Genomic DNA, 57,671 nt, shown 5'->3' on the forward strand with positions numbered 1-57,671 from the left:
CGCGCCCTGCTCCTGCTGGTGCTGCTCGGCCTCGGCGCGGCGATCGCGTACGCGATGCTGTTCATGCCGAAGGCCGGGGAGAACGGCGGCACGGACGGCGCCGAACGGACCGGTGCGGCGGGCCAGGTGAGCGAGGCGCCCGCCCCGCCGGACGACGCGAGCGGCCGGCCCGACCCCGACCAGGCCGGCCCCGGCACCGGCGCGCCCTCCGGATCGGCCGGTTCCACCCACACCCAGACCACCGGCCCCAAGACCGTCGACGGCTTCCGTCTGCGCACCGACCCCGAGGGCTTCCGGGTCGCCGTGGCCGAGGACTGGCGCCGCACCCCGAAGAACGGCAGCGGCCAGGTCGTCTACGGCAAGGGCGACTTCGAGCTGATCGTCGTCCCCGGACGGGACGCGGCGGACGAGTACGGCGACGACCCGATGGCGTACCAGCGCGAGCGCGAGCCGGAGTTGCGACCGTACCGCGAGTCGAGCTGGGCGTCCGCGACCGGATTGAAGTCCATTCAGGTCGGCGAACGGACCATGGCGGAGGGGCAGTACACCTGGACCGGCGAGGACGGCGACGAGCTGTTCGTGCGCAACCTGGCGATCCTGGTCGACGGCCGTTATCACGTCCTGCAACTGCGCGGCCCGGAGTCCGAACGCGACGAGGTGAACCGGCTGTACGAGCAGGCGGCGGCGACCTACCAGGTCACGGGCTGACCACACCTCAACGGCGGTCGGCGTGCCGTGGACGGCCGTTGGCCCGCGCGTTTCCCGAGGTTGGCCGAACGGTTCCCGTCCGTCACGGAAAGCGACAACCGTCACAGTGCGGTCTCCGTGCCGCCCCCGTGGTTCCCCGGACGGGGGCGGCTCCTTACGCTGACCCTGTCAAGAGCATTGCGGGGAAACGTGAATCAGATGCAGGGCCTGCTCCTCGGGGGCCGCTACCGGCTCGACGCCGCCATCGGCAGTGGCGGCATGGGCCGGGTGTGGCGCGCCCACGACGAGGTGCTGCACCGCGCCGTCGCCATCAAGGAGCTGACCGCCGCGCTCTACGTCTCCGAGAGCGACCGGGCCGTCCTGCTGGCCCGCACCCGCGCCGAGGCACGCGCGGCGGCACGGATCAACCACTCCGCCGTCGTCACCGTGCACGACGTGCTGGAACACGACGGCCGCCCGTGGATCGTGATGGAGCTGGTCGAAGGCCGCTCGCTCGCCGACGCCGTCAAGGCGGACGGCCGGATCGAGCCCGCCGAGGCCGCCCGGATCGGCCTGTGGGTGCTGCGCGCCCTGCGCGCCGCGCACACCGCCGGCGTCCTGCACCGGGACGTCAAACCCGGCAACGTGCTGCTCGCCCACGACGGCCGGGTGCTGCTCACCGACTTCGGCATCGCGCAGATCGACGGCGACACCACCATCACCCGCACCGGCGAGGTCGTCGGCTCCGTCGACTTCCTCGCCCCCGAACGCATCCGCGGCCACGACCCCGGCCCCGCCTCCGACCTGTGGGCGCTCGGCGCCACGCTGTACACGGCGGTGGAGGGCAGCTCGCCGTTCCGCCGCACCTCGCCGCTGTCCACCATGCAGGCCATCGTCGAGGAGGAGCCCGCCGAGCCCGGCCACGCCGGTCCGCTGGCGCCCGTCATCGCCGCCCTGCTGCGCAAGGAGCCCGCCGCCCGGCCCGGCTCCGCGGCGGCCGAACACCTGCTTGCCGAGGCGGCGGAGGGGCGCCGCCCGCACATCGCGCCGTACGAGGCGACCCGCCCCGTCGGTCCCCGCCCGACGGCGGCCGACACCCGGGCCCACACCCGCCCGGACGCCACCGCCACCACCCCCGCCGCCGGGCCCGGCACCCCCGCGCCCCGGCGGCGCCGGCTGCGCACCCTGGCACTGGTCGTCGCCGTGGCCGCGATCGTCGGCGGCGGCACCGCGGCGGCCTGGCAGACCTGGGGCGCCGGCACCGGCGCCGACGGCACCCGGACCGGCGCCGCCACCTCGCCGGCCACCGGCGACAGCTCCCCGACGACCCTGCCCGACGGCTGGGCACGCGTCGACGACCCGGCGGGTTTCAGCCTCTCCGTGCCCGGCGACGACTGGGAGCGGAGCGTCTACAGCGACGACGGCGAGCTGACCCAGATCGACTACTCGCCCGACGGCGGGGTGCACCTGCTGCGCGTCGCCGTCGACCTCTCTCCCGACTTCGACAACGCGCGCGACCACCAGCTCGACCTGGAGCAGCAGGTCGGGCGGCTCGCCGAGTACCGGCGGGTGTCGCTGGCGGACAAGCTCTACCGGGACCGGCAGGGCTCCCTGTGGGAGTACACGTGGACCGCGCTGGAGCGGGACCCCGGACCCTACGTCGGCCCGCGCCGCGCCATCGACCACATGTACCTCAGCCGCGACGGCGTCGAGTACGCGATCTACATGGCCGGCCCGGCGGACGACTGGGCCACCACGCGGGAGCAGTTCGGCACGGTGCTGCGCAGCTGGCGGCCGGCGCACGGGTGACCGGCGGCGGCCCGCTGACCGAAAGCGTCTGACGGACCGTCGGTTGTCGGCCAACCTGCGGCTTTCCCCCCGGAGGCGGTGGCTCCGGCTGGGGCATCATGGGCCCATGGGGACCGAGCGGACGGACGGCCGGGTCATCGCGGGGCGATACCGGCTGGAGGCGCTGCTCGGCCGCGGCGGCATGGGCCTCGTCTGGCGGGCCACCGACCAGCTGCTGCGGCGGCGGGTGGCCGTCAAGGAGATCGCGCAGGACGCGTCCCTCTCGCCGGAGGAGGCGCGGCGCCAGTGCGACCGCATCCTGCGCGAGGCCCGTGCGGTGGCGCGGCTGAGCCATCCGCACGTCATCGTCGTGCACGACGTCGTGGTCCACGACGAACGGCCGTACATCGTCATGGAGCTGATCGACGGCGGCTCCCTCGCCGACCGGATCGCCCGGCACGGGCCGGTCGACGCCTACGAGGCCGCGCGCATCGGCGTCCATCTGCTCGGCGCGCTGCGCACCGCGCACGCGGCCGGGGTCCTGCACCGCGATCTCAAGCCCGCCAACGTGCTGATCGAGTCCGGCACCGGCCGGGTCGTGCTCACCGACTTCGGCGTCGCCCAGGTGCCGGGCGCCACGACGCTCACCGAGTCCGGCTCCTTCGTCGGCTCCCCCGAGTACACCGCCCCGGAGCGGATGTCCGGCGCCGGCACCGGACCGGCCTCCGACCTGTGGTCGCTGGGCGTGCTGCTGTGCACGGCGCTCAGCGGCCACTCGCCGTTCCACCGCGACACCCTCGGCGGCATCCTGCACGCCGTGGTGGACGACCAGATCCGGCCGCCCGCGCAGGCGGGGCCCCTGCTCCCGGTCGTGCAGGGCCTGTTGGAGCGTGACCCCGAGCGGCGGCTGGACGCGGCGGAGGCCGAGCGGATGCTGCGCGCGTTCCGGGAGACGGGGCGGATGCCGTTGCCCCGCGGCGGGACGGCGCGCGGTCCGCGCGACCGGCTGGTGACCGCGTTACTGGTGGCCGCGATGGCGGCGGCGGGGGTGTCGGCGGCGGCGCTGCTGATGACCGGCGGGGGCGGCGACGGCGGGGACCCGCCGGTGAGTCCGGGGCCGAGCGTGACGGTGACGGCGACCGTCACGTCGTCGGTCACCGCCGAGCCGGGATAAACGGGAGATAAGCCGCACCGTGGGTCACGGCTCTGTGACCGCTCCTGCGTGAAGTGGATGGGTGGGCGCCCGGCGCGATATCCATGAACGCATGAGCAACAACGGGGGAGCCCGCTACGGGGCCGACGAGCCGACCAGTTTCGGGCTGCAACCGCCGAACCCGCCGCAGCAGCCGCCCTCCGCGATTCCGCACCCGGGGAATCCGTACGCGGCACCGACGCCGGCGCAGGGCGGGCCGCAGCAACACGGTGGGGCGCAGGGGCCGCAGCACGGTGGTGCGCAGGGGCCCGGTGCGGCGCAGGGGCACGGCGGGCCGCAGCAGCACGGTGCGGCGCAGGCGCAGGGGCACTTCGCCCCCGCTCCCGCCGCAGGCCCCGCTCCCGCCGCTGCCTCTGCTGCGGCTCCCGCCGGCCCGCCCGTCGCCCCCGCCCCTCGGCCCGACCCCGGTGCCGGGCGTCTGATCGCCGGTCGCTACCGGCTGCTCGCCAAGCTCGGGAACGGCGGCATGGGCACGGTCTGGCGGGCCAAGGACGAGATCGTGGACCGTGAGGTCGCCGTCAAGGAGCCGCGCGTCCCGGACCACCTCCCCGAACGCGAACGCGCCAACGCCTTCGAGCGGATGCGCCGCGAGGCGCGCGCCGCGGCCCGGCTCGACCACCCGGCGGTCGTCAACGTGCACGACGTGGCCGTGGTCGACGACCGGCCGTGGATCGTGATGGAGCTGGTGCGGGGACGTTCCCTCGGCGACGCCCTGCGCGAGGGCACGCTGGACGCGCGCGAGGCCGCCCGGATCGGCCTGGAGGTGCTCGGCGCGCTGGAGGCCGCGCACGCGGCCGGCATCCTGCACCGCGACGTCAAGCCGGACAACATCCTGCTCGGCCGGCACGGCCGGATCGTCCTCACCGACTTCGGCATCGCCCAGATCGAGGGCGAGACCAACCTGACCGACACCGGCGGGTTCGTTGGCTCGCCCGAGTACATCGCCCCCGAGCGGGTGCTCGGCCGGCGTCCCGGCCCGGCCGCCGACCTCTGGTCGCTGGGTGTCGTGCTGTACGCGGCGACCGAGGGCGTCTCCCCGTTCCGGCGCAGCAACACCCCGGCCACGCTCCAGTCCGTCCTCAACGCCACCCCGGCGCCGCCCGCCTCCGCGCGGGGCCCGCTCGCGGAGGTCATCAACGGCCTGCTGCAGAAGGACCCCGCGCACCGGCCGAACGCCGCGCGGGTCCGCGCCCTGCTGGAGGCCGCCGCGAACCCGCCGGAGCCCCTTCCCACGCAGGTCGTGACCGTCACCGGCGACTCCGGTTCCCGCGGCGGTGTCCGGCTCGGCCGCAAGACGCTGGTCGGCCTCGGCGCGGCGGTCGTGACCGCGGCGCTGGCGGCGTACCTGGTGATCGCCGAGCCGTTCGCGGGCCCGCTGCCGGACGGCTGGAAGGAGCACCCGGAGAAGGCGCTGGCCGCCACCCTGGCGGTGCCGGAGGTCTACGAGCGGTCCGAGCCGGAGGAGACCGACCAGGGCCACTGGGTGACGTACTCGGACCCCAGCGGCAGCATCTGGGTGCACCTCGAGCTCGACAAGAAGTCGGAGGACACGAACGGCCAGATCGCGGGCTCCGCGGAGGCCGAGATGTACGAGGACGAGGCCAGGTTCCAGCAGAGCGGCGACTACGACGTCTCCATGCCGGCGAACCCGAAGACCAGGCCCGTCGACGACGCCGTGCACGAAGGCCGTCCGGCCGCCGAGAACACGGTCGTCTACACCTCGACCGACACCGAGAACCCGCGCGAGCTGCGGCTCTTCTACTACAAGACCAAGACCGGCGACATGTACAAGCTCACCGTCAGTTACCCGGGCAAGGGCGACTTCACCGAGCGCGGGCGCGAGGTGGCCAGGACGGCGATCGCCAACCTGGACATCGCGAAGCCCTGAACAGGCCGGCGCGGAACATGGACGAGGGCGGCGCGCGGCCGCGTGGCGAACGCGTGGTCGGCGGCCGCTACCGGCTCGTCGAGCGGATCGGCTCCGGCGGGATGGGCACCGTCTGGCGCGCCCACGACCGGCTCGTCGACCGCGACGTCGCCGTCAAGCAGCCCCGCCTGCCGGGCGATCCGGAGGACGAGGTCCACCGCCGGGCCGCCCACCGCCTGCACCGCGAGGCCCGCGCCGCCGCCCGCGTGGACCACCCGTCCGCCGTCGCCGTCCACGACGTCGTCGAGGAGGACGGGCAGCCGTGGATCGTCATGGAACTGGTGCGCGGTGAGTCCCTGCACGAGGTGCTCCGGCGGGGGCCGCTGGAGCCCGCCGAGGCGGCCCGTATCGGCCTCGCGGTCCTCGGCGCGCTGCGCGCCGCGCACGCCGTCGGGATCGTGCACCGTGACGTGAAGCCCGCCAACGTCCTGCTCGGCCCGCACGGCCGGGTCGTCCTCACCGACTTCGGCATCGCCCATGTCCAGGGCGAGGAATCCCTCACCGCCAGCGGCGAGTTCGTCGGTTCGCTGGAGTTCGTCGCCCCCGAGCGGATGGCCGGCCGGATCGCGGGCCCGGCCTCCGACCTGTGGTCCCTCGGCGTCCTGCTGTACGCCGCCGTGGAGGGCTGGTCGCCCTTCCGCCGTACGGCACTGGAGTCGACGCTCGCCGCGATCCTCACCACGGAGCCGCCCGAGCCGCGGCGGGCCGGACCTCTCGGACCGCTCCTGCTCCGCCTGCTGGAGAAGGACCCCGACCGGCGTCCGGACGCGGACGAGGTCACGGCGGCACTGGAGGCGGCCGCGAGCGAGGCCCTCAGCGCCCTGCTGGATCCCTCGCTCCAAGACGTCTCCGGGCTGGCGGAGTTCGGCGACGACGCCGGGACGGTGCGGCTGGGTGCCCGGCGAGCCGGCGCCCGACCCCGCGGCGGACACGCTGTCCAACCCAGCACCCCGCACAGCATCCCGCACCGCACCCGCTCCGGCGCCGGCCCCGTCTCCGCCGTACGGCACCCTCCCCGCCGCCCCCTCCACCGCCGCCCCGTCCCACTCGCCGCCCTCGGCGGACTCCTGCTCGGCACCGCCGGGCTCGGCCTCTCCCTCCTCGCCGGCGGCCCGGACGGCGGCGCGGCGACGCGAAACCCGGGCAAGGCCGCGGCCGGCCGCCCGACCGCGCCGGCAACGAGCCCGGCCGGCACCCCGGCCTCCACCCCCGCCCTCGACGGCTGGACCGCCCACCCCGAGAAGGACATGGGCGCGACCCTCGCCCTGCCGCCCGAGTTCGAGGAGTTCGCCCGCCAGGGCAACGACACCGTCCAGCCGCGCGCCGTGGAGTTCGCCGCCGGGTCCGTCCAGGTCCGCCTCACCCAGTGGGACAAATCCCCAGGGGCCCCGATGAAGCAGGCGAAACAGCACGCGGCGACCTTCGAGTTCTACGGCAACGCCCGCACCCGCCACACCGCCACCAGCTTCCAGGGCTGGGACGCCGTCCGGTCCGACAGCCGCTACGGCGACGAGGACCTCCGCCACCGCGTCATCGAGTTGCTGTTCCGCACCGACGACGGCCGGTTCTACGAACTGCGCGTCGAGATGCCCGAGGACGCGGCGCAGGAGCGCGAGGGCGAGGCGGTCTTCGCCGGCGCCCGCGACCGGCTGGTCGTCGCAGCGTCCCGATCGGGCATACAACACCCCTGATCAGCGCGTTTGTTGCCAGTGATCGCTGGCGGCATGTGTGCGGTCCGTGAATCCCCATTACCGACGGGTACACAAAGCCTGCGGCGCGGCATACCCTGCGCCTCATGACCGACGCGCAGGCTCTTGAGAAGGCCGGTACCGCCACCAACCCCGTCGCCCCCGTCCCGGCGGGCGTCCGCACGGCCGCCGATGTCGTCACGCCCGAGCTGATCGCCCAGCTCACCAAGGGGGTGACCGGCTCCGGACGGACCGCCAACCACACGCCGTTCACCGGCGAGAAGCTGGCCGACCTGCCCGAGTCGACGCCCGAGGACGTGGAGAAGGCCTTCCAGGCGGCCCGCGCCGCGCAGCCGGTCTGGGAGCGCACGCCGGTCCGTGACCGCGCCGCCGTCCTGCTCCGCTTCCACGACCTGGTCCTGGAACGCCAGGGCGAGGTGCTGGACCTCATCCAGCTGGAGACGGGCAAGGCCCGCCTGCACGCGCACGAGGAGGTGCAGGCGGTCGCGGTCGCCGCCCGCCACTACGGCCGCAGGGCCGCGGCCTACCTCCGGCCCAAGCGGCACGCGGGCGCCGTACCGGCCCTGACGAAGGTCCTCGAACTGCGCCACCCGCGCGGCGTGATCGGCCAGATAGCCCCCTGGAACTACCCGCTGGAGCTGTCCGTCGGCGACGCGCTCCCCGCCTTCGTCGCGGGCAACGCGGTGGTGATGAAGCCGGACACGGAGACCTGCCTGACCGCCCTGTGGGCCCGCGACCTGCTCGTCGAGGCCGGACTGCCCGCCGACGTCTTCCAGGTCGTCCTCGGCGACGGCCCGGTCGTCGGCCCCGAGGTCGTCCGGCACGCCGACTACGTCTCGTTCACCGGCTCCACCCGCACCGGCCGCGAGGTCGCCCGGGGCGCCGCCGCCCGCCTGGTCGGCGTCTCGCTCGAACTCGGCGGCAAGAACGCCATGCTGGTCCTGGAGGACGCCGACCTCGACAAGGCCGCGGCGGGCGCCGTCCGCGCCTGCTTCTCCTCCGCGGGCCAGCTGTGCATCTCCATCGAGCGGCTGTACGTCCACGAGTCGGTCGCCGACGCCTTCGCCGAGCGCTTCGCCGCCCGCACCAGGGCCCTGCGGCTCGGCACGGCCCTGGCCTACGGCGCCGACATGGGCTCGCTCGTCGGCGAGCGCCAGCTGGAGACCGTCCGGCGGCACGTCGAGGACGCCGTGGCCAAGGGCGCGAAGGTGCTGGCCGGCGGCGTGGCCCGCCCGGACGTCGGGCCGTACTTCTACGAGCCGACCATCCTCGACGGCGTCACCGAACCCATGGCCGTCTGCTCGGAGGAGACCTTCGGCCCGGTCGTCTCCCTCTACCGCTTCCGCACCGAGGACGAGGCGGTCGAGCTGGCCAACGCCACGCCGTACGGCCTGAACTCGTCGGTGTGGACGAAGGACGCCCGCCGCGGCCGCGCCGTCGCCGCCCGGCTGCGCACCGGCACCGTCAACATCAACGAGGGCTACGCCCCCGCCTACGGCAGCGTCCAGTCCCCGATGGGCGGCATGAAGGACTCCGGCCTGGGCCGCCGCCACGGCGCCGAGGGCATCCTCAAGTACACCGAGGCCCAGACGGTCGCCCACCAGCGGCTGCTGCCCATGGCACCGTCGCTGGGCATGGACGACGAGAAGTACGCGGCGTTCATGACCCGCAGCCTGCGGCTGATGAAGGCGTTCCGCTTCCGCTAGGCGGGCGGGGACGCGCCAGACGGCCCCCGGAGCCCGGTCCCCCGCAGTTCTCGACGAGGAGAGCACGTGTCGCAGGAGAAGTCCGTCCAGACCCGGGACGAAAACGGGTACGACTACGACGTCATCGTCGTCGGCTCAGGCTTCGGCGGCTCGGTCACCGCCCTGCGCCTGACCGAGAAGGGCTACCGCGTCGGCGTCCTGGAAGCCGGCCGCCGCTTCACCCGCGACACGCTCCCGAAGAACTCGTGGGACCTGAAGAACTACCTCTGGGCGCCGAGGCTCGGCATGTACGGCATCCAGCGCATCCACCTGCTCGGCAACGTCATGGTCCTGGCAGGCGCGGGCGTGGGCGGCGGGTCGCTGAACTACGCCAACACCCTCTACGTCCCGCCGAAGCCGTTCTTCGACGACCCCCAGTGGCGCCACATCACCGACTGGCAGGACGAGCTGCGGCCGTACTACGACCAGGCGAAGCGCATGCTCGGCGTACGGCTCAACCCGACGATGACCCCCTCCGACGTCCACCTGAAGGACGCCGCCCGGCGCATGGGCGTCGGCGACACCTTCCACATGGCACCCGTCGGGGTCTTCTTCGGCGACGGCCAGGACGCCGACGGCACCGTCAAGGCCGAGCCCGGCCAGGAGGTCCCCGACCCCTACTTCGGCGGCGCGGGCCCGGCCCGCCGAGCCTGCGCCGAGTGCGGCGAGTGCATGACGGGCTGCCGCCACGGCGCGAAGAACACCCTCAACGAGAACTACCTCCACCTCGCCGAGAAGGCGGGCGCCGTCGTCCACCCGATGACCACGGTCGTGTCCGTCACCGAGGACTCCCGCGGCGGCTACGCGGTCGCCACCCTGCCCACCGACGACAGGAAGAAGGGCAGGGGCCGGACCTTCACCGCCCGCCGGGTCGTCCTCGCCGCCGGCACCTACGGCACCCAGACCCTGCTGCACCGCATGAAGGCCACCGGCAGGCTCCCGCACATCTCCGACCGGCTCGGCATGCTGACCCGCACCAACTCCGAGGCCCTGGTCGGCGCCCAGACCACCGACCGCCGCTACCGCAAGGTCAGCGGCGAGCGCCCCGACTTCACCCGCGGCGTCGCCATCACGTCCTCCATCCACCCGGACGGGAACACCCACATCGAACCCGTCCGCTACGGCAAGGGCTCCAACTCCATGGGCAGCCTGTCCATCCTGCAGGTGCCGTACGCCGAGGGCTCCTCCCGGCTGCTGGCCTGGCTCGGCAACGCCGCCCGCCACCCGCTGCAGCTGCTGCGCTCGCTGTCCAACCGCCGCTGGTCGGAGAAGACCATCATCGGCCTGGTCATGCAGTCGCTGGACAACTCCCTGACGACGTATCTGAAGCCGTCCGGCGTCGGCAAGGGCCTGCTCACCGCCCGCCAGGGGCACGGCGCGCCCAACCCCAAGCAGATCAAGGCCGCCGCCGAGGGCGCCGCCGCGCTCGCCGCCTCCATCAACGGTTTCGCCGGGTCCAACGTCGGCGAGCTGATGGGCACCCCGCTCACCGCCCACTTCCTCGGCGGCTGCCCGATCGGCGACTCCCGCGAGACCGGCGTCATCGACCCGTACCACCGGCTCTACGGCCACCCCGGCATCTCCGTCGTCGACGGCTCCGCAGTCTCCGCGAACCTCGGCGTCAACCCGTCGCTGACCATCACCGCGCAGGCCGAGCGGGCGATGTCGTTCTGGCCGAACAAGGGCGAGACCGACCCGCGCCCTGCGCAGGGCGCGGCGTACGAACGTCTCCAGCCGGTCGAGCCGAAGCAGCCGGCGGTCCCCGCGGAGGCGTTCGGCGCGCTGCGGCTGCCGTTCCTCGGCATCCCGGCGGTGCCGAAGCAGCCCGGAGCACAGAAGGTCCAGGAGGCCTGAACCGGGAACGCCAAGAGGGACCTGTGCCCCCCTCCGAGCGCAGGTCCCTCCTGGTCCTGTACGGCGCTGAGGCCGCTGTCCGTCGGCCGCCGGCCGCTGAGGCCTACGCCTCGGCCTTCTTGCGGCGCACGATGTACACCGCGCCCGCACCGGCGACGACGGCGGCACCGCCGACCAGGCCGATCATCGGCAGGGCGGAACCTGCACCCGTCTCGGCGAGGCTCCCGGTCACGTCGACCGAGTTGACGTCGTCGAGGTCGGCCATGCCACCGGTCTGCGGCTTGGCGTCACCCGGCTGGGGGTTCTCGGAGCCGGCGGCGAGGATGTCGAAGAAGTACACCCAGCCGTTCGGGTCGTCGGCGATCCAGCAGCCCTCTTCGTCGGCGTACTGGGCGAAGCCACCGGTCAGACCGATCGCGTCGGGAACCTCACCGCTGACGCTCAGCCGCATCTCGAACGAGATGGACTGGCCCGCGCCCAGCGAGAACGCGGGGAACGTGCCGCCCTCACCGCCGGTGTCGGCGATGGTCGACCAGGTGCCGGAGGCCTTGTCGCGGACCTGCACCGTGATCTCACCGGAGTAGTCCTGCTCGTCCCAGCCGATCGCGGCGACACCGATCAGCGGCTTGATGTCCTTGATCTCCTCGTCCCCGCGGTTGGAGACGTCGAAGGAGAACTGCTCCCAGCCGCTGCCCGCGACGATCGTGTCGGCCAGGCCGGACAGACCGCTGCGCAGGTCTTCGCTGACACCGGTCGACTCGTCACCCGGGTCGGCGCAGACCGGGTCCGGCTCGGCGGACTCGCTCGGCGACGGCGACGGGGAGGCGGACCCGGTGGCGGAACCGGTCGGCGCGGGGCTGGTCTCGGTGGCCGAGCCCGTCGGCGCCGGGGAGGTCTCCGTGGCGGAACCGGTGGGCGCCGGGCTGGTCTCGGTGGCGGAGCCCGTCGGCTCGGGCGCGGTGTCGCTGACCGTGGCGGTGGGCGCCGGCGTCGCGGACTCGGACACCGTCTCCGTCGCGGTGACGGTCGGGCTCGCGGAGGACGTGTCCTCGGTCGCGAACGCGGCCGGCGCCGAGAGCAGCGCCAGCGGGGCTATCGCTGCCGTAGCGGCCGCTGCGGCCAGGGCGCGGCGAAGCTTCATGAAGACCTCGAATGTCCGGTGCTGCGGCGGCGCAGCACGCGTGGGGCGGTGGGCAGCCCCGCGTGTGGGACGCGGTTGTGACCCTTGATTCGCCTGGTTTGATCCGTGAGTGCAGTGAATGGTTGTCCCGCCACTCACAGAATTTTTATGTGGCCTGGATCACGCCGGACACGCCGAAGGGCCCCGCGGGGGAGGAGCCGCGGGGCCCTTCGTTCGTCAGCACCGGTGTCAGGGCGTCACCGGTACTCGGGGGAAGCGGCGCCGGGGGGCTGCGCCGTTGGTCTCGGCTGGTGACGGTGATCAAGCTGACACGCTGATGCGGGTGATGCGGGTGATGCCGGTGATGCCGGGCGACCGCCCGCTCCCGCTCCGGTACTCGACGGAACAGGCGCTGTTCCGCCGGCCGGCCCCGGGCGTCCCCGGAGCCGGCCGTTTCTCTTGGGTGACCGGGCTGCTGTCCCCTGCCGTCCGGTCACTTCCCTGGAGCGAGGTCCCACGACGCACGGCACGATCCGTCCGTCTCATCGCTCCAGCGAGCCACGCGTGGTTCTTCCGGGCCCGCGCCTGGCTGGCACGGACACCGGGACCAACGAAGCGGCCCGCGGGCGGTCACGCGCCGTACGGGTGAGAGGTGATGCGTACGTACGTACCGGGAACGCCGACGCAGCGCCCCGGCCCCGGGGCCGGGCCGCGCACAGGGCCGGGCCCCGGCGTCAGATCTTGCCGCGGCACAGCTCCAGCAGCGTCATCGCGAGCGCCGTCCCCGGCTTGCCGAGGGCGTCGCGGTAGTGGCCGAGGATCTCCATCTCGCGGGAGAGGTTCACGCGCCGGCCGCCGGAGCGGATCCGGGCCTGCTGGATGACGGCCGAGACGGCCATCCGTTCCTGGATCAGGCCGATGATCCGGTCGTCCAGGGCGTCGATGCGGTCGCGGGCGTCCGTGATCACGTCGGCGGCCTCGGGGGTGCGCGCGCCGGTCTTCTCCGTCGCCGCCGGTGCGGTCGCGGTCGCCGTCACTGCGGTAGCGGTCGCCGTCGGTGCGGTCGCGGTCATGTGGGGCTCCTCATCTTGGGGCGGGTGGTCGGACGGGGGTCGGACCAGGCGGCCCCGGAGACGACAGGAACCGGGAAAACGCCAGGCGCCCCGGGCCTTGTCGGCCCGGGGCGCCTGGAAAGTCGCTTGTCAGTTGCTCAAGCGGCACGACCATGGCAGCCGGCGGGCCGGTTGCCATAGGTAAAGAGGAAGGTCGCGTGCGTGAGCATGGGGCTCAGTATGCACGGACGGGGGGTGGCCCTGGCAAGCGGCGTTCGTCACAGCGGGCGCGGCGGAGCCGTGATCGGAGATAGCGACGGGCCGTTCCCCATGCCCGTCTCGGTAGAATCGACAAGCACAAGGACCAGCCCAACCGCCGGAAGGCACCCCGTGTCATCAGCGACTCCCGCTGCCGCCGCCCCCGACACCGTCCTGGTCGTCGACTTCGGCGCGCAGTACGCCCAGCTCATCGCCCGCCGAGTCCGCGAGGCCCGGGTCTACAGCGAGATCGTCCCGAGCACCATGCCGGTCGAGGAGATGCTCGCCAAGAACCCGGCGGCGATCATCCTCTCCGGCGGCCCCTCGTCGGTGTACGAGGAAGGCGCCCCGCGTCTCGACCGCCAGATCTTCGAGGCCGGCGTCCCCGTCTTCGGTATGTGCTACGGCTTCCAGCTGATGGCGCAGACCCTCGGCGGCACCGTCGACAACACCGGCGCCCGCGAGTACGGCCGCACCCCCCTGCACGTCTCCCGCCCCTCCTCCACCCTCTTCGAGGGCACCCCGGAGGAGCAGGCGGTGTGGATGTCGCACGGCGACGCCTGCTCCGCCGCCCCCGACGGCTTCACCGTCACGGCCTCCACGGACGTCGTCCCGGTCGCCGCCTTCGAGAACGACGAGAAGAAGCTCTACGGCGTCCAGTACCACCCCGAGGTCATGCACTCCACGCACGGCCAGCAGGTCCTGGAGCACTTCCTCTACCGCGGCGCCGGCCTGAAGCCGAGCTGGACGACCGGCAACGTCATCGAGGAGCAGGTCGAGGCCATCCGCGAGCTGGTCGGCGACAAGCGGGCGATCTGCGGTCTGTCCGGCGGCGTCGACTCCGCCGTGGCCGCCGCCCTCGTCCAGAAGGCCATCGGCTCCCAGCTGACCTGCGTCTACGTCGACCACGGCCTGATGCGCAAGGGCGAGACCGAGCAGGTCGAGAAGGACTTCGTGGCCGCGACCGGCGTCCAGCTGAAGGTCGTCGACGCCGAGGAGCGGTTCCTGAAGGCGCTCGCCGGGGTCACCGACCCCGAGGAGAAGCGGAAGATCATCGGCCGGGAGTTCATCCGCGTCTTCGAGCAGGCCCAGGCCGAGATCATCGCGGACGAGGGCCCGGCCGTGGAATTCCTGGTCCAGGGCACCCTGTACCCGGACGTCGTCGAGTCCGGCGGCGGCACCGGCACCGCCAACATCAAGTCCCACCACAACGTCGGCGGCCTGCCCGAGGACCTCGAGTTCAAGCTGATCGAGCCGCTGCGCAAGCTGTTCAAGGACGAGGTCCGGATGGTCGGCCAGGAGCTGGGCCTGCCGGAGGAGATCGTCCAGCGCCAGCCGTTCCCGGGTCCCGGCCTCGGCATCCGGATCGTCGGCGAGGTCACCAAGGAGCGCCTGGACCTGCTGCGCGAGGCCGACGCCATCGCCCGCGAGGAGCTGACGGCGGCGGGCCTCGACCGCGACATCTGGCAGTGCCCGGTGGTCCTGCTCGCGGACGTCCGCTCCGTCGGCGTCCAGGGCGACGGCCGCACCTACGGCCACCCGATCGTCCTGCGCCCGGTGTCCTCCGAGGACGCCATGACGGCCGACTGGTCGCGCCTGCCGTACGACGTCCTCGCCCGGATCTCCACCCGCATCACCAACGAGGTCCGCGACGTCAACCGGGTCGTGCTGGATGTGACGTCCAAGCCGCCGGGGACGATCGAGTGGGAGTGACCCGCACCCGCGGGTGACCCCTACGTGCGCTTGATCGTGCGCAGGGGTGCGCCGGGCTTCCAGACCTGGAGGACAAGGTAGGTGTCGTCCTCCACGTAGGTCCGCGTGACCTCCGTCAGCTCGGTGCGGAAGAGGTGGAACGGCTCCGGCGGTTCCACCTCTTTCGTGTACCCGGCCCTCACCCGCGGATCGGTCACCTCGATCGCCCGCCCGCTGATCCGGACGTCCCCGCCGCCCATCCCGGTGCCCTCCCCGGGGTTCGCCTGCAACGCGAACCGCGGGTCGCGGCGCAGGTCGAGCGCCTTCAGCGAGTTCGGCATCATGCCGAGCCACAGCTCGCCGTTCAGGAAACGCACCTCCAGACCGGTCGTCCGGGGCGAGCCGTCCTTGCGCAGCGTCGCGAGGACGTGGTGGGTGAACGCGCCGAAACGCTCCTCGACGGTCTTCGCGAGATCGGGTTCGGCGCTGACGAAGGTTTCCCAGTTTGCTCCCATACGACGAGTGTGGCGCCGAAACCCGACAACCTCTGTCGCATTTGGTCGAAGTCTGTTCTGTTTGGCTGACCGCCGGTAACTTCCCGCCCGTACCGCACCCCAGCGCCGGAGGAGCAATGCCCGGGCCCACCCCACCCCCACCCCTGCCCACCGACCGGCTCCGGTTCGCCATGCCGCCGATGCACGAGTCGGTCGAGGACGAGCGCCGGCACCGCAAGGAACGGCTGGCCGGCGCCCTGCGGATCTTCGGACGGCTCGGCTTCGAGGACGGCGTCTCCGGGCACATCACCGCACGCGATCCGGAGTACAGCGACTGCTTCTGGGTCAACCCCTTCGGCCTGCCGTTCCGGCACGTCACGGTCAGCGACCTGGTGCTGGCCAACGCCGACGGACAGGTGATCGAGGGCCGCTACCACGTCAACCAGGCCGCCTTCACCGTCCACGCCCAGGTCCACGCCGCCCGCCCGGACGTCGTCGCGGTCGCCCACTGCCACACCGTGCACGGCCGCGCCCTGGCCGCCCTCGGCGATCTCATCGAGCCCATCACCCAGGAGAGCTGCGCCTTCTACGAGGACGTGGCCCTGTACGACGCCTACACCGGCGTCTCCGTCGACGCCGAGGAGGGCCGCCGGAACGCCGCCACGCTCGGCTCCCGCAAGGCGCTGGTCCTGCGCAACCACGGACTGCTCACCGTCGGCGACTCCGTCGACGCGGCCGCCTGGTGGTTCCTGTCGATGGAGCGGTCCTGCCAGGTCCAGCTCACCGCGCACGCGGCGGGCCGGCCGGTGCGGATCGACCACAAGGCGGCGGTGGCGACCCGTGAGCAACTGGGCGGCGACCTGGTGGCCTGGATCAACTACCAGCCGCTGTGGCAGGACATCACCCGCAGCGAACCCGACCTGCTGCGCTGACCCGTCGGGCACCGGGACATGCCGGGCGACGGCGCCCGAGCGCCGCCCGCTCACAAGCCGCGCAGCACCGCCGCCTTGACCCGCGCGAACTCCTCGTCCGTGAGCACCCCGTCCCGGTACAGCTCGCCCAGCTCCCGCAGCCTGCGCAGCAGCACGTCGTGATGGTCGTCGCGCGGCGGAGCGGACGACGCGGCCGGTGGTGGCGGGGAGGCCGGTGACGGTGACGGTGGGGACGCCGGTACCGGTGATGGTGCCGGTGAGGGTGCGTGCGGTAGTGCCTGCGGCGTGGCGAGTCGTTGCCGTGGCCCGGCGTCGGCGGGTTCGCCGCCCGCGCGGGCCGACGGGTGCGGCAAGCGGGCCGTGACGGCCGTGGCGACCAGCGCGGTGAGCAGATCGCGGCGCGTGCTGCCCCACAGATCGAGGGCGTACGGGTCCTTCTCCGGCGGGAGTCTCGCGTGTGCCGTCTCCCGGGTCACGAATCGCAGAAGGCCGTCCTCCGCCCCCGAGTTGGGCAGCCATTCGACCCGCTCCAGGTCGCCGATCTCGATGATCCGCGGCCCCGTCGCCCGCTTCACCCGGTCGGACGTCTCGCTCCAGTCGATCCTGATCCGCGTACCGTCGAAGGACACCGTGCCGTCCGAGGACCGCACCGACACCGGCACCGGCGGCCCCGGCAGCAGGTAGGCCGTGGTCGGCTCCTTGGGAATCCCGTCCAGCAGCAGGGCGCGCCGGATCTCCTCCGCCATGTACTCGGCGACCCCCGACCGGTCCGCGTCGACCGCCAGCCGGTAGGGGTCGGCCGCGTCCGGCAGCCGGCCCGAGGTCGCCTGGAGCAGCGGGTCCGCCCCCTCCCGCAGCCGCAACCGCAGCCGGCCGCGCTTGCGGTCGGGTTCGTGCACCACCGAGGAGACCGCTTCCAGCGGCACCGTGATCTCCCCGTACGTCTGCCGGAACAGCGGCACCGACCGGTGAAGTCCCGGCGTGATCCGCACCGTTGTGCCGTCGAAGACCCAGGTGCCGTCGCGCTGGCTGATCTCGGCCATACCGAAATCCTCCCAGCCGGGTCAACACGACGGTCACGATTTCACCCGCCCTGATCAGAACAACCGGACGTAAACGCCGTGGCGTAGGGCACAATTCGCTGTCGTCGCGGGGGAGTTGTACGGCGGCGCCGGACGGGCGTCGCAGGGTGCTGGCCGGGAAGGGCGGGCGTCGGGCGTGGCGGTACAGGAGGCGAGACAGGGTGGTGCGGAGCCCGGAGCGTACGGAGGCGTCCACGGGGGCCTCCACGGGGGCGGCTGCGACGGCGGGGACTGCCCGCACGGGGCGCGCGAGGGACACCGGCGGGCCGTCGCCGCGTTCCTGCGGAAACGGGACGAGTTCGCGGCCGGGCAGGGGCTGCCGGCGGCGGTCGCGCACTCCCCTTCGGCCTCCCGCCAGTGGGTGTCCGACGAACTCACCCAGTCCGCCCAGCTCGTCGCCGAACGCGGCCGTGCCGAAGGCCAGGCCTGGCTGGCCCGGCTGTGGCGGCGGACGGCGTTCACGGTGTGGGCGCTCGTCGTGCTGTTGCTGCTGGTGCAGTCGCTCACCGCGATCGGCACCGGCTGGACGGCCGCCCGTACCGCAGGCTTGCTCGCCGCGCTCGTGGTGGCCGGGGCGCTGACGGCGGCGTCCTTCTTCCACCGGGCCCGCGGCGGGGCACTGGCGCCGGTGATCGGCGAGGACAACCGGCTGTCCACCTCCCGTGCCGTGGCCGCGGCGTGGGTGCTCTTCGTCGTGTACACGGTGCTGGTCCTGGCCGGGCAGCTGGCGGCCGCCTCGGATCACGACGAGCGCGACGCGCTGATCGCCGGGCTCCAACTGGCCCGCGGCGCCGGTGTGGTCACCGTGCTCGCCGTGGTGTGCGGGATCGCGGTGCTGGTGCGGCGGGTGGTCGGGCTGCGGGTGCTCGGCCAGCGGCTGCAGAAGGTCCGCGCGGACCGGCCCCGGGCGGCCGACCTGCTCACCGACGACTCGGGGCGGGGCAGCTTCGCCGATCTCCAGTACGTCGTCATCAGTGCCGTCGCCCTCGTCTTCGGCGTGGTCAGGCTGGCCCGCCGCCCGGACCAACTGCCCGACCTGCCCTGGGGACTCGCGGCGGTCGTCCTGATCTCGGCCGCGACCTACCTCGCCGGCAAGTACTCCGAGGGCGGCCGTCCCGTGATCCTCTCCGTCGTACGGGCCAGGGAGGCCGGTGACCTCGACGCGCCCATCCGCACCGGGGAGGACATCGAGATCCGGGGCGCCGGTTTCGTCCCGCCGGGCGCGCAGGGCGCCGACCGGCTGTCGCGGATGGCCGTACGGATCGGGGCCGTCCATGTCCATGTCCCGCTCGTGCCCGTGGCCGGCGGCTTCAGCAACCCCACCGACACCAGGCTCACCGTCCCCGTGCCCGCCGATGTCGAGCCGGGCCGGGTGACCGTGCAGGTCGTGACGGCGGCGGGCGTGGAGACGAACCCGTACGTGATCGAGGTGACGGAGTAGACCGAGGCGACGCAGCCGGTCGTGGCCGAGCCGCCCGAGCCGCTTGACGCGTCCTGGCCGGCCGACCCGTCCGAGCCGTCGGGCCTGTCCGAGCCCGCCGATCCGTCCGATCAGTCCGAGCCCGCCGATCCGTCCGAGGCGGCCAAGTTTCGCGGGCCGGCCGGGCTGGCCAAGCTTTGCGGCCCGGTCAGCGGTTGGGAGCTGCCCGTTGCGGGGCGGCAGTGGGTGCGGGGAACGGCCCGGACGGCGGCCCGCGCGCGCGGACCGCGCCGTCGCGCGGCCGCGATCGCCGGAAAGCGGCTGGAACATGAGTGAGCGGGTCCTCTCGTGCGTACGTATCGTCTGATGAGGGGTCACGGCAGGCGGGCGAGAGGCGGCGGGCAGCGATGACTCACGGTATGCGTCCGGACGCTCACACCCAGCCGATGGGCGGCGGTGGTGACTGGCGGGACGCCGCCACCCGCTACGCCCTCCTCCCCCTGCGCCTCTTCCTCGGCATCACGTTCGTCTACGCCGGCCTCGACAAGCTCACCGACAGCGCGTTCCTTCAGGACGGCGGCTCCGGATCGGTCGGCGACATGATGCGCACGGTGCGCGACTCCTCCGCCGTCCCGGCCCTCGTCGACCTGGCCCTCGAGAACCCCGTCGGCTTCGGCTCGGCCATCGCCATCGGTGAACTGGCCGTCGGCATCGGGACCTTGCTCGGCCTCTTCGCCCGCCTCGCCGCCCTCGGCGGCGCGCTGATCTCCCTCAGCCTGTGGCTGACCGTGAGCTGGGCCTCCGACCCCTACTACTACGGCAACGATCTCGTCTACCTGATGGCCTGGCTGCCCCTGGTCCTCGCCGGCGCGCCCTACCTCTCTGTGGACGCGGCTCTGCGCACACGGCGCCGGGACCGGGGCGCACGGCGTCAGGCCCGGGGCTCCGCCGAGGTCTGGCCCGGCTGACGCCGGGACTGTCTCCGGCGGACGGCCCGGCTCACGAAGCCCACCGCACCGGCCAGGATCAGGCCGCCCGCCGCGAGGGGGAGCATCACGAACCACGGTGTCTCCCACGCGCCGCTCGCGTCCCCGGCGTACACGACACCCCCGAGGGCGAGGAAGCATCCCGCGACGAGCCTGCCCGGCTGGAACTCATGACGCAGCACGGCTGACCTCCACCTGTCCCATCCCGACCTGAAGGTCGAGCTCGATCGTGCCGGCACTCCTCGTGCCCGCCTCCGGCTTCAGCGTGACCTCTCTGTACTTGCCGGGCGCGACGTCCACGTCCTGACTTCTGTCGCCCGGCAGCTGGATGTCGCCCACCCCCACGTCGATGTTCGCCTTCACCGTCACGTCCGGCGGCACGATCACCCGCAGTCGCCCGATGCCCACCTGGGCCGCCGTGGCCGTCGCTTGCCCCTCGGCCGGTTCCAGCCGGGACAGGTCCAGCGTGCCGACACCGGTGCCGAGGTCGTACTTCCCCCGCAGGTCCGCCACCGCCGCCGGCTCCCAGGTCGTGCGGGTCCACTCGGTGCCGATGTCCTTGGGCACCGCGGCCGCGCCGGCCAGCAGCGCCGCGGTGACGACCGCCAGGAACACCGATCCCGCGCCCGTGCGACCGAGGAACGCGCTGACCGCGATGCCCAGGCCGAAGACGGCCAGCGCACAGGACAGGCCGGCCTGCAAGCTGGTGCCGAGCGGATGCCCGTGCCAGGTCAGCGTGGTGCCGAGGCCGCCCGCGACGAGGGCGAGCAGGAAGACCCAGCCGCCGATCCAGCGGGGACCGCGCGGCTTCGGCGGCTCCTGCCGGGGCAGGCCGCGGGCCTCGCGGCCGTGCGGGTAGTCGTCGAGGGCGAGACTGACGGTCGCCGCGATGTCATGGTCCCGGGAGTCCCTGGGGCCCCACAGATAGCCCGTGCCGCCGACGTGCGTGCCGTCCTTCACGATCGGGTCGCGCCACCACGAGTAGGCGATGGGCGCCGGCGGCGCCTGAGCCTCCGGCGGTGCGTCGGCGGCGGCCTGCGCGGCCAGCGGATCCGGGCCGGGGGTGCCGCGGCGCTGCGACCAGTACCCCGCGCCGGCCAGCAGCAGGGAGAGGACGACGGCGAACGTGAGGACACCGCCGTTGTTCAGCATCGACAGGAAGACCCCGCAACCCACCAGCGCGAACAGCACCGCGGCCAGTGCCTGGCCGTCCACCCGGCCGGTCAGCAGCTTGCGGAACTCGTTCTCCTCCTCGTCGTCGTACGGCACGAAGAGCCAGGCGAAGCCGTAGAAGATGAGGCCGATGCCGCCGGTGGCGGACAGCACGGCCAGGGTGATGCGGAAGATCACCGGATCCATGTCGCACTGCCGGCCCAGCCCGGCGCAGACACCGGCGACCATCTTGTGCCACCGGTCCCGCCGGAAGTCCGTCAGCCCTTCGGGCGCCCGCCCCGCCTCCGGCGCGTCGGATCCCTGCGGGCCTCCGGGCCCGGCGGACGGCGGGCCGCTGTTCCCGGGCGGGCCCGCGGCCCCGGACGTTCCGCCGCCGGCCCGCGCATCGGCCGGCGTGTCCGCCCGCTGCCCGGCCTCGGCCGGTGCTCCGGTCCCGTCGGCCGGAGCCGCCCCGTTCACCCGTGCTCCTTCGGCCCGGCCCGCCCTGGTCGCGGGGTCCGGCTGTCCGTGCGAGTCCAGCTCCGCCGGCGCGTCCTCTTGATCGCGCGCGTCCGCCCGCCCGTGCGTGCCCGCGCGCTCGTGCGCACGCGACTCCGCACCCGCGGAGGCCGTGGTCGCCGGGTCGGACACGGAGCCCGCGTCGGGCCCGGCATCCGCGGCGTGCTGGTGATCAGTCATGCGTCCATGGTGACGGCCGGGCCGCTCCGACGGCAGGGGGAATGACCCTGGCCCGACCCTGATATCGCCCCTGACCCGGCGCGGGGGATCCGTGCGACGGAACACCGGCTCGAAGATCAGGGGCGTCTCGGGGGTCGACCCTGATGCCCCGGCCCTCCCGCCGTGTGACCATCGATGGCATGCCGGAAGCCGCAACCGCAGCAGCGCCACTCACCGGACCGCGGCCGCCGCGCAAGCTCTACCGCAGCAGTGACGGACGCTGGCTCGGTGGCGTGGCGCGGGGGCTCGCCGGACATCTCGGGCTGCCCGTCGTCTGGGTACGCCTGGTCTTCGTCGGACTGTTCATGGCCGACGGCCTCGGCGCGCTGCTGTACGCGGCGTTCTGGTTCTTCGTGCCGCTCGGCGTCGGCGGCGTCGACGCGGACCGGCCGCCGTCCTTCGTCACCACCGAGGCCTCGCCCGACGGCCGCCGCAGACTCGTCACCCGCAGACCGGACAAGGGCCAGATCGTCGCCCTGCTGCTCATGGTCATCGTGGCGATGGTCTTCGTCAGCAGCGTCAACCTGGGCGGCGGCGCCAGGGCCTACCTCTGGCCCGCCGTCCTGGTCGGTGCCGGCGTCGCCCTCGTCTGGCGCCAGGCGGACAACGCCCGCCGGGCCCGCTGGGTCGAGGTCGGCCGCCGCCGGCGCACCCTCACCCTGCTGCGCGCCGGCGCGGGCGTCCTGCTGGTCACGGCCGGAGTCTCCGGCATCTTCGTCCTGCAGGGCTCCGCCGCCCACCTCGGCTCGGTTCTTCAGGCCGCCCTCGCCGTCCTCGTCGGCATCACCCTGCTCGCCGGCCCCTATCTGGTGCGGATGACCCAGGACCTGTCCGAGGAACGCCTGATGCGCATCCGCGCGCAGGAGCGCGCCGAAGTCGCCGCGCACGTCCACGACTCGGTGCTGCACACCCTGACGCTGATCCAGCGCAACGCGGAGAACGCGAGCGAGGTGCGCCGCCTCGCCCGCGCCCAGGAGCGCGACCTGCGCACCTGGCTGTACAAACCGGAGGGCACCGGCAAGGACGAGGACGACGAACCGACCACGCTCGCCGAGGCGGTGCGGCGCAACGCCGCCGAGGTGGAGGACAAGCACGGCGTGCCCATAGAGGTCGTGGTCGTCGGCGACTGCCCGCTCGACGACCGCACCGGCGCACAGATGCAGGCCGCGCGCGAGGCGATGGTGAACGCCGCCAAGTACGGTGGCGAGGGCGGCGCGGTCCAGGTCTACGCCGAAGTCGAGGGCAGGACGGTCTTCGTGTCCGTGCGGGACCGCGGCCCCGGCTTCGACCTCGACTCGATACCCGCCGACCGCATGGGTGTCAGAGAATCGATCATCGGCCGCATGGAGCGCAACGGCGGCACGGCCCGGCTGCGGGCGGTGCCCGGCGGCGGCACGGAGGTCGAGCTGGAGATGGAGAGGGCGGAGAACACGTCATGAGCGACCCGACCGAGGCGAACGGCACAGCGGGAGCGGCGGAACCGGCCGAGTCCGCGGAGCCGGCCGGCCAGGGCACCGTCGACCGGCGGGTGCGTGTCGTCCTCGTCGACGACCACCGGATGTTCCGCACGGGGGTGCGGGCGGAGATCGGCCGGACCGAGCAGACCGGCGTCGAGGTCGTCGGCGAGGCCGCCGACGTCGATCAGGCGGTCGGCGTCATCACCGCGACCCGGCCCGAGGTCGTCCTGCTCGACGTGCATCTGCCGGGCGGCGGCGGGGTCGAAGTGCTGCGCCGTTGCGCGGCGTTGACGGCCGACGCCGAGCAGCCGGTCCGCTTCCTCGCGCTGTCCGTCTCGGACGCCGCCGAGGACGTGATCGGGGTCATCCGCGGCGGCGCGCGGGGCTATGTCACCAAGACGATCACCGGCTCGGACCTCATCGACTCGATCTTCCGGGTGCAGGAGGGAGACGCGGTGTTCTCGCCGCGTCTGGCCGGCTTCGTGCTCGACGCGTTCGCCTCCACCGACGCCCCGCCGGTCGACGAGGACCTCGACCGCCTCACCCAGCGCGAGCGCGAGGTGCTGCGGCTCATCGCACGGGGGTACGCGTACAAGGAGATCGCGAAGCAGCTGTTCATCTCGGTGAAGACGGTCGAGTCCCATGTCTCCGCCGTCCTGCGCAAGCTCCAGCTGTCCAACCGCCACGAACTGACGAGATGGGCGACGGCGCGACGCCTGGTGTGACGGGCGCCGCCACCTCCGGCCCCGCGCCGCCACCTCCGGCCCCGCGCCGCCGCCGCCTCAGCCCTGCGGCACCCGGAGCGCCGGTCGCAGGGTCCGCAGCGCCCACCGGAGGTGCCGTACGGCCTTCACGACGCCGATCAGCCCGGTCAGCCAGAGGATCATGCCGATGCCCATGCCGAGCACGACGTCCGCGTAGGTCGACCGGCCGGGTTCCGCCCGGGCCGCCGACGCGAGGGACGCCCACAGGCCGATCCCGCAGACCATCAGGGAGGAGAGCATCCAGAACAGGCTCAGGCCGGCGGAGCGCAGCCGGGCGTCGGTCGGCGGGTGGCTGTCCAGGGCCAGCCAGGCGTCGATGAGTTGCCGTATCCGGTGGTCGCGGCGGACGGCGATGACGACCGCGATGACGGACGGGGTGAGGGAGGCCAGACCGAGGACGGCGAAGATCGGTCCGAGGACGAACCCGAGAGGGTCCTTCTGCTCCAGCTGCTGGAGCGGCAGGATCAGCAGCGACCAGCCGATGATGGCCGCGAGCGCCAGCAGCCACAGCAGCAGCACCCGGTGCACCCCCAGACTGCGGCGGCGCAGCTCCTCCAGCGCCCGCCCCCGGTCGGCCAGCAGCGCCGCCCGGTCCGGCCAGGTCCGAAGGTGCGGCGGAGGCGGCGGCGGGGGCAGCGGCGAGCGGGGCATCGGGACCTTCCGGGCGGAGGGGAGCTGCGGGAGCGCAGGAAGCGGCGCACCACCGCCTCGCTGTCCGACGCTACCGTGCCGCCGTACTCATGCCATGCCGGTCACCGGCCTCATGCCATGCCCGTCACCGGCCCCGGAGCCGCTGCTCACACCACGCGTGTGGCCCCCGCGAACGGCATCTCGTCGATCGGCGCGACCCGCACGGGGGCGGAGGGGTTGGGGGCATGGACCATCTGCCCGTTGCCGACGTAGATGCCCACGTGGCTGATGCCGGAGTAGAAGAACACCAGGTCGCCGGGGAGGAGTTCGGAGCGGGCGACGCGGCGCCCGGCGCCGATCTGGGCGTAGGTGGTGCGCGGCAGAAAGACGCCGGCGGAGCGGTAGGCAGCCTGGACCAGCCCCGAGCAGTCGAAGGCGTCGGGGCCGGTGGCGCCCCAGACGTAAGGGCTGCCGAGTTTGGAGTAGGCGTAGCCGACCGCCGCCGCCGCGCGGGAGTCGGGCGCCGCGACCGGGCCACGCGGTGCCGTCGGGCGATCGCGTCCGGCCGTCACCGCGCGGGAGGGGCGGTCGGTGCCCTGGCCCTGCCCGGCGAGCCGGGCCCGCTCCTCGGCCGTGAGCCGGGCCAGCAGGCGCCGGGCCGCGTCCAGCTTGCCGGTGACGGTCTTCTTGTGCCGCTTCAGCTCCGCGCGGCGTGAGGTGAGCGCGGCCAGCTCGATCCGGGCGGCGCCGCGCAGTTGCTCGATCTCCCGCAGCTGTCGGCGGACGCGGGCGACGGCGGCCGACTGGCGGTCGCCGGCCCGCTCGGCGAACGAGGCGCCGTCGAGGTAGCGGTCGGGGTCGTCGGACAGCGCCAGTTGCAGCGCGGGGGGCAGGCCGCCGCTGCGGTACTGCGCCGCGGCGAAGGACCCGAGGGCGTCGCGCGCCGAGTCGAGGCGTTCCTCCTTGCGGGCCGCCTCGTCCTGCAGGGCGGCGAGCCGCCGCTGGGCGGCGTCGGCCTTCTCCTTGGCGCCGTTGTACTTCTCGGTGGCCACCTCGGCCTCCTGGTACAGCTTGTTCACCGTGGCCTTGACCTGCGTGGGGGTCAGCTCGGGCTCGGCGTGGCCCGTCCCGTCGAAGGCCGTCACGGCCGCCGCGCCCGCGAGGGCGAGGGTTGCCGCCGTACGGGCTCGATGGCCCCCGGCCGAGCGATGCCGGGGCTTGCGGTGAGCTGCCACGTGGACTGCACGTCCTTTCCTGCGGCCGGGCGGTCCGGCGGCGGTGTCGCACAGGGGAGCGGGACCGCCGCCGGACCTTCTCGGCGGAGACGTCCGGCTGCCGCCCTGGGCCTGGGCGGCGGTGGGGAGCCGGACATCTGAGGGAGGACGCTAGGCCGGGATATGCCGGAGAGGTCACGAGAAGTACGGAAGTGACGCGAGCGGGCCGTCGGGTGACCGTATGTGACCGTGACGTTTCTTCGGAATGGTCGAGGTGACGCAGCGTGCTGACCGAAGGGGCGATTCCGGGACCGGCGTACGGGACGGGATGCTATGGCGCATATATGCGCCGCCCCCGCGTCACTCCCCGTACGCGCTCATGCCCGCCGTCGGCCAGGGACGGGCCGGTGTCGGGCGGCGGGGGACGGCCTCGTTAGGCTCCGGCCCCATGGACGTACTCATCCATCTCTTCGTCGGCCTGCACATCATCGGCATCGCCTCGCTCCTCGGCGGCTTCCTCACCCAGATGAAGGCGATGGGCCAGGGCACCGCCCGCTTCGTCCCGGCGATGCTGCACGGCGCGCTGACCATGCTGGTCACCGGCGTGATCCTGGTCGGTCTCAACCAGGCCGACGACCAGACGGTCGACAACATCAAGATCGGCGTGAAGCTGGCCCTGCTGATCGTGATCCTCGGCCTGGTCTACGTGAAGCGGGACGAGGAGCGGGTGGACAAGGGCCTCTTCGGCCTCGTGGGGCTGCTGACCACGGCGAACATCTTCATCGCGGTCCTCTGGACCTGAGCCGCCGCGCCCCGCGCCCGCGGCCCCCGCGGACCTCGGCGCCCCCGGACCACCCGCCCCGCGTCGCCCCCGGACCACCCGCCCCGCGTCAGGCCGGCCGCACCACGCTGTGGATCGACGACTCGCCGTCGTAGTACACCGACTCCTCCCGCACGTACGTCCCGGGCTTCGGCGCGTGGATCATCATCCCGTTGCCGATGTAGATGCCGACGTGGGTGACGTCGTCGTAGAAGAAGACGAGGTCACCGGGGAGGGCGGCGGACAGGGGGACCGTGGTGCCGGCGTTCACCTGGTCGTAGGTGGTGCGCGGCAGGGTGACGCCGGCGGCCTTCCACGCGGCCTGGGTGAGGCCGGAGCAGTCGTAGGAGCCCGGCCCGGTGGCGCCCCAGACGTACGGCTTGCCGATCTGGGCGCGGGCGAAGGCGATCGCCTTCTCGGCCTTGGCGGTGTACGTCGCGCCGGCGGCCGGGACGGAGGTCTCGCCGGCGGAGGCGGAGGGGGAGGACGAGGCGCCGCCCGTCTCCTCCCGCGGGGCCGGCACCGCCTCCCGCTCCTCCTGCTCCTGCAGCCGCTGCTCCTCCGCCTGCTGCCGGGCCAGCTCCGCGGCCTTGCGCGCCGCCTCCTCCCGCTCGCGCTGCTCGATCGCGGCGAGCCGGGCCTTCTCCTCGGCGGTCAGCCGCGAAAGCATCTCCCGCGCGGTGGCGAGTTTCTTCTGGACGGTGGCCTTGGCCGTCTTCAGGCCGGCCTGTGACTCGGTGAGCGTCTGGAGGCTCTCGGCGGCCTCCTGGCGCTTCTTCATCGTCTCGGACTGCTGCGCGAAGTAGTCGTCGACCGATTCCTTCTGCCGGCTGGTGAGCCGGTCCATCAGGTGGGTGCGGTCGAAGTAGTCCTGCGGGGAGTCCGCGAGCAGCAGGGTCGCGACGCCGGGCGCGGCGGCGCCGGTGCGGTACTGGGCCGCGGCGTAGGAGCCCAGCTCCTCGCGGGCCTCGTTGAGCTTCTGCGCCCGCTGGGCGACGTCGTCCAGGAGGGTGTCGACCCGCTTGCGCTGCTTCGCGGTCTTCTCCTTGGCCGCGTTGTACTTCTCGGTCGCCGACTCCGCCTGGCGGTAGAGCTCGTCGACCTTCTTCTCGACCTCCTCCAGGCTCGGCTTCTCGTCGGCGGACGGGGCGGCGTCGGCGGTCTGCGACAGCAGGGCCACGGAGGTGAGGGCCGCGGTGGCGAGGGCGGGGGTGCGTATGCCGGCCACGCGCGGGGTGGGACGGGACTTGCGGTGCGACGCCAAGGGAGGCGACTCCTTCCATGGGCCGCCTACCGGGTTAGCTGTCGGGTTCGGGCGGGTCGTGAGGAAGGGTTGCCCTACAGCCCGTCCCGAAGGGGAGGGCCGATTCACCCCAGAGTCTGTTGGGTCCCCGGCTCCGGCCGCTGTGCGGGCGCGCCGGACTCGGCGGAGGCCGCGCGGCCCGGCGACGTTCGCCGGTAGGAGGTCGTACGGCCTGCGCGGAACGGTAGCCAACTCGTGTGCCTGCTGTGAAGGTTGGTGGGTGATATGCCCGATACATTTCCGTGACCTTTCCGACAGCGCCCCCCGGCGGTCCCTCAGCGGCCCCTCAGCGCTCCCTGCGCGTCGCTCGCCGTCGCCGAGCCTGCGCGGCGCGTGGCGGCCGGCGGCCGGTGTGATGTTCTGCGGGCGGCCCTCGGTTGTCAGTGGGGCGCCCTAGACTCGGAGAGCGATGAGCAGCCTCTTTGACGACAGCTTCCTGGCGGACCTCCAGGCCCCTCGCGGGCACGAGGAGGAACCCCCGCCGCCGCCCGAGGGCGATCACGTTCCGGAGTCGATCCCGGACGATCTGTTCGGCGGGAAGTTCGACGTGCCGCCGGACCGATGGGGCTCCCCCCGCTCGGGCGGAGCCGAGAGCGGGGGAGGCTACTACCGGGACGGCGCCCCCCGCCCGGTGGTCGACTCGGCCGCCCTCCTGGAGGGGCTGAACGACAACCAGCGCGCCGCGGTCGTCCACTCCGGCTCCCCCCTGCTCATCGTGGCCGGCGCCGGCTCCGGCAAGACCCGCGTGCTCACCCACCGCATCGCCTACCTGCTGGCCGAGCGGGGCGTGCACCCGGGCCAGATCCTCGCGATCACCTTCACCAACAAGGCCGCGGGCGAGATGAAGGAGCGCGTGGAGCAGCTGGTGGGCCCGCGCGCGAACGCGATGTGGGTGATGACCTTCCACAGCGCGTGCGTGCGCATCCTGCGCCGCGAGTCCAAGAGGCTCGGCTTCACCTCGTCGTTCTCGATCTACGACGCCGCCGACTCCAAGCGCCTGATGGCCCTGGTCTGCCGCGACCTGGACCTGGACCCCAAGCGCTTCCCGCCCAAGTCCTTCAGCGCCAAGATCAGCAACCTGAAGAACGAGCTGATCGACGAGGAGGACTTCGCCGCGCAGGCCTCCGACGGCTTCGAGAAGACCCTCGCGCAGGCCTACGCCCTCTACCAGTCGCGGCTGCGCGAGGCGAACGCCCTCGACTTCGACGACCTGATCATGACGACGGTCAACCTGCTGCGCGCCTTCCCCGACGTGGCCGAGCACTACCGCCGCCGCTTCCGCCACGTCCTGGTCGACGAGTACCAGGACACCAACCACGCGCAGTACGCCCTGGTCCGCGAGCTGGTCGGCACCTTTGAGCACCCGGTGGACGTGCCGCCCGAGGCCGAGGTCCCGCCCGCCGAGCTGTGCGTCGTCGGTGACGCCGACCAGTCGATCTACGCCTTCCGCGGCGCGACCATCCGCAACATCCTCCAGTTCGAGGAGGACTACCCGGACGCGACGACGATCCTGCTGGAGCAGAACTACCGCTCCACCCAGACGATCCTGTCCGCCGCCAACGCGGTCATCGAGCGCAACGAGTCCCGCCGCCCGAAGAACCTGTGGACCAACGCCGGCCAGGGCGCCCGGATCACCGGGTACGTCGCGGACACCGAGCACGACGAGGCCCAGTTCGTCGCCGACGAGATAGACCGCCTCACTGACGCGGGCGAGGCGAAGGCCGGCGACGTCGCCGTCTTCTACCGCACCAACGCCCAGTCCCGTGTCTTCGAAGAGGTCTTCATCCGCGTCGGCCTGCCCTACAAGGTCGTCGGCGGCGTCCGCTTCTACGAGCGCAAGGAGGTCCGGGACGTCCTGGCCTACCTGCGCGTCCTCGCCAACCCCGAGGACTCGGTCCCGCTGCGCCGCATCCTGAACGTGCCCAAGCGCGGCATCGGGGAGCGCGCGGAAGCGATGATCGACGCGCTCTCCCAGCGCGAGAAGATCAGCTTTCCGCAGGCGCTCAAGCGCGTCGACGAGGCGTACGGCATGGCCGCGCGGTCCACCAACGCGGTCAAGCGGTTCAACGCGCTGATGGAGGAGCTGCGCACCATCGTCGAGTCCGGCGCCGGACCGGCGACCGTCCTGGAGGCGGTGCTCGAACGCACCGGCTATCTCGCCGAGTTGCAGGCCTCCACCGACCCGCAGGACGAGACCCGGATCGAAAACCTCCAGGAACTCGCCGCCGTCGCCCTGGAGTTCGAACAGGAACGCGGTGAGGGGGAGACCGGCACGCTGGCCGACTTCCTGGAGCAGGTCGCGCTGGTCGCCGACTCCGACCAGATCCCCGACGAGGAGGACGGCGACGGCGTCATCACGCTGATGACCCTGCACACCGCCAAGGGCCTGGAGTTCCCGGTCGTCTTCCTCACCGGCATGGAGGACGGCGTCTTCCCGCACATGCGCGCCCTCGGCCAGACCAAGGAGCTGGAGGAGGAGCGCCGCCTGGCGTACGTCGGCATCACGCGCGCCCGGGAGCGGCTGTATCTCACCCGGTCCGCCATGCGCAGCGCCTGGGGACAGCCGCAGTACAACCCGCCGTCCCGCTTCCTGGAGGAGATCCCCGCGGCGTACGTCGACTGGAAGCGCACGGGCGCCGTCGCCGCCCCGGCGGGACCGGTCTCGGGCGTGGCGGCCTCGCTGTCGTCGTCCCGTTCGCGCTCCTCGGCGTCCGGCGCCTCCGGGTTCGCCACCCGCCGGACCGCGGAGAAGCCGGCGGTGTCCCTGGCCGTCGGCGACCGCGTCACCCACGACCAGTTCGGGCTCGGCACCGTCGTCGGGGTCAAGGGCACGGGCGCCAACGCCGAGGCGACGATCGACTTCGGCGACGCCAAGCCGAAGCGGCTGCTGCTGCGGTACGCGCCGGTCGAGAAGCTGTAGCGGCGCCCGCCGCCGTGACCCCTGACCCCGTGACGCCTGACACCGTGAGGCCGTGACGCCGTGAGAAAAGCCCCCGCCGGACAGGGCGGGGGCCGTTCACGCCGACGTGGTCAGGACGGGTCCAGCCCGTGGCTGCGCAGCCAGGACAGCGGGTCGATGGCCGCGCCGCCGCCCGGCCGGACCTCGAAGTGCAGGTGCGGGCCGGTGGAGTTGCCGGAGTTCCCGGAGAACGCGATCGGGTCGCCGGCCTTGACCGTCGTACCGGAGGCCACGCGGTAGCTGGAGAGATGGCAGTACCAGGTCTCCGTGCCGTCCTTCGCGGTCACGATCATCATGTTGCCGTAGGCGCTGTTCCACTCCGTGCGGACGGTGCCGTCGGTCGCGGCCATCACGGTCGAGCCGTACGAGACGGGGAAGTCGATGCCGGTGTGCAGCGACATCCAGTTGATGCCGGACTGGCCGTAGTAGGCGCTGAGTCCGTGCTGGGCGACCGGGAGGGCGAACTTCGGACGGAGCCGCTCCTTGCGGGCGGCCTCCTCGGCGGCCCGCCTGCGCTCGGCCTCCTGCTGCGCCTTGAGGTCGATGCGCTCCTGGGTGCGGCTGGCCCGGTCGGCGAAGTCGTCCGCCTCGGCGGACAGGCTCTCCAGCTGGGTGTCCAGCTTGTTGTTGGCGGTGGCCGGCTTCACCGGCTGGGCGTCGGCCGCGGTCGTCGAGGTCTCCTGCGCGTCCTCGGCGCCGAACGTGCCGACGGAAGCGGCGGCGATGCCCGCGACGCCCATGACGCACGCCGAGGGAACGGCCACGGTCAGCAGCGCGGAGCGCTTGGCGGGCGTACGGCGGCGGGAGCGCGAGCCGCCGCGGGAGGCCGCGCGCGAGACGGGCTCGGGGGTGACCTCTTCCTGTCCGTCGAGCAGGCCGACGGCGGGAAGTTCACCGGTGGCGGCCAGACCGTCCTCCGGCAAAACGGTTTGCCCGCTCTCGTCGTAGGAGGTCCCGCCCTCGTAACCGGCCGGGTCGTCGTAGCCGGAGGCGTCCTCGTACGACGTGGACTCGTCGTAGCCGGAGGCGTCCTCGTAGGCGGTGGACTCCTCGTACGTCACCTGGTCGAAGGTGGCGGTGGCCTGCTGCTGGTCGCTGTCGCCGCCGGCGGTGTTCCACTGGGTGGCGTCGTACGCGCCGGTGTCGAAGTGCTGCGTGCCCCACTCCCACTGCTGCGTCTGGTCGGCGGGGCCGCCGGACTGCTCGGGCTGGAGCCAGGCGCTCGCGTCCCACTGGCCGCTGGTGTCGGGCGCGGCGGTCTGGTGCGGAATGCCGGCGAGCTGCTGGTAGCCGGTGGACCAGGCGGTGGCGTCGTAGGCGCCGGTGTCGTAGGCGGCGTGGTGCTGGGCCGCGTACGGGTCCTGGTTCAGGGTCTCGTGACTGCCGGTGGACCACTGGGAGCTGTCGTACGCGCCCGTGTCGTGGCCGCCGGTCATGTCGCCGAAGAGGGGGTCCGCCTGGAAGGTGGTGGCGGAGGAGGCGGTGGGGTGGCCGCCGGTGTCGAAATCGGTGGCTGGATAGCCGCCGTATGTGGTGAAGTCCCCGTAAGGGGCTTCCTGGGTGCCGTACGACGCGTAGTGCGCCGAGGCGGCGTCGGAAGCCGGAGCCGGGGTGGTCATGCTCCCCGACGGGTGACGGTCGTTCACCAACTTCTCTTTCGCCTCGACAACAGGGGCTGCCAGAGCAGTGCGGCGACTGTACCCGGCGGTACGCGGGCACGACAATCTTCTGCAGGTTTCGTGCCTACGGGAAACGGGCATTCGGCCGTGTTTCGGGGGAGGGCGGGCACGAACTTTGGCTTTGTGTTCGAAGAGCGTTCGATGTCTGGTCGCTGTCGGGTCGCTGTCGGGTCGCTGTCCGGCCGCTCTCCGGCACCGGTGAATCGGTTTGTTCCGGCGAGACGTTGAGGGCGCGGGGGAGGGGCGCGAGGAGGGCGCGAGGGTCAGGCCACCGTCACGTCGTCGGTGTGCGCGGTGGTGTCCGCCCCGGTCCGATGCGCCAAGTCGAGGGCCTGCCGTATCCCGGACGCGACGGCCGGATGGACGGGCAGGGCGAGATGGCCGATCCCGGTCACCCGTATGTTCCGCGCGGACAGGTCCGGGTGGTCGAGGCGTGCGGCCTCCGGCGGGTCCATCACATGGTCGAGGTCGCTCCAGAAACTGACGAAGTGCGTACGGCAGCCGGGCGCGGGCGCGGCGAGTTCCTCGATCACCTCCGAGCCGGGCCGCATCTGCCGCACGATCGGATGGGCGTCGGCGAGCCGCGCGACCCGGGTGCCGGCGTGCGGGGTGCCGAGCGTGACGAGGGTGCGCACCCGCCGGTCGCCGCCGAGCCGCTGGACGTAGTACCGCGCGATCAGGCCGCCGAGACTGTGGCCCACGACGTCCACGCGCGCGCTGCCCGTGCGCTCGCAGATCTCCTCGATGTGCCGGCCGAGCAGTGCGGCAGCGGTGCGGATGTCACAGGTCAGCGGAGAGTAGTTGAGCGATTCGACGCGCTGCCCGCCGTGCCGGGCCAGGCTGCGGCGCAGCAGGACGAACACGGAGCGGTTGTCGATGAAGCCGTGCAGCAGGACGACCGGGGGGCGGGCCGGTGCCGGGAGCCGGGGTGTCGTCTCCGGGTCCGGCGGGGGCGCGGCGGGGAGCCGTCGCTCCTGGGTGATGCCGGACGGGTAGAGGAGCAGGTGCCCCGCGAGGATCGCGACCTCCAGGGCGGTCGCCTTCAGCAGGGCGGCGGAGAGCCCGGTCAGACCGCCGGGGAGCAGACGCCGGCAGAGCGGGGGGAGGGCCAGGGAAGGGAGGGGGAGTGGGGGGAGGGGGAGGAAGGCGAGGGGCAGTGAAGGGCGAGGCAGTGAGAGGAAGGGCGGGAGTTCCCTGATGAGTCGTAAGGCCTTCATGGCCGACCTCCTGTCGGCACGCCGGAGGACGGCACTGTCCCCCGTGTGCTGCCGAGGGATGCCGCCGAACTTCGGAGGAAGGCCGCACCAGCGGGCCGCGCGGCCTGCGGCGCGATGGTGCGGAGGGGTTCCGGCGGCTCCCGACGCGCAGGGTCCCGGGCCGGCCCGTGGGGCCTCGGCTGATGCGGCGGGTGGGCCGCCTGGGCTCGGAACGGTGCGCTGCGAATGTGTCCCACGTGTGATTTCCCCCTCGCTCTCCACCGCGAAACTGCCGGTTGCGGGATGCTGGCGATAACGTTCGTTCACTTCCCCGGTCGGTGCGGGACGGGGGTGTCCGTGCCGTGGTGGCGCCCCCGGACGGTGGGCGGCGGACCGCGCGGTACGCGCGCAACGAATGTGTGATACGCGCCACATGTACGGCATATGTCATGTGTGCGGTACTTGTCGGTACGGATGGATGTAGTCGCTTCATGGAGGCAGTGATGGGTGTGGCAGCCGGTCCGATCCGCGTGGTGGTCGCCAAGCCGGGGCTCGACGGCCACGATCGGGGAGCCAAGGTGATCGCGCGGGCGCTGCGCGACGCCGGTATGGAGGTCATCTACACCGGGCTCCACCAGACCCCCGAGCAGATCGTCGACACCGCGATCCAGGAGGACGCCGACGCGATCGGCCTGTCCATCCTGTCCGGTGCGCACAACACGCTGTTCGCGGCGGTGATCGACCTGCTCAAGGAGCGCGACGCGGCGGACATCCTGGTCTTCGGCGGGGGGATCATCCCCGAGGACGACATCCCGCCGCTGAAGGAGAAGGGCGTCGCGGAGATCTTCACGCCCGGTGCGACGACCGCGTCGATCGTGGAGTGGGTGCGGGCCAACGTGCGGCAGCCGGCCGGGGCGTAGCGCTTCGACGGGCGGGCTGAGGGGCGGGCTGAAGGCGCGGTCGGGGGCGCTGCTGTAGCCGCGGCTGGTGCTGCTGTGGCTGCTGTGGTTGTGGCGGCTGCTGCGGCGGTTGGGGCCGGTGCGGCTCGTGCGGCTGCCGGGGGCAGTGGAGGCCTCGGCTGCGTCGGTGCGGTCGGTGCTGCCGGTGCGCCCGGATTCGTCGGCGGCGTCGGTGACTTCGTTGCCGTCGGCGTCTTCTGTGCCGCCGGTGTCTTCAGTGCCGTCCGCGCGCTCCGTGCGGCCGGTCACGTCAGTGCCATCCGTCCGGCCGGTGGGGTCGCCGAGGCCGGGGTCCGCGCGCGCCGGGGGCGCCGCGAGCCGCCGTTCGGTGGCGGCCGCCCCCCAGAGCCACGCCCTCGCTCTTGCGACGGCCCCGGCCCAGGCCCCGACCGGGCTGGGACTCAGGCACCGCTCGGGCCGCGGTCGCCGTCCGGGCCGCAGTCGCCGGCCGGTCCCGGGCCCAGCTCCTCGGCCATCGCGGCCCGTAGCCGCAGCGTGGTCACCAGCCGCTGGAACGCCTCGGCCCAGTACCCGCCCGCCCCCGGCGAGGCATCCTCCGCTTCCTCCGGTGCGGCCAGGAGAGCGTCGAGGCGGCTCGCCTCGGACGGGTCCAGGCAGCGCTCGGCCAGCCCCATCACCCCGCTGAAACTCCACGGATAACTGCCCGCGTCCCGGGCGATGTTGAGCGCATCGACCACCGCCCGCCCCAGCGGCGGGGCCCACGGCACCGCACACACGCCGAGCAGCTGGAACGCCTCCGACAGACCGTGTGCCGCGATGAACCCGGCCACCCACTCGGCCCGTTCGCGCGCGCTCAGCGTGCCCAGCAGCTGGGCGCGCTCGGCGAGGGACACCGCCCCCGGGCCGCCCGCCTCGGGCGAGGACGGTGTACCGAGAAGCGCCCGCGCCCACTCGGCGTCCCGCTGCCGCACCGCCGCCCGGCACCAGGCCGCGTGCAGCTCGCTCCGCCAGTCGTCGGCCACCGGCAGCGCCAGGATCTCCCGCGGTGTCCGGCCGCCCAGCCGCGCGGGCCAGGTCGCGAGCGGTGCCGCCTCCACCAACTGTCCCAGCCACCATGACCGTTCACCCCGTCCCGTGGGTGCCTTGGCGACCACACCGTCGCGCTCCATGCTCGCGTCGCACTCGTGCGGGGCCTCGACGACCAGGCACGGACCGTCCCCGGTGTGGTCGACGGCGACGCAGGCCGCCGCGCGGACCGCCATCCGCCCGGCGAGCGCGGAGCCCGGCAGCGCGGACAGCAGTTCCGCCGCCGTCGCCCGGACGTTGCGGCTGCGGTCGGCGAGCGCCTGTTCCAGGAAGGGCTCGTCGTCCGGACCGAGTCCGGTGCGCAGCGAGTCGAGGAACATCAGCCGGTCCTCGGCGCGTTCCGCCGGCCAGGTGCCGGACAGCAGGTCGCGGGCCGCCGCCGGGTCCTGCGCGCGTATGGCCGCCAGCAGGGCGACCCGCTCCGCGAACAGGCCCTCCTGCCACAGCCGCCGCACCCGGTCCGTCTCCTCCGGCCGTGGCAGCGCCGCGTCGCCGCCCGGTGCGGAGCGCAGCACGAACCGCCAGTCCGGGTTGAGCCGCGCGAGCCACAGGGCGCGCGGGCCCGCGAACGTCAGCGCCGCCGGCCGCAGATCCGTCCGGCCCCGCGCCGCGTCGAGCAGCGCGGGCAGCGCCTGCGGGGGCGCCGCGAAACCACGGGCGTTGGCCATGGCCAGCCACTGGGGCAGCAGCTCCATCAGATCCGGCGCGGTGCCCCTGCGTCCGCCGCCCGCCGCGCCGGAACGGTCGGCCAGCAGCATCGTGAGCCTGCGCGCCGCCGCCGCGGGCAGCGCGGGACGCGGGTCCTCGGGCGCCGGCTCCGGCCGCTCGGCCGCCCGCGCGGGTCGCAGCCCGGCACGCCGCCGTACGGTCTCCACCGCCGCCGCGTCCAGCAGCGCCGCCGGTGCCTGCGGACCCGCGGCGATGCCGGGTGGCGTACGCCGCTCCGTGCCGAGCAGCGCGGCGGTGACAAGCTCCTCCCAGACGCCCGGTGCGGGCGCTTGCGCGGGAGCGGAAGTCCTGGTCACGAGGTTCCTTTCGGCCGAGCGCGGGGCGGAGTGGCAGAGGACGGGGGCGGAGGCGGGTCGGAGCGGCGATGACGCAGGGCGGGGTCTGGTCGGGGCCGGGTCGGAGAGGACGCGGGCGGGGTCGGGGTCGGGGCCGGGTCGGGTATCCCGCGGCGCGGGACGGATGCCTGCCTGCGGCGGGGGAGAGAGACCGTCAGCGAAGGGCGAGACGTCAGCGAAGGGCGAGACGTCCGCGAGGGGCGAGGACGTCTGGCGTGGAGCGAGGACGTCTGCGGGGCGTCGGGAGCCGTGTGGTCAGGACAGCGGCACCGCCTCGCCCGCCCCCTGCGGCCAAGCGGTCAGCGGGGTGAAGCCCTGGTGGCCGCACTCGCCGAAGACCGTCACCGGGGCTCCGCCCGAGAGGGCAACCAGACGCCACAGGCCCGGCCGGGAGCGGGCCGAGGGGGTCAGCGGCAGGGCCGTGTCCTCGTCCGCGTCCGCCAGCTGCCAGGAGCCGCCGTCCGGGATCGGCACGACCCGGTCCAGGGTCACCGGGACGGCGTCCAGCCACGGATCGTCCCGCAGCGCCTCGCCGTACCGGGCCGCCGCCTCGCCGGTCGTCACCCCCGGCGGGCGGGTCGCCGTCGGCTCGGGTGCCGTGAACCGCTCGCCCAGGGCGCCCCGCAGCCGGCCGGCGCCCGGATAGGCGGACACCTCGGCCTCCAGGGCGAGCCCGACCGGCAGCGCCAGGTCGGGGGCGCGGCCGGCGGCGCCGTACGACAGGAGCAGCGTGGTGCGGTGCGACCGCGTCCCGTACAGCCAGATGCGGCGGGTGGTCAGACGGGTGTCCGCCACGTCGTACTGGGCGAGGACCAGCCAGCTGTCGCGCACCGGCGGGCCGTCCGCCGGGGCGGTCAGGCCGACCCGGGAGCGGACCGTCGCCGCCAGTCCGTCCGGCAGGCGCTCACGGCGCAGCCAGCCCTGGTCGAGGAGGTGCAGCAGCGCGCACTCCTCCAGCAGCCGCACCGGCCAGCCGGGACCGGACGCCGGGATCGCCCCCAGTTCCCGCACGCGCGAGGCGAGCCCCGGTGCCTGGGCGTCGACCATCCGGGCCGCCGTCTCCTCCCACAGGCCGTACCCCGCCTCCTCGGCCGCGGCCAGGCCGCCGCGCAGCAGATCCGCCAGCCGCTGCTCCAGCTCGGTGGCCCCCGCGGTGATCCGCTGGGCCCGGCGCTCCGCCCGCCGCCGCGCCGCCTCCGGACCGGCCGCGCCGGCCGCGTCGGTCACGCCGGGCGAGGAGCCGTCCGCGTCCGCCGTGCGCCGGCGCGCCGCACGCTCCCCTCTCCCCGCCGACCACGCCGCGGCCCAGTCCGGTGTCCGCCCCGGCGCCTGCGGGACCTCTCCGGCGGACCACAGCAGCATCAGCCCCAGCGCGTGCTTGCAGGGGGACTTCGGGCTCGGACAACTGCACGCGTACGCGGGACCGGACGCGTCCGCGACATCCACGACCGTCCGGTACGGCGTGCTCCCGCTCCCCTTGCACAGCCCCCACACCATCCCCTCGTCCGTCCCCGTCCCGGACCACGGCCCGGCCGCCCCGAGCCTGCCGCCCGCTTCGCGTGACGCCGGATCAGGTGCCAGTGCCAGCACCTGGTCCGCCGTCCAGCGCACCCCCTGCTGAGTCATGCCACCGACGGTAGATCCCCCCACTGACAATCGGTCCCGCGAGCGCCGCCGCGAGGGCGTTTGCGCAGGTCGCAACGGATTGTCAGTGGCGTGGTGCACGGTTGTGGGCAGACCGAAACGGCAGAGCTGGAGGGGGATTGGCCATGCCTGTGTCCGTGGAACCTTCATCCGTGCGACCGACCGAGAGCGAGACCGGCCAGAGCGGCGAGACCGGTCAGAGCGGAGATACCGGCCGGACCGGCGAGACCGGCCGGACCTGCGAGACCGGCCGGACCGGCCAGAGCGGCCAGAGCGGCGAGGCGTTGCGTCCGCACGCCGAGCACGCCTTCGCGGACGAACTGGCGGCGCTGGCGGCACAGGACGACCGTCCGCGCCCCGCCCGCTGGAAGCTGTCGCCGTGGGCCGTCGCGACGTACCTGCTCGGCGGCACCCTGCCGGACGGCACGGTGATCACACCGAAGTACGTGGGCCCGCGCCGCATCGTGGAGGTCGCCGTCTCCACGCTCGCCACCGACCGCGCCCTGCTCCTGCTCGGCGTGCCCGGCACCGCCAAGACCTGGGTGTCCGAGCATCTGGCGGCGGCGGTCAGCGGCGACTCCACCCTGCTGGTGCAGGGCACGGCCGGCACACCGGAGGAGGCGATCCGCTACGGCTGGAACTACGCGCAACTGCTCGCCCGCGGCCCGAGCCGCGACGCGCTCGTCCCCAGCCCGGTCATGCGGGCCATGGCCGAGGGCATGACGGCCCGCGTCGAGGAGCTGACGCGTATCCCGGCCGACGTGCAGGACACCCTCATCACGATCCTGTCCGAGAAGACCCTGCCGATACCGGAACTGGGCGAGGAGGTGCAGGCCGTCCGCGGCTTCAACGTGATCGCCACGGCCAACGATCGCGACCGCGGGGTCAACGACCTCTCCAGCGCCCTGCGCCGCCGCTTCAACACGGTGGTGCTGCCGCTGCCGGCAAGCGTCGAGGCCGAGGTCGACATCGTCGCCCGGCGCGTCGACCAGATCGGCCGCTCCCTCGACCTGCCGGCCGTGCCCGACGGCATCGACGAGATCCGCCGCGTCGTGACCGTCTTCCGCGAACTGCGCGACGGGGTCACCGCCGACGGCCGTACGAAGGTGAAGTCGCCGAGCGGCACGCTGTCCACCGCCGAGGCGATCTCCGTCGTCACGGGCGGTCTCGCGCTCGCCGCCCACTTCGGTGACGGCGTGCTGCGGCCCGGGGACGTCGCGGCGGGCATCCTCGGCGCCGTCGTCCGCGACCCGGCGGCCGACCGCGTCGTCTGGCAGGAGTACCTGGAGGCGGTGGTGCGCGAACGCGAGGGCTGGACCGATTTCTACCGGGCGTGCCGGGAGGTGAGCGCGTGAACCGCAACGGGAGCAACGGGATCAACGGCAAGGGCGACGGCGGCGACGACAGCGGGTGGAACGCCGTGCACGGCGGCGGAACGGACCGGGTGAGCGTGTGCGCGGTGCCCGACGACGACCTGGGATGGCCGCGGCGGCGAGGGGGACGCAATGCCGGGCGCCGAGGAGACTGAGCGGCGGGCCGGGACCGGCCGGCGAAGGCGGGGCGCTGCCGCCGAGCCGCTGCTGCTCGGCGTACGGCACCACGGCCCCGGCTCGGCACGGGCCGTACGGGCGGCGCTGGACGCGGCGCTGCCCCGCGCGGTGCTGATCGAGGGCCCGCCCGAGGCGGACGCGCTGATCCCGCTGGCCGCCGACGAGGAGATGCGGCCGCCGGTCGCCCTCCTCGCCCACGCCGTGGACGAACCCGGCCGGTCGGCGTTCTGGCCGCTGGCCGAGTTCTCCCCGGAGTGGGTCGCCCTCCGCTGGGCCCTGGACCACGGCGTCCCCGCCCGCTTCATCGACCTGCCGGCCACGCACACCCTGGCGTGGAGCGCGGAGGGCGAGGAGAGCGACGAGGGTGCGGAGAGCGAGGAGGGTCCCGAGGGCGCGGAGACGGCCGAGCGGCGGACGGCGGAGCAGCCGGACGCGCCCGCGGACGTCCCGTCGAGTGCGTCCACGGACGTACCGCCGGACGACGCGCCTGCGGACGTACCGCCGCCGGACGTACCGCCGGACGCATCCGCGGAAGCGCCCGCTGACGTGCCCACGGCCACGCCCGGCGCGGATGTGCGGGTCGATCCGCTCGCGGTGCTCGCCGGGGTCGCCGGATACGACGACCCGGAGCGCTGGTGGGAGGACGTGATCGAGCACCGGGGAGCCGGCGCCGAGGGGGACCCCTTCGCGCCGTTCACCGCGCTGGAGGAGGCCATGGGGTCGCTGCGGGAGGTGTACGGCAGCGGAGGCCACGACCGGGACCTCATGCGCGAGGCGTACATGCGGCTCCAGGTGCGCGCCGCGCAGCGCGAGTTCGGGGGCGGCGTGGCCGTGGTCTGCGGGGCCTGGCACGTGCCCGCGCTGCGCCGGAGGTCCACGGTCACGGCCGACCGGGCGCTGCTGAAGGGGCTGCCCAAGGTCAAGGCGGATCTGACGTGGGTGCCGTGGACGTACCGCCGGCTGGCGAGGGCCGGCGGGTACGGGGCGGGCATCGACTCGCCGGGGTGGTACGGGCATCTGTTCGCCGCGCCGGACCGGCCCGTCGAACGGTGGATGACCAAGGTGGCGGGGCTGTTGCGCGAGGAGGGCCGGATCGTCTCGGCGGCGCATGTCATCGAGGCGGTGCGGCTGGCGGACACGCTCGCCGCGCTGCGAGGCCGCCCGCTGCCCGGACTGGGCGAGACGACCGACGCCGTGCGCGCGGTGATGTGCGACGGCTCGGACGTGCCGCTGGCGCTGGTGCGTGACCGCCTGGTGGTGGGGGACGCCATGGGGGAGGTGCCGCCGGCGGCTCCCGCGGTGCCGTTGCAGCGGGACCTCGCCCGGCTCCAGCGCGGACTGCGGCTCAAGCCGGAGGCGCAGGAACGCGAGCTGGAGCTGGACCTGCGCAAGGAGACCGACGCCGGCCGCAGCCGGCTGCTGCACCGGCTGCGACTGCTGGGGGTGCCCTGGGGGGAGCCGGCCGTCTCGCGCGGCGGCACCGGCACCTTCCGCGAGACCTGGCGGCTGCGCTGGGAGCCGGAGCTGGCGGTGCGGGTCGCCGAGGCGGGCGTGTGGGGGACGACGGTGCTCGGCGCGGCGACCGCGAAGGCGGAAGCCGACGCCGTCGCCGCACAGGGCCTCGCCGAGGTCACCGCGCTCGCCGAGCACTGCCTGCTGGCCGGACTGCCGGACGCGCTGCCCGCGGTGATGCGGATACTCGCCGACCGCGCGGCGCTCGACACCGACGTGGGCCGTCTCGCCGAGGCGCTTCCGGCCCTGGTCCGCTCCCTGCGGTACGGCGATGTGCGCGGCACGGACACCGGGGCGCTGGCCGAGGTCGCCGCCGGCCTCGCCGACCGTGTCTTCGTCGGCCTGCCCCCGGCCTGCGCCGCGCTCGACGCGGACGCGGCCGAGGAGATGCGGCGCCATCTGGACGCGGTGCACGGGGCGGTGGGACTGCTCGCCGAGACGGCCGCCCGACGGCCCGCCGCGAGCGGCTCCACGACCGAGGCCCAGGGAACGACCGACCCGGCACCACGCCCAGCCCCCGCCAACCCGTCCCCAGCCCCCGCCAACCCGTCCCCAGCCCCCGTCGATCCGTCCCCGGCCCCCGTCGATCCGTCCCCGGCCCCCGTCGATCCGTCCCCGGCCCCCGTCGATCCGTCCCCAGCCCCTGTCGATCCGTCCCCGGCCCCCGTCGATCCGTCCCCAGCCCCTGTCGACCCGTCCCCGGCCCCCACCGGTCTTCGTCCGCGCTGGCAGGCCGTGCTGCGGGTGTTGTCCGGGCGGGACAGGGTGCCGGGGGTCATTCGGGGCCGGGCGGTGCGGTTGTTGCTGGACGACGGGGTGCTGGATCCGGGGGAGGCGGCACGGCTGATGGGGCTCGCCCTGTCGCCGGGGACGCCGCCGGGTGACGCGGCGGCGTGGATCGAGGGCTTCATCGGGGGCGGCGGTGGCGGAATGCTGCTGGTGCACGACGAGCGGCTGCTCGGCCTGGTCGACACCTGGCTGACCCGGGTGCCGGCGGACGCGTTCACGGATGTGCTGCCGCTGCTGCGGCGGACCTTCTCCGCGTACGAGGCGGGGGTGCGCAGAACCCTCGGCGAGCTGGTCAAGCGCGGGCCCGGCGCGCGGGGGAGCGTCGCCGGGACGGGCGCCGGTCTGCCCGGCTTCGCCGCGGAATGGGACCTCGCGCGGGCGGACGCCGTGGTGCCGGTGGTGCGGTTGCTGCTGGGCCTGGCCGAGGACGGCAGCCGAACAGACGCCGGGGACGACCGGCTCGTGGAGGTGGACGCATGACGACGCAGCCGGGCGACGCGGCCCAGGAGCGGCTGCGGCGGTGGCGGCTGGTGCTCGGCGGCGAGGCGGCCGACGGCACCGGACACGCCCTCACCGGACGGGACGCCGCGATGGACGGCGCGCTGTCCGCGCTGTACGGGAAGGGCGACAGACCCGCGGCGGGCAGGGAACGCACGGCGGGGCTCGGGGCGTCGGCGCCGGCCGTGGCGCGGTGGCTGGGGGACATCCGGACGTACTTCCCCGCCTCCGTCGTCCAGGTGATGCAGCGTGACGCCATCGACCGGCTCGGGCTGTCCACGCTGCTGCTGGAGCCGGAGATGCTGGAGGCGGTGGAGCCCGATGTGCACCTCGTCGGCACGCTGCTGTCGCTGAACAAGGCGATGCCGGAGGAGACGAAGGAGACGGCTCGGGCGGTCGTCCGCAAGGTCGTCGACGACCTGGAGCAGCGGCTCGCCACCCGCACCCGGGCCACCCTGACCGGCGCGCTCGACCGCAGCGCGCGGGTCCACCGGCCGCGCCCTCACGACATCGACTGGAACCGTACGATCGCGGCCAACCTCAAGCACTATCTGCCGGAGCACGGCACGGTCGTGCCCGAGCGGCTGATCGGATACGGGCGGGCGGGGCGCTCCGTGCAGAAGGACGTCGTCCTGTGTGTCGACCAGTCCGGGTCGATGGCGGCATCCGTCGTCCACGCCGCGGTGTTCGGGGCGGTGCTGGCGTCGATGCGCTCGATCAGCACCCGGCTCGTCGTCTTCGACACGGCGGTCGTCGACCTCACCGACCAGCTCGACGACCCGGTCGACGTGCTGTTCGGCACCCGGCTCGGCGGCGGCACGGACATCAACCGGGCGCTGGCGTACTGCCAGTCGCGGATCACCCGGCCCACGGAGACGGTGGTCGTGCTGATCAGCGACCTCTACGAAGGGGGGATACGCGACGAGATGCTGAAGCGGGTCGCGGCGATGCAGGCGGCGGGGGTGCGGTTCGTGACGCTGCTCGCGCTGTCCGACGAGGGGGCGCCCGAGTACGACCGGGATCACGCGGCGGCGCTCGCGGCGCTCGGCGCACCGGCCTTCGCCTGTACGCCCGATCTGTTCCCGGAGGTGATGGCGGCGGCGATCGAGAAGCGCCCGCTGCCGATACCGGACATGGCGTGAGGAGCGGGAACCAGGGGAGGAGACCGGGCTGAAACGGGACATGACTGCCCATCGGTAACAGGGGGCTTGCGTAACCTCGGGAGTCCCGTGCAAGGATCGACGCCGCCCGCCGGCTTCTCATGCCCGGTCCCGCCTCGTCCCGCCGCACGGGAGGAACCTCCCCCTCTTGACTTGGTCAGCAGCCCTGCCCGGTGCCGCTGTGCGTGTGCTGCGCGCGGCGGCCGGGCGGCGTGCGCTCCAGCTGGCCCTGCTGGTGGGCGGGTTGTTCGTGCTGGGGACGGTCTGCGGGGCGCGAGCCGAGGCGGCGGCGCAGGGATCGCCCCTGGGGTCGAGGACCGCGGCGGTCACGGACACGCTGCCGGACGTGGACTCCCCGCTCGCCACGGCCCCCGAGGACACCGGGCCGCGCAGCGGAGGCGAGCCGCGCACGGGAAACGAGCCGCGCACAGGCACCAGGTCGCCGGCCGGCGCCGGGGCCGAGCCCCTCACCGAGGCGAAGTCGGCCGTCGAGGCCGTGTCCGGTCATGTCGTGCGGCCCGTGTCGGACACCGTGACGTCCGTGACCGACCGCCTGTCCGGCGGGCAGACGACGACGCCGTCCCTGCCCTCACGGCCCTCCCTGCCCTCGCGTCCCGGTCTCCCCGAGCACCCGCCCCTGCCGGACCTGCCCCAGTTGCCCCAGTTCCCGGAGCAGACCCTCCCGGCACCGGACGGCGTGAAGCCCTTGCCCCTCCCGCTTCCGTGGCCCCACCCCGAGCCCCTGCCCCGGCCCTTGCCGGAGGCGCAGGCCCCGGCGGCCCTCCCGGGCGGCGCTGAGGACGCGCCCTCCGCGACGCCGGCCACCCCCGGCACGCCGAAGGCGGCCTCGCAGCACAAGCCCCAGCGGATCACCCCCACGGCCCCTGCCACCCCCACCTCGGCGGCGGCCCTCACGGCCGCACGCGCGGCGGCCCCCGCGCAGCACCACTCCACCGGCACCGGTCACGCCCCCGCCCACCCCGAGCCCGCGGGTGGCGACAGCGGTGTGCTCGGCAGCCGCACGGCCGCGGACAACGGCGGTCCGCGGCACGGTGACGCGTACGCGGTGACGGTGGAGCACACGGCTCCGCTGCGGCCTCTGCCCGGCGTCGCGGCCTGGGCCGACGCGGGCGAGTCGCGGGACCGGTACCAGGACATTCCCGAATTCCCGGGCTAGGGCAGGCCTTTTCTCCCGCCTGACCTGCCGCGCGGGGGCGGAACAGGTCTGCCCACTCACCCGGAGTCCCCACCTCCGGAATGTCCCCAAGCCCGGAGTCCCGACGGATTCCCCGGCGTCTCGGAAGCCCAAAGGATCAGACGCACGCAATGAACAAGCACATCCGCCGATCGATCGTCATAGCCGCCGGCGTCACGGGCGCCTGGGCGCTCGGCTCCACGTACGCGAGCGCCGACGAGCTGCCCGCCTCCTCCCTCTCCGCCCCGGACGCGGCCGACGCCGAGGGCACCCTCGCCGCGGTCACCGGCGACGTCACCGACACGGTCGAAGGAACCCTGTCGGACACCCTCGGCACGGCCCGGAACACGGCCGGGGGCACGGCCTCCACCCTCACCGGAACCGTCTCGGACACCGCGACGACCGTCACGAACACCGCGAACGCGGCCACCGCCACCACCACCGCCACCCAGAAGACCCCGGCCGTCTCCCCCGAGGACCAGGCCCGCCGCTACATCGACGCCGAGGTCTCCGTCCCGAAGACCGGCAAGGCCGACAAGGCGAACCAGGCCGCCAAGGCCGCCAAGGCCGCCAAGTCCACGAAGGTCCGCGGCGCCGAGGCCATCCAGGGCGCCCAGGCCGCCCGCGCCGCCGCGCAGTCCCAGACGGCGGCCGCCGCCGACGCGCTCCCGGACGTGCCCACCTCCCCCCAGGACGTGATCGACTACCTCTTCGGCCCCCTCTCCGCCTTCGCGCCCGAGCTGGAGAAGGCCCTCGCCGCCGCCCAGACCCGCCTCCAGGGCACGCAGTCGGCGGCGCGCGCCCAGGCGCAGGGCGTCGACGGCGTCGTACGGACGAAGGCCGTGTACGCGGTCGCCGGCGCGGGCCGCACGGCCGGCGGCGCGCAGGACACGGCCCAAGCCGCGCTGCACGGCACCCAGGCGCGGACCGCGGCCGCCGCGACGGCCGTCCAGGCCGAGGCGGGCAAGGTGCGTACGGCCGTCGAGGCGTCCGTCTCCGCCGTCCCGAGCCATGTCACCGGCACCGCCGACGGTGTCCGGCAGCAGGTCGTCGGCACGGTCAGCACCGTCTCCGGCAAGGTGAGCACCGTACGCGCCACCGCGTCCGCCACCGCCGACACGGCGCACACGACCGCCCACACCGCCACCGACACGGCCCACACCACCGTCACCGCCCTCCCCGGCGCGGTCACCCCCGTCGTCCAGGAGACCGCCGCCTCGGCGACCCCTCCGCTGGCCGCCTCCGCGGTCCGGGGCGTGCGACCGGTCGCCGAGGGCGCCGTGAGCGGGCTGCAGCCCGTCGCCGCCCACGCCGTGCGGGGCGTCCAGCCGGTCGTCACGGACGCCGTGCACGGGGTGACCCCCGTCGCCGGGCGGGCCGTGGCCGGTGCCACCCCGGTGGTCACGGGCGCGGTGCACGACGTGACCCCGGTGGCGGGGCAGGCCGTGCACGGGGTGACGCCGGTCGTCACGGACGCCGTCGAGGGCCTCACCCCGGTCGCCGGCCAGGCCGTCGCGGGCGTCGGGGCCACCGCGTCGCACGCCGCGGACGCGGCCACCGCACTCGCCTACGGCGTGGTCGCCGACGTCCAGCCCGTCGCGCACGGGGTCGCCCAGGGCGTGCGGCCGGTCGCCGCCCACGCCGTGCGGGACGTCCAGCCGGTCGTCACGGACGCGGTGCACGGGGTCATCCCGGTGGCCGGGCAGGCCGTCGACGGGGTGACGCCGGTCGCCGCCGGTGCCGTGGCCGACGTCCGGTCGGTCGCCGGGGGCGCCGTGGCCGGTGTCCAGCCGGTGGCCGGCGGGATCGTCGCGGACGTGCCCGGCTACGCGACGGGCGTGGTCGCGGACGTCCCGCCGTACGCCGCCGGGCTCGCCGTACAGGCCGTCGCGGACGCCACCGGGGCGGTGCTCCCGCCGCTCGCGCACACCGTCGTGGACGGCGTCGTGCCGGTCGCCGGGCAGGCCGTCGCGGACGCGGGCGGACTGGCGTACGGCGTGACGGGCGACGTGCACTCCTTCGGGGCGGGTGTCGCCGCGGACGTGACGCCGTTCGGGTACGGGGTCGCCGGGCAGGCGGGTCACTTCGCGCGGGGCGTCACCGACGAGGTGCCGCCGTTCGCCGAGGGCGTCACGGACGCCGTCCGGCCGGCCGTGGACGCCGTGTACGGCATCGCGCGGCCGGTCGCCGACGGCGTCGGCGGCAGCGCCACCGGCCTGGCCCACGGCGTCACGGAGGACGTGACCCCGTTCGCGTACGGCGTGGCGGGCGAGGCCGCCCCGTTCGCGTACGGCGTGGCGGGCGACGTGGCACCGTTCGCCGGCGACCTCACCGGGACCGCGCACTCCGCCGGCGGCTCGCTCGCCGGCCACGCGGTCACGGGCGCCGAGGGCGTGGCCGGATCCGCCACCCCCGGCTGGGCCCCGGACACCGGCGACCTGCCCACCCCGCACGAAGGCCCGTACGGCACCCACGGCACCCACGGCGCCCACCACACGTACGGCGGCGCCCACGACACGTACGGCGTCTGACGACCCCGCCGTACCCCGGATCCGCCGGGTCCCCCGGCCCGTACCGCCGAAAGCCGTCGGCCGGTCGGGCCGCACCCCCGCGGACAGGGCCCGTCGCGCTCCCCGTAGGGGCGGGGACCGACGGGCCCGAGCCCCGGCCGGACGCGTGCCGCGCCCCGGCCGGGGCCGGAACAAAGGAACCTCACCGGGCCGGCCCCAACCCGGTGAGGTTCCGCCCCGGCCGCCCCGGTCCCGGCCCGGTCCCGCACCGGCCCCGCACCACTTCCGACACCCGGTGCCACAGATCGCGGCATCATGTGACAGGTATCACCGCTCGGGTGTGACCCGCGATTTAGAACGCCCCCGCAACCGGCGATAACCTGCGAGACGGACATGCCGCGCGCTCGGACACCGTGTGCGCCTCCCTTGTGACAGCGGACGTCACGTTGCCCTTCGCGGCACGCCCACGCATCCAACGAACCGCGAGATCACTGATAGGGACGGAAGCGCGTGGACCTGTTCGAGTACCAGGCGAGGGACCTCTTCGCCAAGCACGATGTACCGGTGCTGGCCGGTGAAGTCATCGACACGCCTGAGGCGGCGCGCGAGATCACCGAGCGTCTGGGCGGCAAGTCCGTCGTCAAGGCGCAGGTGAAGGTCGGTGGTCGCGGCAAGGCCGGTGGCGTGAAGCTGGCCGCCACTCCGGACGAGGCCGTCGCCCGTTCGACGGACATCCTCGGCATGGACATCAAGGGCCACACGGTCCACAAGGTCATGATCGCCGAGACCGCTCCGGAGATCGTCGAGGAGTACTACGTCTCCTTCCTCCTCGACCGTGCCAACCGCACCTTCCTGTCCATCGCCTCCGTCGAGGGCGGCATGGACATCGAGGAGGTGGCGGCCACTCGTCCGGAGGCCGTCGCCAAGACGCCGATCGACGCGATCGACGGCGTGACCCCGGAGAAGGCCCGCGAGATCGTCGAGGCTGCCAAGTTCCCGGCCGAGGTGGCCGACAAGGTCGCCGACGTGCTGGTCAAGCTGTGGGACGTCTTCATCAAGGAGGACGCCCTCCTGGTCGAGGTGAACCCGCTGGCCAAGGTCGCCTCCGGTGACGTCATCGCCCTCGACGGCAAGGTGTCGCTGGACGACAACGCCGAGTTCCGCCACCCGGACTTCGAGGAGCTGCACGACAAGGCGGCGGCCAACCCGCTCGAGGCCGCGGCCAAGGAGAAGAACCTCAACTACGTCAAGCTCGACGGTGAGGTCGGCATCATCGGCAACGGCGCGGGTCTCGTCATGAGCACCCTGGACGTCGTCGCGTACGCCGGTGAGAAGCACGGCAACGTCAAGCCGGCCAACTTCCTGGACATCGGTGGCGGCGCCTCCGCCCAGGTCATGGCCAACGGTCTTGAGATCATCCTCGGCGACCCGGACGTCAAGTCCGTCTTCGTCAACGTCTTCGGTGGCATCACCGCCTGCGACGAGGTCGCCAACGGCATCGTCCAGGCGCTGAAGCTGCTGGAGGACCGCGGCGAGCAGGTCACCAAGCCGCTGGTCGTCCGTCTCGACGGCAACAACGCCGAGCTCGGCCGCCAGATCCTCACGGACGCCGACCACCCGCTGGTGCAGCGCGTCGACACCATGGACGGCGCGGCCGACAAGGCCGCCGAGCTGGCCCACGCCGCCAAGTAAGCACTCAGGACGAGGACACCACACACCATGGCTATCTGGCTCAACAAGGACAGCAAGGTCATCGTCCAGGGCATGACCGGCGCCACGGGCATGAAGCACACCAAGCTCATGCTCGGTGACGGCACCAACGTCGTGGGCGGCGTGAACCCGCGCAAGGCGGGTCAGACCGTGGACTTCGACGGCACCGAGGTACCCGTCTTCGGGACCGTCAAGGAGGCCATCGAGAAGACCGGCGCCAACGTCTCCGTCATCTTCGTGCCGGAGAAGTTCACCAAGGACGCGGTCGTCGAGGCCATCGACGCCGAGATCCCGCTGGCCGTCGTGATCACCGAGGGCATCGCCGTGCACGACACGGCCGCCTTCTGGGCGTACGCCGGCAAGAAGGGCAACAAGACCCGCATCATCGGCCCGAACTGCCCCGGCATCATCACGCCGGGCCAGTCCAACGTCGGCATCATCCCGGGCGACATCACCAAGCCGGGCCGCATCGGCCTGGTCTCGAAGTCCGGCACGCTGACGTACCAGATGATGTACGAGCTGCGCGACATCGGCTTCTCGACCGCCGTCGGCATCGGTGGTGACCCGATCATCGGCACCACCCACATCGACGCCCTGGCCGCCTTCCAGGAGGACCCGGAGACCGACCTCATCGTGATGATCGGTGAGATCGGCGGCGACGCCGAGGAGCGGGCCGCGGCCTTCATCAAGGACAACGTGACCAAGCCGGTCGTCGGCTACGTCGCGGGCTTCACCGCCCCCGAGGGCAAGACCATGGGCCACGCGGGCGCCATCGTCTCCGGCTCGTCCGGCACCGCCCAGGCGAAGAAGGAGGCCCTGGAGGCCGCCGGCGTCAAGGTCGGCAAGACCCCGACCGAGACGGCGAAGCTGGCGCGCGAGATCCTCGCCGGCTGAGGTCCGCCGACCCGCATCGGCACATCGGCAGGCCCGTCCCCCGCGCGGGGGCGGGCCTGCCGCCGTTCCGCCCACCTGCCCTGCGGGGTTGGCGTCACCGGGCGTACGGACCGGCGTCACCGGGCGTACGGACCGGCGTCACCGGGCCTGCGGGATCCGTGTCACCGAGCCTGCGGACCGGCGTCACCGGGCCTGCGGGATCCGTGTCACCGAGCCTGCGGACCGGCGTCACCGGGCCTGCGGACCGGCGTCACCGGGCCTGCGGGACCCGCGAAACCGAGCCCGCGGACCGACACCGACCCCGCGGACCGAAACCGACCCCGCGGACCCGCGTCACCAGGCCTGCGGAACCAGCCGCTCCGGCCCGTTCACCGTCTCCTCGCGCAGCTTCTCCCGCACCCACAGCTCCCGCTCCGACAGTGGCCCCGGCGCCGCCCGCGGCGGCACCCCGCGGACCGTCTCACCGGGCGGCACCGGCGGCTCGTACCGCGTGGGAGCCGTCCGCAGCGTCAGCGCGGTCGCCCCGATCAGGGTGACCGTGAAGGCGATGGCGGCCCGGGTCCAGAACCGTGCCCGGCGCTCGCTGCCGCCGCGCACCGCCGGGGGCCGCGCGGCGCGCAGCCGCTCGCTGGACGCCACCTCGGCGAGCCGCCGGTGCAGCACGGCCGGATCCGCCAGCTCGGGCAGCCGCTCGGCCACGGCCTCCCGCGCGTGCAGCAGCCGCTTCGCCGTCGCCGGGGTGCTGGCCTCCGTCTCGGCCGCGGTCTCCGGCAGCCCGAGCCCCACCCCGTCGTGCAGCACGAGGGTGCGCCGGTACGGCGCCGGAAGCGTCAGCAGGGCGTCCAGCAGCGCCCGGTCCAGCATGTCCGCGGGCGGCGGCTCGGGATGGCGGTAGCGGGGGCGGAAGCGGTGCCAGGGGGAGAGCGCGTACTCGTACGCCGCCGCCCGCACCCAGCCCGCCGGATCCCGGTCGACGGCCACCTCCGGCCACCGCTGCCAGGCCAGCTCGAACGCCCGTTCCACGGACTCGCGGGCCAGCTCCCGCCGCCCGGTGAGCAGATACGCCTGCCGGACCAGCGCGGGCGCGCAGAAGGCGTACAGGGCGTCGAAGGCCTGGGCGGGGGTGAGGGGCGCGGCACCGTCGGGCAGCGCGGCCGGTTCCCCGGCGCGCAGGCCCGTGTGACCGGCCGTCACCTCCCCTCCGGCCGCCGCGTCATGCGCCGGCGGAGGGCCCGACTCGGCCAGCTCGGCCAGCAGTCGGGCGTACGTCTCGCGCCCGCGGCCGCGGGGAGCGGTGCGGCCGGACTCCCACGCGCGCAGGGTCTCCCGGCCGACGCCGACGCGCGCCGCGAGCTGAGCGTGCGTCAGCCCCCCGGCCTCGCGCAGCCGCCGGCGCTCCTTGGGCGGGGGGAGCGGGGTTGCGGGATGCCGCGTCACCGGTCGCGCCTCCGTACGAAAAACCACATAAGCACATATTGAGTGACACGGCGGGGGTTCGCCTGTTACGCCGGAAAAGCGCGTGTCGTTGGGAGCATGACGGGCGTGAACCGGATGACCGACCGTCGCTCGTCACCGTCGCCCCTGCTCACCCCGGTGCGGGGCCGCTCGCCCGGATTCGCCGCCGGCCTGGCGGGCGGCGCCCTCGCGGCCGGGCTGGGCCTCGGCTCGTTCGCCGTCCTGGTGATGATGCTGTGGATCAGCTCGCCGTACCCCGACAGCGGGCCCGGCGGCGCCCTGCACGTCGTCGCCGCGCTGTGGCTGCTGGCGCACGGCGCGGAACTGGTCCGCACCGACACCCTCTCCGGCGTCCCCGCCCCGGTCGGCGTCACGCCCCTGCTGCTGCTCGCCCTGCCCGCCTGGCTGCTGCACCGCGCGGCACGCGACGCGGCGGACGGCGCCGACGGGACCGACGGCACGGACGGGACCCACGGGACCGGCCGGATCGGCGGCGCGGAGGGGACCCACGGGCCGGGGGCCGGGGCACGGACCGCGTGGGCCGGGGTGGTGCTCGGCTATCTGGCCGTCGGCGGCGCCGTCGCCGCGTACGCGGCGGGCGGCGCGCTGCGCCCCTCCTGGCTGTGGACCGGGCTGACCGTGCCCCTGGTCGTGATCCTGGCCTCCGGAGCCGGCGTGTGGAGGGCGTACGGCCGGCCCCGCGGCCCCCTGGACGGCGCGCCCGCGCTGCTGCCGGGCGGCCTGCGCCGCCTCCTGCCCCCGGACCCCGAGCGGCCGGGCCGGGCACGCCTGCGACTCGCGGCGCGGGCCGCCGCGGCCGGGACCGCCACCTACGTCGGGGGCGGCGCGCTGCTGGTGGCGGTCTCGCTGGTATGGCACGGGGGCGCGGCCCGGGTGGCGTTCGCGCAGCTGACGGAGGGCTGGTCGGGACGGTTCGCGGTGCTCCTGCTCTGTCTGGCGCTGGTGCCGAACGCCGCGGTGTGGGGCATGGCCTACGCCCTGGGCCCCGGCTTCGCCCTCGGCGCCGGGCAGGTCACGGGCCCGCTGTCCACCGCGCCCGCCCCGCTGTTGCCGCCGTTCCCGCTGCTGGCGGCCGTACCGGAGCCCGGTCCCGGCACGCCGCTGCACTGGGCGGCGGGCGTGGTGCCGGTCGCGGCCGGGGTGACGGTGGGCTGGTTCGCGGGCCGGGCGGGCGGGGACGGCTGGTCGCGGGGCCGGCCCGCGCTGTGCGCGCTGGGCGCCGCCGCGCTGTGCGCCCCGGCGCTCGCCCTGCTGGCGGGGCTGGCGGGCGGACCGCTCGGCGTCGGCAGACTGGCCCACTTCGGCCCGGTGTGGTGGCAGGTCGGCGCGGCGGGGGCGGTGTGGACGGCGGCCGTCGGGATGCCGGTGGCCTGGGCGGTACGGACCTGGCGCGACCGGCGCGCGCGGCGCCCGGAGCCCGACGACACCCGCACCGGCCCGTCCTCCACGCCCTCCACGTCTGCCGCATCCGGCCCGCCGGTGCCGGCGCCCGCCGCACCCGTGCCACCACCGCACGACGACCCACGCGAGACGTCGTACGAGGAGCCGTACGACGAGCCGTATGACCAGGAACTCCCGGACGAGGGCGAACCGGCCGGCGGCCGGCCCACCGCCGACGACCCCGCCTTCGAACCGTACGAGGCGTACGAACCGTACGAGTACGACTTCCTGCCCGAGTCATGGCGCACCGAAGCACCCTGGCGCACCGACGACCTCCGGCACACCGAGGACCCCCGGCACACCGAAGACCTCCGGCCCGCCGAGCATCCCGAGCCCGAGGCGGCGCCGGGCGGCAGCCCCTCGGCGCCGCGCTGACCTCAGCCGTCGCCGCCGAGCACCCCGCGCAGCTCCTTCGGGAGCAGCTCGGTGCAGGCCTGCTTGGCCTCGTTGGTGAGGGCGTCGTTGGTGCAGGTGTAGTAGTCGCGGTAGACCAGCTGGGCCGTGAAGGACGCCGCGACCAGCGTGATGGCGAGGGACGCGGTGACGAGGCCGCTGATCGCGGCGGCGGTCTGAGGGCGGGCGTTCGACACGGGGGCCGGGGAGTCCGGGGCGGGGGTACGGGGCTTGGCGCGCAGCGCGCTGATGCCCCAGTACAGGGCGAGCGCGCCGAGCAGCAACGCAACATACGCCCACGAGAAGAGGGCGAAGAAGAACGCCCACATGCCGGACAGCAGGGCGTAGCGCGCGCGGCGCTGGGCCGGGTCCGTGGGGTCCCAGCGCGGGGAGCCGGGGCCGGGGCCGCCCTGCTTCTCGGGGCCGCCGCCGGGCCGCTCGCCGAAGCCGCCGGGGGAGCGGCCGGGCTGCCGGTCGCTCCACTGACCGCCCCACCGGGGGCGTCCGTCGCCCTCTCCGTCGCCCTGCGGGCCCTCGCCGTCGGCCGGCCGGCGCGGCTGCCAGGGGCGGTCGGGCGCACCCTCGGGCGGCGGCGCGAACGGGTTGTCCTCCTGCCCCGTCCCGGCACGCTGGTCGGTGTCCTGGGAAGAGGGGGGAGAGGTGGGGCGCTCCCGCAGCAGTACGCCGCCGGCCCGCCCTCCCTGCGCCGACTGCGGGGTGAGCGTGAGGCGTCGCAGGCTGCGGTCCGGCATCAAGTGAGCGTCTTCCCCTGGTGAGTACGGCTGATGAACACGACGGGCCCGGGCCCGTCACCCGACCAACGCGTCGGGCGCGCCGAGCGTTCCCGGCCCGGCTCTCCCCAGACGCTACCTTCCGGCCACGCCCCCGTCCCGAGGGGGCCGCCCGGTGTGCCGGTATCGTTGCTGACGGTCGGCTGCTTCGTAGGCTTCCCCGTATCCGGGGGCGCGAAGCATTCGTACGAACGCACATACGGACGCCACACGCGGCGCCCTACGCGGCCGGCCGTACCGTCGTACCCCCGAGAAAGGCCCCCACCGTGGCCGCCAAGCCCGTGGCCCGGCGCGTCAAGCGCCTCGTCGTGCTGGTCTCCGGATCCGGCACCAACCTCCAGGCGCTGCTCGACGCCATCGCCGGCCTCGGCGCCGAGGCGTACGGAGCCGAGATCGTGGCCGTCGGCGCCGACCGGGACGGCATCGAGGGGCTGGCCCGGGCCGAGCGCGCCGGACTGCCGACCTTCGTGTGCCGGGTCAAGGACCACGCCACCCGAGGGGAGTGGGACGCCGCGCTCGCCGAGGCCGTCGCCGCGTACGAGCCCGACCTGGTGATCTCCGCCGGGTTCATGAAGATCGTGGGCAAGGAGTTCCTGGCCCGCTTCGGCGGGCGGTTCGTGAACACCCACCCCGCCCTGCTGCCCAGTTTTCCCGGCGCCCACGGCGTCCGTGACGCGCTCGCGTACGGCGTCAGGGTCACCGGCTGCACCGTCCACTTCGTCGACGACGGCGTCGACACCGGGCCGATCATCGCGCAGGGCGTGGTGGAGGTCCGGGACGAGGACGACGAGAGCGCGCTGCACGAGCGCATCAAGGACGTCGAGCGAAGGCTGCTCGTCGAGGTCGTGGGGCGGCTCGCCCGCAACGGCTATCGCATTGAGGGACGAAAGGTAGTTATCCAGTGACCGCCGAGAGCAACAAGCGGCCCCTTCGCCGGGCGCTCGTCAGCGTCTACGACAAGACGGGCCTCGAAGACCTCGCGCGCGGCCTGCACGAGGCGGGCGTGGAACTCGTCTCCACCGGGTCCACCGCCGCGCGCATCGCCGCGGCCGGCGTCCCCGTCACCAAGGTCGAGGAGCTGACCGGCTTCCCGGAGTGCCTGGACGGCCGGGTCAAGACCCTGCACCCGCGGGTGCACGCGGGCATCCTCGCCGACCTGCGCCTGGAGGACCACCAGCGGCAGCTCGCCGAGCTGGGCGTGGAGCCGTTCGACCTGGTCGTGGTGAACCTCTACCCGTTCCGCGAGACCGTCGCCTCGGGTGCCTCGCCCGACGAGTGCGTCGAGCAGATCGACATCGGCGGCCCGTCCATGGTCCGCGCCGCCGCGAAGAACCACCCGTCGGTCGCCGTGGTCACCAGCCCGGCCCGCTACGCCGACGTCCTCGACGCGGCGAAGAACGGCGGCTTCGACCTGGCCGCCCGCAAGCGGCTCGCCGCGGAGGCCTTCCAGCACACGGCGGCGTACGACGTGGCGGTCGCGAGCTGGTTCGCGAGCGAGTACGCCCCGGCCGACGAGTCGCCGTTCCCCGACTTCCTGGGCGCCACCTGGGAGCGGAAGAACACCCTCCGCTACGGCGAGAACCCGCACCAGCCCGCCGCGCTCTACGTCACCGGCGCCGGCGGCGGTCTCGCCGAGGCCGAGCAACTGCACGGCAAGGAGATGTCGTACAACAACTACACGGACACGGACGCCGCCCGCCGTGCCGCGTACGACCACGACGCGCCGTGCGTGGCGATCATCAAGCACGCCAACCCGTGCGGCATCGCGATCGGCGCGGACGTCGCCGAGGCGCACCGCAAGGCGCACGCCTGCGACCCGCTGTCCGCGTTCGGCGGTGTGATCGCCGTGAACCGCCCGGTGTCCAAGGAGATGGCCGAGCAGGTCGCCGAGATCTTCACCGAGGTCATCGTCGCGCCCGGCTACGAGGAGGGCGCGGTCGAGATCCTGGCGCGCAAGAAGAACATCCGCGTCCTGCGCTGCCCCGAGGCCCCGGCGAACCCCGTCGAGATCAAGCCGGTCGACGGCGGTGTCCTGCTCCAGCACACCGACCGCCTCCAGGCCGACGGCGACGACCCGGCCAACTGGACCCTGGCGACCGGCGAGGCCCTGTCCGAGGAGGAGCTGAAGGACCTGGCGTTCGCCTGGAAGGCGTGCCGCGCGGTGAAGTCCAACGCGATCCTGCTCGCCAAGGACGGCGCGTCCGTCGGCGTCGGCATGGGCCAGGTCAACCGCGTCGACTCCTGCAAGCTGGCCGTCGAGCGGGCGGGCGAGGAGCGGGCGCGCGGCTCGTACGCCGCCTCCGACGCCTTCTTCCCCTTCCCCGACAACATCGACGTCCTGGGCGCCGCCGGCGTGAAGGCCATCGTCCAGCCGGGCGGCTCGGTCCGTGACGAGCTGGTCGTGGAGGCCGCGCGGAAGGCGGGCATCACGATGTACTTCACCGGGACGCGGCACTTCTTCCACTGAGCCGCGCCACCCGCACGGTGAAAGGGTCCGCCGGTCACGACCGGCGGGCCCTTTCACCGTGTTGTCAGCAGGACGGCAGCGGGTCCGTCTCCGAGATGATGTCGTTGTCGCTCATCCAGCCCCACGCGCCGTTGTCTGCCTGGGTGTAGACCCAGCGGGTGGGGTGCGGGCCGCCGTGGTTCTGGCCGCCGTCGAACTTGCAGACGAAGAAGGACGGGTTGGAGTACATCCGGCCGACGACGCGGTTGCTGTTCGCGCCCGCGTAGACGTTGGCGCCGGTCGCGTTGTTGCAGTACCAGACGGAGCCGTCCCGCCAGCAGGGCGCGGCGGCCTGGGCGGCGCCCGCGGTGGTGAGGGTGAACGCGGCGCCGGCGGTGACGGTGGCGGCGCCGAGGGCGAGGGCCTTGCGGAGCATGGTGGTCATGACTGTTCCCCCAGTCGGGATGCGCGTGGCGCGCGGTGGTACGGCGGACGGCCCCGGCTCTCCCCCGGGAGAGCCGGGACCGCCCTCGGTCGTGTTCCACCGTGCCGCCTGCCGGGGCGCCCAGGTACCTCGGAACTCTCAGGGTCGCCTCGCGCGCAGCGGCGTGTACTCCTGGAGGTAGTGGGCGACCTCGTCGGCGTAGGCCCGGAATCTCGGGGGGACGCCGCCCGCGTCGTTCACCGTGTCGTACGACGTCCGGTACGCGGCGGCGATCAGC

The 57,671-nt window shown here is 73.9% G+C and carries 45 protein-coding genes and 1 riboswitch (2 of these 46 only partly in view); of the genes, 28 read left to right on the forward strand and 17 right to left on the reverse strand.

The features are described from left to right. The 7 genes from AB0K92_RS01420 to AB0K92_RS01450 all read left to right on the forward strand — a co-directional run. On the forward strand, window positions 1–708 hold the 3' portion of the coding sequence (locus AB0K92_RS01420) for a protein kinase (RefSeq protein ID WP_365918258.1). 2,178 nt of this gene lie to the left of the window's left edge; the window shows 708 of its 2,886 coding nt (coding positions 2,179–2,886); the start codon falls outside the window, past its left edge; the stop codon is at window positions 706–708. 198 nt (window positions 709–906) lie between these two features. Continuing rightward, the gene (locus AB0K92_RS01425) at window positions 907–2,496 is read left to right on the forward strand and encodes a serine/threonine-protein kinase (protein WP_365918746.1); all 1,590 of its coding nucleotides are present in this window, start codon (window positions 907–909) and stop codon (window positions 2,494–2,496) included. A gap of 106 nt (window positions 2,497–2,602) precedes the next feature. Beyond that, a complete protein-coding gene (locus AB0K92_RS01430; protein WP_365918260.1) occupies window positions 2,603–3,649 on the forward strand; it encodes a serine/threonine-protein kinase in 1,047 nt (348 codons plus the stop codon). A 91-nt stretch (window positions 3,650–3,740) separates the two neighbouring features. Then, entirely contained in the window at window positions 3,741–5,576 is a 1,836-nt protein-coding gene (locus AB0K92_RS01435; protein ID WP_365918262.1) for a serine/threonine-protein kinase, read from the forward strand. Between the two features lie 17 nt (window positions 5,577–5,593). Further along, window positions 5,594–7,306, forward strand: a complete 1,713-nt coding sequence (locus tag AB0K92_RS01440) for a serine/threonine-protein kinase (RefSeq protein WP_365918264.1) — start codon at window positions 5,594–5,596, stop codon at window positions 7,304–7,306. 104 nt (window positions 7,307–7,410) lie between these two features. After that, a complete protein-coding gene (locus tag AB0K92_RS01445) occupies window positions 7,411–9,030 on the forward strand; it encodes a succinic semialdehyde dehydrogenase (RefSeq protein ID WP_365918266.1) in 1,620 nt (539 codons plus the stop codon). Window positions 9,031–9,096: 66 nt separating this feature from the next. Beyond that, the gene (locus AB0K92_RS01450; protein ID WP_365918267.1) at window positions 9,097–10,923 is read left to right on the forward strand and encodes a GMC family oxidoreductase; all 1,827 of its coding nucleotides are present in this window, start codon (window positions 9,097–9,099) and stop codon (window positions 10,921–10,923) included. Window positions 10,924–11,026: 103 nt separating this feature from the next. Here the strand turns inward: AB0K92_RS01450 and AB0K92_RS01455 are convergent, their stop codons facing one another. Continuing rightward, the gene (locus tag AB0K92_RS01455) at window positions 11,027–12,064 is read right to left on the reverse strand and encodes an LPXTG cell wall anchor domain-containing protein (RefSeq protein ID WP_365918269.1); all 1,038 of its coding nucleotides are present in this window, start codon (window positions 12,062–12,064) and stop codon (window positions 11,027–11,029) included. A gap of 713 nt (window positions 12,065–12,777) precedes the next feature. Then, a complete protein-coding gene (locus AB0K92_RS01460; protein ID WP_365918271.1) occupies window positions 12,778–13,116 on the reverse strand; it encodes a chorismate mutase in 339 nt (112 codons plus the stop codon). Window positions 13,117–13,485: 369 nt separating this feature from the next. Here AB0K92_RS01460 and guaA point away from each other — a divergent pair, with 369 nt between their 5' ends. After that, the gene (guaA, locus tag AB0K92_RS01465) at window positions 13,486–15,066 is read left to right on the forward strand and encodes a glutamine-hydrolyzing GMP synthase (RefSeq protein WP_166001682.1); all 1,581 of its coding nucleotides are present in this window, start codon (window positions 13,486–13,488) and stop codon (window positions 15,064–15,066) included. Between the two features lie 20 nt (window positions 15,067–15,086). On the opposite strand, the gene AB0K92_RS01470 is transcribed toward guaA, so the two are convergent. After that, window positions 15,087–15,560 (reverse strand): pyridoxamine 5'-phosphate oxidase family protein, encoded by a 474-nt coding sequence (locus AB0K92_RS01470; RefSeq protein ID WP_365918274.1) that lies wholly within the window; start codon window positions 15,558–15,560, stop codon window positions 15,087–15,089. A gap of 116 nt (window positions 15,561–15,676) precedes the next feature. On the opposite strand from AB0K92_RS01470, the gene AB0K92_RS01475 reads away from it, so the two are divergent. Next, window positions 15,677–16,471, forward strand: coding sequence for a class II aldolase/adducin family protein (locus tag AB0K92_RS01475; RefSeq protein ID WP_365918276.1), 795 nt, complete (start codon window positions 15,677–15,679; stop codon window positions 16,469–16,471). 50 nt (window positions 16,472–16,521) lie between these two features. Here AB0K92_RS01475 and AB0K92_RS01480 read toward each other — a convergent pair whose 3' ends face one another. After that, on the reverse strand, window positions 16,522–17,514 hold the full coding sequence (locus AB0K92_RS01480) for a DUF4429 domain-containing protein (RefSeq protein ID WP_365918278.1): 993 nt from the start codon (window positions 17,512–17,514) through the stop codon (window positions 16,522–16,524). 175 nt (window positions 17,515–17,689) lie between these two features. Here AB0K92_RS01480 and AB0K92_RS01485 point away from each other — a divergent pair, with 175 nt between their 5' ends. The 3 genes from AB0K92_RS01485 (at window position 17,690) to AB0K92_RS01495 (ending at window position 19,941) form a co-directional block, all read left to right on the forward strand. After that, complete coding sequence (locus AB0K92_RS01485) at window positions 17,690–18,994, forward strand: hypothetical protein (RefSeq protein WP_365918280.1); 1,305 nt, start codon at window positions 17,690–17,692, stop codon at window positions 18,992–18,994. Between the two features lie 21 nt (window positions 18,995–19,015). After that, entirely contained in the window at window positions 19,016–19,309 is a 294-nt protein-coding gene (locus AB0K92_RS01490) for a hypothetical protein (protein WP_365918282.1), read from the forward strand. Window positions 19,310–19,392: 83 nt separating this feature from the next. Next, window positions 19,393–19,941 (forward strand): DoxX family protein, encoded by a 549-nt coding sequence (locus AB0K92_RS01495; protein ID WP_365918284.1) that lies wholly within the window; start codon window positions 19,393–19,395, stop codon window positions 19,939–19,941. On the opposite strand, the gene AB0K92_RS01500 is transcribed toward AB0K92_RS01495, so the two are convergent. Together AB0K92_RS01500 and AB0K92_RS01505 are read right to left on the reverse strand one after the other, a co-directional pair. Further along, complete coding sequence (locus AB0K92_RS01500) at window positions 19,905–20,141, reverse strand: hypothetical protein (protein WP_365918285.1); 237 nt, start codon at window positions 20,139–20,141, stop codon at window positions 19,905–19,907. The two genes, AB0K92_RS01495 and AB0K92_RS01500, sit on opposite strands and share 37 nt — an antisense overlap. After that, window positions 20,128–21,810, reverse strand: coding sequence for a PspC domain-containing protein (locus tag AB0K92_RS01505; protein WP_365918287.1), 1,683 nt, complete (start codon window positions 21,808–21,810; stop codon window positions 20,128–20,130). The genes AB0K92_RS01500 and AB0K92_RS01505 overlap by 14 nt, the downstream gene beginning before the upstream one ends. A gap of 179 nt (window positions 21,811–21,989) precedes the next feature. Between AB0K92_RS01505 and AB0K92_RS01510 the strand changes: the two genes are divergently transcribed. Both AB0K92_RS01510 and AB0K92_RS01515 read left to right on the forward strand, forming a co-directional pair. Next, on the forward strand, window positions 21,990–23,288 hold the full coding sequence (locus AB0K92_RS01510; RefSeq protein WP_365918289.1) for a PspC domain-containing protein: 1,299 nt from the start codon (window positions 21,990–21,992) through the stop codon (window positions 23,286–23,288). Next, window positions 23,285–24,031: a response regulator transcription factor gene (locus tag AB0K92_RS01515; RefSeq protein ID WP_166001700.1), complete on the forward strand. Its 747-nt coding sequence runs from the start codon at window positions 23,285–23,287 to the stop codon at window positions 24,029–24,031. Before AB0K92_RS01510 ends, AB0K92_RS01515 begins: the two co-directional genes overlap by 4 nt. Window positions 24,032–24,088: 57 nt before the next feature. On the opposite strand, the gene AB0K92_RS01520 is transcribed toward AB0K92_RS01515, so the two are convergent. Together AB0K92_RS01520 and AB0K92_RS01525 are read right to left on the reverse strand one after the other, a co-directional pair. Beyond that, window positions 24,089–24,721, reverse strand: coding sequence for a hypothetical protein (locus tag AB0K92_RS01520; protein WP_365918291.1), 633 nt, complete (start codon window positions 24,719–24,721; stop codon window positions 24,089–24,091). A gap of 146 nt (window positions 24,722–24,867) precedes the next feature. Then, entirely contained in the window at window positions 24,868–25,935 is a 1,068-nt protein-coding gene (locus AB0K92_RS01525) for an NlpC/P60 family protein (RefSeq protein ID WP_365918293.1), read from the reverse strand. 427 nt (window positions 25,936–26,362) lie between these two features. Here AB0K92_RS01525 and AB0K92_RS01530 point away from each other — a divergent pair, with 427 nt between their 5' ends. Beyond that, the gene (locus tag AB0K92_RS01530; RefSeq protein WP_166001706.1) at window positions 26,363–26,716 is read left to right on the forward strand and encodes a hypothetical protein; all 354 of its coding nucleotides are present in this window, start codon (window positions 26,363–26,365) and stop codon (window positions 26,714–26,716) included. Window positions 26,717–26,804: 88 nt separating this feature from the next. Here the strand turns inward: AB0K92_RS01530 and AB0K92_RS01535 are convergent, their stop codons facing one another. Then, window positions 26,805–27,998: an NlpC/P60 family protein gene (locus tag AB0K92_RS01535; protein WP_365918295.1), complete on the reverse strand. Its 1,194-nt coding sequence runs from the start codon at window positions 27,996–27,998 to the stop codon at window positions 26,805–26,807. A 7-nt stretch (window positions 27,999–28,005) separates the two neighbouring features. Next, window positions 28,006–28,173, reverse strand: a riboswitch (cyclic di-AMP (ydaO/yuaA leader). 273 nt (window positions 28,174–28,446) lie between these two features. Here AB0K92_RS01535 and pcrA point away from each other — a divergent pair. Continuing rightward, complete coding sequence (gene pcrA / locus AB0K92_RS01540; RefSeq protein ID WP_365918297.1) at window positions 28,447–30,957, forward strand: DNA helicase PcrA; 2,511 nt, start codon at window positions 28,447–28,449, stop codon at window positions 30,955–30,957. 110 nt (window positions 30,958–31,067) lie between these two features. Here pcrA and AB0K92_RS01545 read toward each other — a convergent pair whose 3' ends face one another. Continuing rightward, window positions 31,068–32,756 carry a M23 family metallopeptidase gene (locus AB0K92_RS01545; RefSeq protein WP_365918299.1) on the reverse strand — a complete coding sequence of 563 codons (1,689 nt, stop codon included), beginning with the start codon at window positions 32,754–32,756 and terminating at the stop codon, window positions 31,068–31,070. 182 nt (window positions 32,757–32,938) lie between these two features. After that, a complete protein-coding gene (locus AB0K92_RS01550) occupies window positions 32,939–33,892 on the reverse strand; it encodes an alpha/beta fold hydrolase (RefSeq protein WP_365918301.1) in 954 nt (317 codons plus the stop codon). A 482-nt stretch (window positions 33,893–34,374) separates the two neighbouring features. Here AB0K92_RS01550 and AB0K92_RS01555 point away from each other — a divergent pair, with 482 nt between their 5' ends. After that, window positions 34,375–34,791 carry a cobalamin B12-binding domain-containing protein gene (locus tag AB0K92_RS01555; RefSeq protein ID WP_166001715.1) on the forward strand — a complete coding sequence of 139 codons (417 nt, stop codon included), beginning with the start codon at window positions 34,375–34,377 and terminating at the stop codon, window positions 34,789–34,791. Window positions 34,792–35,231: 440 nt separating this feature from the next. Here the strand turns inward: AB0K92_RS01555 and AB0K92_RS01560 are convergent, their stop codons facing one another. Both AB0K92_RS01560 and AB0K92_RS01565 read right to left on the reverse strand, forming a co-directional pair. Next, entirely contained in the window at window positions 35,232–36,902 is a 1,671-nt protein-coding gene (locus tag AB0K92_RS01560) for a DUF5691 domain-containing protein (protein WP_365918303.1), read from the reverse strand. Window positions 36,903–37,196: 294 nt separating this feature from the next. Continuing rightward, window positions 37,197–38,567, reverse strand: coding sequence for an SWIM zinc finger family protein (locus AB0K92_RS01565; protein ID WP_365918305.1), 1,371 nt, complete (start codon window positions 38,565–38,567; stop codon window positions 37,197–37,199). Between the two features lie 143 nt (window positions 38,568–38,710). Here AB0K92_RS01565 and AB0K92_RS01570 point away from each other — a divergent pair, with 143 nt between their 5' ends. The 8 genes from AB0K92_RS01570 to sucD all read left to right on the forward strand — a co-directional run bounded on the left by AB0K92_RS01570 (window position 38,711) and on the right by sucD (window position 50,403). Next, window positions 38,711–39,940 carry an AAA family ATPase gene (locus AB0K92_RS01570; protein WP_365918307.1) on the forward strand — a complete coding sequence of 410 codons (1,230 nt, stop codon included), beginning with the start codon at window positions 38,711–38,713 and terminating at the stop codon, window positions 39,938–39,940. Next, the gene (locus AB0K92_RS01575; protein WP_365918309.1) at window positions 39,937–40,113 is read left to right on the forward strand and encodes a hypothetical protein; all 177 of its coding nucleotides are present in this window, start codon (window positions 39,937–39,939) and stop codon (window positions 40,111–40,113) included. Before AB0K92_RS01570 ends, AB0K92_RS01575 begins: the two co-directional genes overlap by 4 nt. Then, on the forward strand, window positions 40,091–42,916 hold the full coding sequence (locus AB0K92_RS01580) for a DUF5682 family protein (protein ID WP_365918311.1): 2,826 nt from the start codon (window positions 40,091–40,093) through the stop codon (window positions 42,914–42,916). Before AB0K92_RS01575 ends, AB0K92_RS01580 begins: the two co-directional genes overlap by 23 nt. Next, window positions 42,913–44,076 (forward strand): VWA domain-containing protein, encoded by a 1,164-nt coding sequence (locus AB0K92_RS01585; RefSeq protein WP_365918313.1) that lies wholly within the window; start codon window positions 42,913–42,915, stop codon window positions 44,074–44,076. Before AB0K92_RS01580 ends, AB0K92_RS01585 begins: the two co-directional genes overlap by 4 nt. 166 nt (window positions 44,077–44,242) lie before the next feature. Continuing rightward, the gene (locus AB0K92_RS01590) at window positions 44,243–45,271 is read left to right on the forward strand and encodes a hypothetical protein (RefSeq protein WP_365918315.1); all 1,029 of its coding nucleotides are present in this window, start codon (window positions 44,243–44,245) and stop codon (window positions 45,269–45,271) included. Between the two features lie 149 nt (window positions 45,272–45,420). Beyond that, window positions 45,421–47,820, forward strand: coding sequence for a hypothetical protein (locus tag AB0K92_RS01595; RefSeq protein ID WP_365918317.1), 2,400 nt, complete (start codon window positions 45,421–45,423; stop codon window positions 47,818–47,820). A gap of 489 nt (window positions 47,821–48,309) precedes the next feature. Then, window positions 48,310–49,491, forward strand: coding sequence for an ADP-forming succinate--CoA ligase subunit beta (gene sucC / locus AB0K92_RS01600; protein ID WP_365918319.1), 1,182 nt, complete (start codon window positions 48,310–48,312; stop codon window positions 49,489–49,491). A gap of 27 nt (window positions 49,492–49,518) precedes the next feature. Continuing rightward, window positions 49,519–50,403, forward strand: coding sequence for a succinate--CoA ligase subunit alpha (gene sucD / locus AB0K92_RS01605; RefSeq protein WP_166001727.1), 885 nt, complete (start codon window positions 49,519–49,521; stop codon window positions 50,401–50,403). Between the two features lie 333 nt (window positions 50,404–50,736). Here sucD and AB0K92_RS01610 read toward each other — a convergent pair whose 3' ends face one another. Next, a complete protein-coding gene (locus AB0K92_RS01610) occupies window positions 50,737–51,840 on the reverse strand; it encodes a helix-turn-helix domain-containing protein (protein WP_365918321.1) in 1,104 nt (367 codons plus the stop codon). Between the two features lie 96 nt (window positions 51,841–51,936). On the opposite strand from AB0K92_RS01610, the gene AB0K92_RS01615 reads away from it, so the two are divergent. Then, window positions 51,937–53,694 (forward strand): DUF6350 family protein, encoded by a 1,758-nt coding sequence (locus tag AB0K92_RS01615; RefSeq protein ID WP_365918324.1) that lies wholly within the window; start codon window positions 51,937–51,939, stop codon window positions 53,692–53,694. 2 nt (window positions 53,695–53,696) lie between these two features. Here the strand turns inward: AB0K92_RS01615 and AB0K92_RS01620 are convergent, their stop codons facing one another. Then, window positions 53,697–54,464 (reverse strand): hypothetical protein, encoded by a 768-nt coding sequence (locus tag AB0K92_RS01620; RefSeq protein WP_365918326.1) that lies wholly within the window; start codon window positions 54,462–54,464, stop codon window positions 53,697–53,699. A 305-nt stretch (window positions 54,465–54,769) separates the two neighbouring features. Here AB0K92_RS01620 and purN point away from each other — a divergent pair, with 305 nt between their 5' ends. Next, window positions 54,770–55,408, forward strand: a complete 639-nt coding sequence (gene purN / locus AB0K92_RS01625) for a phosphoribosylglycinamide formyltransferase (protein WP_365918328.1) — start codon at window positions 54,770–54,772, stop codon at window positions 55,406–55,408. Further along, window positions 55,405–56,970, forward strand: coding sequence for a bifunctional phosphoribosylaminoimidazolecarboxamide formyltransferase/IMP cyclohydrolase (gene purH, locus AB0K92_RS01630; protein WP_365918330.1), 1,566 nt, complete (start codon window positions 55,405–55,407; stop codon window positions 56,968–56,970). Before purN ends, purH begins: the two co-directional genes overlap by 4 nt. Window positions 56,971–57,034: 64 nt before the next feature. On the opposite strand, the gene AB0K92_RS01635 is transcribed toward purH, so the two are convergent. After that, entirely contained in the window at window positions 57,035–57,394 is a 360-nt protein-coding gene (locus AB0K92_RS01635; RefSeq protein WP_240926295.1) for a hypothetical protein, read from the reverse strand. A gap of 138 nt (window positions 57,395–57,532) precedes the next feature. After that, on the reverse strand, window positions 57,533–57,671 hold the 3' end of the coding sequence (locus AB0K92_RS01640; protein WP_365918332.1) for a protein kinase. The gene runs 1,415 nt beyond the window's last position; the window shows 139 of its 1,554 coding nt (coding positions 1,416–1,554); the start codon falls outside the window, past its right edge; it ends in the stop codon at window positions 57,533–57,535.

The sequence above is a fragment of the Streptomyces sp. NPDC052687 genome (assembly GCF_040678395.1).
Classification (GTDB): domain Bacteria; phylum Actinomycetota; class Actinomycetes; order Streptomycetales; family Streptomycetaceae; genus Streptomyces.

Excerpts from the sequence above, each read along its gene's own strand:
- AB0K92_RS01430 (WP_365918260.1), top strand. The coding sequence starts at position 2,603 with ATGGGGACCGAGCGGACGGACGGCCGGGTCATCGCGGGGCGATACCGG.
- AB0K92_RS01565 (WP_365918305.1), bottom strand. The coding sequence starts at position 38,567 with ATGACTCAGCAGGGGGTGCGCTGGACGGCGGACCAGGTGCTGGCACTG.
- AB0K92_RS01460 (WP_365918271.1), bottom strand. The coding sequence starts at position 13,116 with ATGACCGCGACCGCACCGACGGCGACCGCTACCGCAGTGACGGCGACC.
- AB0K92_RS01545 (WP_365918299.1), bottom strand. The coding sequence starts at position 32,756 with ATGCCCGTTTCCCGTAGGCACGAAACCTGCAGAAGATTGTCGTGCCCG.
- AB0K92_RS01510 (WP_365918289.1), top strand. The coding sequence starts at position 21,990 with ATGCCGGAAGCCGCAACCGCAGCAGCGCCACTCACCGGACCGCGGCCG.
- AB0K92_RS01470 (WP_365918274.1), bottom strand. The coding sequence starts at position 15,560 with ATGGGAGCAAACTGGGAAACCTTCGTCAGCGCCGAACCCGATCTCGCG.
- AB0K92_RS01505 (WP_365918287.1), bottom strand. The coding sequence starts at position 21,810 with ATGACTGATCACCAGCACGCCGCGGATGCCGGGCCCGACGCGGGCTCC.
- AB0K92_RS01445 (WP_365918266.1), top strand. The coding sequence starts at position 7,411 with ATGACCGACGCGCAGGCTCTTGAGAAGGCCGGTACCGCCACCAACCCC.
- AB0K92_RS01520 (WP_365918291.1), bottom strand. The coding sequence starts at position 24,721 with ATGCCCCGCTCGCCGCTGCCCCCGCCGCCGCCTCCGCCGCACCTTCGG.
- AB0K92_RS01515 (WP_166001700.1), top strand. The coding sequence starts at position 23,285 with ATGAGCGACCCGACCGAGGCGAACGGCACAGCGGGAGCGGCGGAACCG.
- pcrA (WP_365918297.1), top strand. The coding sequence starts at position 28,447 with ATGAGCAGCCTCTTTGACGACAGCTTCCTGGCGGACCTCCAGGCCCCT.
- AB0K92_RS01440 (WP_365918264.1), top strand. The coding sequence starts at position 5,594 with ATGGACGAGGGCGGCGCGCGGCCGCGTGGCGAACGCGTGGTCGGCGGC.
- AB0K92_RS01435 (WP_365918262.1), top strand. The coding sequence starts at position 3,741 with ATGAGCAACAACGGGGGAGCCCGCTACGGGGCCGACGAGCCGACCAGT.
- sucD (WP_166001727.1), top strand. The coding sequence starts at position 49,519 with ATGGCTATCTGGCTCAACAAGGACAGCAAGGTCATCGTCCAGGGCATG.
- AB0K92_RS01620 (WP_365918326.1), bottom strand. The coding sequence starts at position 54,464 with ATGCCGGACCGCAGCCTGCGACGCCTCACGCTCACCCCGCAGTCGGCG.
- AB0K92_RS01480 (WP_365918278.1), bottom strand. The coding sequence starts at position 17,514 with ATGGCCGAGATCAGCCAGCGCGACGGCACCTGGGTCTTCGACGGCACA.
- AB0K92_RS01475 (WP_365918276.1), top strand. The coding sequence starts at position 15,677 with ATGCCCGGGCCCACCCCACCCCCACCCCTGCCCACCGACCGGCTCCGG.
- AB0K92_RS01615 (WP_365918324.1), top strand. The coding sequence starts at position 51,937 with ATGACGGGCGTGAACCGGATGACCGACCGTCGCTCGTCACCGTCGCCC.
- AB0K92_RS01550 (WP_365918301.1), bottom strand. The coding sequence starts at position 33,892 with ATGAAGGCCTTACGACTCATCAGGGAACTCCCGCCCTTCCTCTCACTG.
- AB0K92_RS01585 (WP_365918313.1), top strand. The coding sequence starts at position 42,913 with ATGACGACGCAGCCGGGCGACGCGGCCCAGGAGCGGCTGCGGCGGTGG.
- AB0K92_RS01455 (WP_365918269.1), bottom strand. The coding sequence starts at position 12,064 with ATGAAGCTTCGCCGCGCCCTGGCCGCAGCGGCCGCTACGGCAGCGATA.
- AB0K92_RS01425 (WP_365918746.1), top strand. The coding sequence starts at position 907 with ATGCAGGGCCTGCTCCTCGGGGGCCGCTACCGGCTCGACGCCGCCATC.
- AB0K92_RS01580 (WP_365918311.1), top strand. The coding sequence starts at position 40,091 with ATGCCGGGCGCCGAGGAGACTGAGCGGCGGGCCGGGACCGGCCGGCGA.
- AB0K92_RS01635 (WP_240926295.1), bottom strand. The coding sequence starts at position 57,394 with ATGACCACCATGCTCCGCAAGGCCCTCGCCCTCGGCGCCGCCACCGTC.
- AB0K92_RS01530 (WP_166001706.1), top strand. The coding sequence starts at position 26,363 with ATGGACGTACTCATCCATCTCTTCGTCGGCCTGCACATCATCGGCATC.
- AB0K92_RS01555 (WP_166001715.1), top strand. The coding sequence starts at position 34,375 with ATGGGTGTGGCAGCCGGTCCGATCCGCGTGGTGGTCGCCAAGCCGGGG.
- AB0K92_RS01595 (WP_365918317.1), top strand. The coding sequence starts at position 45,421 with ATGAACAAGCACATCCGCCGATCGATCGTCATAGCCGCCGGCGTCACG.
- AB0K92_RS01570 (WP_365918307.1), top strand. The coding sequence starts at position 38,711 with ATGCCTGTGTCCGTGGAACCTTCATCCGTGCGACCGACCGAGAGCGAG.
- AB0K92_RS01495 (WP_365918284.1), top strand. The coding sequence starts at position 19,393 with ATGCGTCCGGACGCTCACACCCAGCCGATGGGCGGCGGTGGTGACTGG.